Genomic DNA, 56,789 nt, shown 5'->3' with positions numbered 1-56,789 from the left:
GCGCCGCCCGCGCCTCGGCGAACGCGCTCACGAACGGAGTCCCCGCGCAGCGTGTCGCGTGCCCCGGTGCGGTCTGCAGCAGTTCGGTCGCCTCGCAGGCGACGGCCGCCTCCTGGAAGCCGGGCAGAATCGCCCCGGCCGCCACCGCCTCCCGGGTGAACAGGTACGCGGTGCCCATCAACACGCTTATTCGGGCGCCGAGTTCTACCAGCGGAGCGGCAGCCGCGGCGGCCATCGCGGCCGATCGGGCGTCGTGGATCCCGCCCGCGAACAGCAGGTCCAGGTCCGCGGCACCGCCGTGCCGGCGGGCATGGGCCAGCAGCAGGTCCAACTGGCTTTCCCAGAGCGGGAAACTGGCGCGCGGTCCGACATGCCCGCCGCACTCCAGGCCCTCGAACACGAAACGCCGGGCGCCTGCGCGCAGGAACTGGTCCAAGAGCCCCGGTGAGGGGACGTGCAGGTACGTGTGAATGCCCCCGGCCTCCAACGGCGCCGCCTGGTCGGGCCGTCCGCCGGCGATCAGCGCGAACGGCGGCCGGACCGCGGCCACTGCCGCGAGCTGTTCGTCGCGCAGCTCCGCGGGGGCGAAACCGAGCAGGCCGACGCCCCAGCGGCGCCCGTCCAGGCGCTCGGCGGTCTCCTCCAGGAGCGCCCGGGTGGCGGCGCCGTCCATCAGCGCGAGGGCGAGGAACGGCAGTCCGCCGCCCATGGAGACCTCGTCGGCGAACGCGGCCCGGTCGCTCACCCGTGTCATCGGGCCTTGCACGACGGGCAGGTCGCCGTCCGGGCCGGGCAGCAGCGGTCGGTGCCGCACGGCGGCGGCGAGGGCGGCGGTGACGGCCGACCGGACGGCCCTAACGGCCCGTCCGGTCGTGCCGTACCGCTCGGCGAAACGTCGGGCCAGCGCTCCGTCCTGTCCCACGGGGAGCAGCTGCCGATCGAGGCCGCGCGCCCCGAACGCCGACCCGACGCCGCCGAACGCCGCCGCCGCGTCCGCAAGCTGACGCAGCGGCAGATCCGGCCGGGTGTACACCCGGTGTCCCTCCAGGACGACGGTCTCCCCGCCGTCCATCGACCGCAGTGCCGCGGCCACCGGGTCCGGCAGGCACGGTGCGGATTCCGCGAGCAGGGCAAGTTGCGTGTCGAGCACGACCCCGGTCGCGCCGCCCGCGATCGCGGCGGCTGCGGTGTGCGTGCCGATGCCGCCCTTCGCCCAGACGGGCAGCCGCAGTTCGGGGTCCGCCAGCAGGTGCTGGAGCAGCACGAAGGTGGTCAGGTCGCCGACCCGGCCGCCTGCCTCGTGGCCGACCGCGACGACGCCGTACGCGCCCTCGGCCGCCGCGGCGCGGGCCTCCGCGGGCGAGGTGACCTCGACGAGGACCCGTCGGTCCGGCCCGGCGTCGGCGACCCGCCACGGGGCTCCGTGGGCGAGGACCACCACGTCGGCGGGACCGGGGAGTTCCGTCGGTGCCACCGGGCAGCCGACGGGCACCCGTACCCCGAACGACCGGTCCGGGCGGCGGACCACCTCGGCGAGCGCGGACAGCGCCGCGGCGCGGTCCCGCCCGAGGTCGACGACGCCGAGCGCGCCGGCCCGGTGGGCGGCGACGGCGAGCGGTCCGTTCGGCTCCTCGAACGGTCCGATCGTGAGGACGAGGTCGCGACGCAGAGTCTCCGACGCCATGGGTGCGGCTCCTTCCCGGGCGTGCACGGCAGCCGTGCGCCGGCATTCGCGAATAGCTCGCGGGCTGGCCACGGCTCATGAGGAAATACGGCGCTCAAGCAAACACCTGGCACACTGAAAAATCACGGCGCGAGCGGTGGTGCGGCATTCCTGTGCGGTACGCCGATTAACCGGAATCGCTTTCGTCGGATCGGCTCGAAGTATCGTGCGGGTGCCGTCCGGGGCTGTCAAGGGTGTCCGCCCGGCCGGTCCGCACGGCGCGCCGCGAGCCGCGACCGACCGGACTCCCGCCGCACCGGTCGGACCGGATACCCGAGTTCTACCAGGGCGTTCGTACTAGAACACGTTCTGACCAGGGCAAACGCAAGGGTGACCATACGCTGGCGTATGTCGCAGACTTACCGCGGGTACGCCCGCGCGCGGCAGCGGCCCGCGGACCGTCGCGAACCGCCCGGTGATCTATGCATTCCAGGCATGGTTCGTTGCCCAAAATGCTGGGCGCATATCGTCTGCCGACGATTACCCGGGGTCCGCCGCGGGCCACCGTACGGAACCGGGTGACCGGTCCGCAAATATTCGACGAATTCCCGGAAACCTGTTTGTCGCAGGGGTCGACGCGTTAATGTGCGACACGTGACTCTTCAGCAGTTGCGCTACCTCATAGCGGTCGCGGACCACGGCACCATGACGGCGGCGGCCGAAGCCCTCTATGTCGCGCAGTCGGCGCTGTCCCGCGCCCTCAAGGCGCTGGAACACGAGCTGGGCGGGGAACTGCTGGTCCGCGAGGGCCGCAGCGTGGGGCTCACCGCGGAAGGCAAGCGCGTGGTGCGGCTCGCCCGCACCGTCCTCGACACCGTCGGCGCGATCGAGGACGTCGGCCGCGCCGCCGAGGCCGCCCGGGTCAGCGGCCTGCGCATCGCCACCACGCACACCCTCGCCGTCGACCTGACCGGCCGTATCGTCCCGGCGTTCGAGGTGGAGACTCCCGGGGTGCCGGTGGACGTCGTACGCTGCCTCAGCCGCGAGGACGTCTTCGAGTCGGTCCGCAGCGGCCTGACCGCGCTCGGGCTGGTCGACGCCCCGGTACCGCAGGACCTGCGCTCGCACCGGCTCGCGGAGCACGAAGTCGTCCTGGTCTCGCCGCCGTCCGAGGACCTGCCCGACCCGATGCCGTGGGCGATGCTCAACGGTCTCCGCATGGCCATGCCGACGCGCGGCAGCGGGCGGCGCTCCGAGATGGAGGCCATGTTCGCGACACTGTGGGTCCGCCCGGTGGCGGTCGTCGAGACCGACGACCGGGTGCACTGGATCGCCTCGGTGCTCAACGGCGAGGGCTCGATGCTCTGGTACCGCGACATCGCCCTCGGGGTGTTCGGTGAGTCGGCGGTCATCCGCTCGTTCGACCCGCCCCTGCTGCGGGCGGTGGCGCTGGTGCACACGCCCGAGGCGACGGGCCGGCAGGCGCGCTCGTTCCTGGAGTTCGCGCAGCGCGGGGGAGTGCGCGAATCCGGCGACATCTGAGCGCACCACGGGTACAGCACCAGGCGTACAGCACCAGGCGTACAGCACCACGCGTACAGCACCACGCGTACGGCACCACGAGCACGACAGTCACAGCCCACACAGAAGACGCCCGGGCGGGAGGCGAAGCGGCCTCCCACCCGGGCGTCTGCGCGCGAACTACTACCGGAACCAGCGCCGCGGGTGCCGGGCGAACAGGAAGCCGCCGACGCCGAGCAGCATCGCCACGACGCCGCCCGCGGACGTCCAGACCCACCGGCCCGTCGTCCCCGACAGCCACGCGTCGTCGCCGTCGTCGAACCCGGCCAGCGTCACCTTGCGCGTCTCGGCGACCTGGCCCGGCTGCAGCGGTCGGCCCGCCTGCGTGACCGGTACGAGCGGCGCCTTCAGCGCGTCGTCCTGCCCCGCGTCCGGACCCGAGTCCCCGCCGCCCTTGGCGGTCAGCTCGAGCTTGACCCCTATCTTGCGGCCGACGTCCTTCTCGTTGAACTCGAGCGCGGAGACCCGCACGTAGTACGTGCCGGGCAGCGGGTCAGCCGACCACGCCTCGGCCCACGGGCGGATGGTGCGCGGCCCGCAGTCGATCCGCAGCTCGGTGTCGGACGGCAGCGCCGACAACTGCGGACGGCCCGTCGCGCACGGTTGGTGCCGCCTTATGCCGTCGAACACGTCGACGCGCCACGTGGTCGGGGCGCTCAGGCCGCTCGGGAGCGTCAGCGTCACCTTGGCACTGACGTCCTGTTCCGCGAGCGCGGGGAACGACCAGTACATGTACTCGCCCACCGCGCCCGACGTCGTGGTCGACGTCTCGGCCTCCATCTTCCCGGCCGTCAGGAACGACGTGCCGGGCAGCACGTTGGTGGCCGACGTGCTGTTGCCCGGCTTCGAGCCGGAGCCGCCCGAACCGCCGGGCGTGGGGCTGTCGGTCGCGGCCACCGCGGGGCCGCCGACGAGTGCGAACGCCGCCGCGAGGGAAGCGAGTCCGAGCGCGCGGGTGCGGCGGGGCGTACCCGGGCGAGTACGCCGGCCCGCCGAAGTGGGGTTGCCGGTCGGGGTACGCATCACACAGCCCTCCGCATGCCCGCGAAGAGGCGGACGATCCAGCCGAACAGAAGCCCGGCCACCAGGCCGACGCCGGCCAGCACGCCGAGGAAGATCCAGCCGCGGCCCAGGCCGTGCGTGTCGGCCGCCTGCGCGTCCGAGGCCCGCACCAGGTCGACGAGCAACTCGACCGGCATGCCCGGACTCTGCGCGGCACCGGGGCCACCGTGGAAGGCCGTGCTGACCATCAGGCAGGTGATCCTCGCGTCCTTCGGCTCCGGCTGGTCGCCGCCCTTCTGCGGCAACGAATAGCGCAGGCCCGCCGATTGCCCGTCCATGCGCCCGCTGCCGGCGTCCGTGTGGCGCGCGAGGTCGCGGCCGTCCTCGGACACCGCCGTGATGGTGACGTCGTAATCCCGGGCAACGTTGCGGTCGATGCCGACCGTCGCCGACGCGCGCAGCTCCTGGCCCGGCAACTGCGGGACCTTGTACCAGAGGTGCTGCTCGAACTCCTCGCGGTCGTTGTAGACGCCCGGGCCCAGCAGCGGCGCGTCCGCGCACCCGTTCGGACTGCCGTGCACGGCCGTGGGGATGGTGACCTCTTCGGCCTTCTCCACCGCCCGGTCGACCAACTGCGTCACACGCTCGGACAGTTCCTGGGCGTTGTTCGCCGAGGTGTACGTCCCGCCGGTCGCGTTGGCGATGCAGGTGAGCTGCTTGCGGGTCTTGTCGTCCGGCACCAGGCCGAGCGTGTCGATCACCAGGTTGAGCCCCTGCGCGGCCAACTGCCGCGCCACCTCGCACGGGTCGGGCGGCGCGCACGAGTCCTCGCCGTCCGTGATCAGGATGATGCGGCGGCTGCCCTGCTCCTTGCCCAGGTCCTCGGCGGCCTTGTTGAGGGCGAGCCCGATCGGTGTCCAGCCGGTGGTCGGACGCTGCGCCGCGACCGCGGTCTTCATCGCGGCCTTGTCCGGCTTGCCCACCGGCGCGAGTTGCGCGGTCTCCTGGCAGCCGGCGGCCTTGTTGTTGCCGGGGTTCCCCTGCCCCAGCACCCGCAGGCCGACCAGCGCCTCGTCCGGCAGCGCGTCCAGGATCTCGTTGAACGCCTTCTTCGCGGCCGCGATCCTGGTCTCGCCGCCCGCGTCGTTCTGGTTCATCGACCCGCTCAGGTCCAGCACCAGGTCCACCTTGGGCGGCGGCGCGGTGCCGGGTCCGTTGTCGGGGTCGGCGGCGGCGGGGGTGGCCCCGCCCAGGGCGGCGGCCACGAGCAGGGCCCCCAACCCCGCCGCGATCCTTCGTTTCTTCGATGTCATCACGGGGGAGGATCCTACGGATGATCAGGACCCCGCCGCTGAGCGGGAGAACGCCTTCTGTGCAAGGGATTTCAGGGGGATTTCAGGAGGAAAGCGGACGTGCCGCCGCATCGTGAAGCGAGAACTCCGGCGCCCGGCCCGGGGTCGCTGACGTGGCGCTACTTCGCGCAATGGCCACTGGGCGCGCTGCTCGCGCTGTGGGCCGGATCCATGCAGAACATGCACCCGGGCCTCGGCGCGGGTGTCGAACAGCACTCGGACTTCTTCAACGAGCGCTGGCAGCGCCTGTTCCGCTCGCTCTACCCCATCTACGGAGTCGTGTACGACGGCGACCGCTCCGCCGCCACGGCCCGGGAAGTGCGCGACTACCATGCCGGGATCAAGGGCGTGGACGCGCGGGGGCGGCCGTACCACGCGCTGGACCCGGACACCTACTTCTGGGCGCACGCGACGTTCTTCGAGGGCATGATCGTGGCGCAGGACCTGTTCGGCGACCGGCTGACCGACGCCGAGAAGGAGCAGTTGTACCGCGAAAGCACCGGCTGGTACGCGCTGTACCGCGTCGGTATGCGCCCCGTGCCGCCGGACTACGCCGCGTTCCGCGCGTACTGGGACCGCATGTGCACCGAGGTTCTGGAGGACACCCCCGCGGCCCGGCAGGTGCTGGACGTCGAGGGCCTGGCCAAGCCGCCGGTGGCCGGACTGCCGGACGCAGTATGGCGCGTCGTGCGGCGCCCGATCGGCAGGGCGAACGTGTGGCTGACCGTCGGGATGTACCACCCCGCCGTGCGCGAACGCCTGGGCTACCGCTGGACGGCACGCGACGAGAGGCGCTTCCGCAGGGTGTGCGCGGCGGTGCGCCGGGTGTGGGCACTCGTTCCGGAGAGCCGCCGCTACCACCCGCGGGCGCGTGCCGCGCTTTCCGGCAGGCCTCCGGTGCCGGCCCCGGCACGTTTCGCAAAGCGGCGGCGCTGACTCGCCCGGGGACACCGCGGCCCGGCCGACCCGGTCGGGACACGTGCAGCCGGGCGGTGCCGTCAGGCGGTCGCGGAGCCGGTGACCATCGGTGCGAGGAACCGCCGGGCGAACTCCCGGGCCTGCGCCTCGTCGTCGACCGGCACGATGCTCTGCGGAGTGAGCAGGAACGACACCGTCAGGCGGACGAAGATCTCCGCCACCTGCACGCCCTCGTCGGCGTCGACCGCGGTGGCGTCCCGCGCGCGCCCGAACGACGCCGCCAGGTAGTCGCGGATGACGCCCAGGATCGGGCCGCCGCGCGTCGTCAGGAACGGCAGCGCGGTCTCCGGCTCCAACTGGATCAGCCGCCCGATCAACGCCGTGCGCGCGTCCCGGAGCGCGACCACGAAGCCCGCGACGATGCGCTCCTCCATCGTCGGCAGCGCCGACACCTCCGCGTCGAATGCGGCGAGGAAGCGCCGGCATTCGCGCACCAGCACCGCTTCGACGAGGGTGTTCTTGCTGTCGAAGCGCCGGTAGACGGTGACCCGGCCGACCCGGGCGCGCCGCGCGACGTCCTCGACGGTGGAGCGCCGCAGGCCGAACGTGGCGAACTGGTCGCGTGCCGCGTCGAGGATGCGCTCGGTCGTCGGATCCGGTGAGTCGCCCGCCGCGAGCGCGTCGGCGAGTACGGCGGTGCGCGAGGTGTTCATCGGATCCCGATGGTACTGCGCCCCTCCGCCCGGCCTCACCCGCGCGGTTCGGGGAGCAGCGCGCAGATCCTCGGGACCAGGATCGCGGGCGCCCGCCGGGCGGGGGCGGGGATGAGGCCGGTGGTCGTGCGGATCCGCCGGGCGAACCGCGCCACCGCGGCGTGTTCCTCCGACGTCAGGTGCAGGTCGCAGCGCTTGCGCAGGGCCTCGGGGAGGGTGGCCACCGTGGTCAGGTAGGTGATGCGCGCGGTCGGCCCGGTCATCCGCCGCCAGCGTTCGTCCGGGAGGCGGCGCAGTGCCTTCGGCTTGGCCGGGTGGCGGAGGTTGGCCAGGAACTCGCGCAGTGCTCTGGTGTTCTCCAGGGTGTTGTCCACCATGTCGGCGTAGTAGACGAGGAATTCCGGCCACGTCGAGGGCATGTCCTGGACGCGGACGCCGAGAAGGCGGCCGATGCGGATGCTGTCCGCGTAGTAGGCGTCCAGTTCGGTGCGTGTCATCGGACGGCCGAACATGGCGTGCGCGTCGGCGACCGCCTTGACGAGGGTCAGGTGCACCCAGGCGTACGCCTTCGGGTCCAACGCGTGGTACTTCCGCCCGTGTTCGTCGGTGCCCCGGAAGCGGCGGTGCAGCGTGCGGAGGCGTTCGGCCTCGGCGGCCGCGCGGACCGGGCCGCCGTACACGACGGTGGTGATGGAGCGGTACGTGCGGTTGAAGCGGCCGTACGGGTCGCTCTGGTAGTCGGAGTGGTCGACGACCCCTGCGCCGACGACCGGATGCGCGATCTGCATCGCCAACACGTGGGGCGTGAGCCCGAGTCCGCGTACGTCGCCGAAGCGGCGCCACATCTCGGACCCGCGGCCGGTGGCGGCTTCCCGCATGGCCACCAACTCCCTTGGTAGGCGCGCGTCCTGACGGACCTTCGCGTGCACGCTTTCATCGTCGGCGGAGCGATGACACAAGTCAACGACAAATGTATCTTTGTACGGCCGACGGCGAGCAGGGGGCGATCATGACGCGCACGATCACCGGCGAACAACAGGCATTCGTCGACGCCATACGGGACTTCGTCCGACGCGAGTGCGGATCCCGCGAACGCAGGCTCGAACTGACCGACGGGGGAGCGCGCACCCACAGCGACGCGCTGTACCGCAAGATGGCCGGGCTCGGATGGCTCGGGGTCGGGCTGCCGGAGGAACTCGGCGGCGCCGGCGGGGGCATGGTCGACGCGTGCCTGTTCCTGGAGGAGACGGCGTACGGTATGGCGCCGATCGGCGGCCACGGGCCCTCCCGCATCACGGCCGGCGTCTACCAGCGGTTCGGCAGCGAGGCGCAGCGCGAGGCGGTGCTCAAACGCTACTGCGACGGAGCCGTGCTCTCGATCTCGATGTCCGAACCCGGCGCGGGCTCCGACGTGGGCGCACTGACCTGCCGCGCCGAACGCACCGCCGACGGGTGGCGAATCAACGGGCAGAAGACCTGGTGCTCCAACGCGCACTTCGCGGACTCGATCCTCTTGATCGCCCGGACCGCGAGCGGCGGCGACAAGCACGAGGGCCTGACGATGTTTCACGTCCCGGCGGGCGTACCGGGGTTGGCGATCCACGGCATCGAGACCATGGGCGGCAGCGAGGTCAACGACCTGTTCTTCACCGACGTCGAACTCCCGGCGGACGCCGTTGTCGGCCAGGTCGACCACGCATGGCGCCAGCTCATGGGCGGCCTCAACACCGAACGCCTCATCCTGGCCGCGATGATGCTCGGCACCGCGCGGCGCGCCTTCGACGACACGCTCGGGTACGTACGCCAACGCGAGCAGTTCGGCCGTCCCATCGGCAGCTTCCAGGCCCTTGCCCACCGCATCGCCGACCTGGCCACCGAACTGGAGTGCTGTGAGCTGCTCGTGTACTCCGTCGCCGCGAAGGTCGACGGCGACCCCGCACGACTGCTCCCGCGCGAGGCGTCCATGGTCAAGCTCAAGGTGACCGAGACGGCCAAGCGCGTCGCCCTGGAGGGCATGCAGATGATGGGCGGCTACGGCTACGCGACCGAGTACGACATGGAGCGGCACGTCCGGGCGACGGTCGTGTCCACCATCTACGGCGGCACGAGCGAGATCCAGCGGGAGATCATCGCGAAGACGTACGGCCTCTGACCAGGTGGGGGGGGTGCGGGGCCCCCGCTCCCGAGACCGCCCCGCTCGCAGGGCCGCCCCGTCCCGAGGCTTCCTCGTTCGCGAGACCGCCCCGCGCTTGAGACCGCGGGCTGAGTCGGCCGCGCTTTTCGGCGAAGCTCGCGCTAAGTGGACATCCGCATGCGCGTGTGCCGCTGCCGCGCAGCGCGCGGGTTGCAGAATCGGTCCCGGGCCACCACCCCGGACCGTCCACATCACTCACCCGCTGCGAGGCGCCCGCATGACCGACGACGTCTACTACTGGCAGTCCGCCCGACGGCTGTGGCACCAGCTCGAACCGGTCTTCGCGCCGTTCTTTTACGCTCCCGAGGTGTTCGAGGAGGCGGCCGCGCTGGGGTACGCCACCGAGACCCGCTGGCCGGCGTACTTCCCGTTCCGTGCCGCCCCCCTCGGTGCCGCAGGCCCCCGCCTGGTCACCGCGGCCTTCTACAGCTTCAGCCCCGCGATGGTGGCCGAGCACGTCGAGCCGGCGTGGCGGATCGCCGAGCCCGCGCAGGTTCTGGCGGCCCGGCTGCGCGGCGTCGACCGGATGTACCGGACGCTGATGGCCGACCAGTTGGGTACCCCCGGGCTGGCTGAGACCGCCGCACTGGTACGCCGCGCCGCGGAGTCCGCCGACACGGTCGGCCGTCCCCTCGCCGCCGCGACCGCCGACCTGCCCTGGCCCGACGAGCCGCACCTCGTCCTGTGGCAGGCCATCTCGCTGCTGCGCGAGCACCGGGGCGACGGCCACATCGCCGCCCTCGTCGACAACGACCTGGACGGCTGCGAGGCGCTGGTGTCCTTCGCGGCGATCGGCGCCGCGCCGGTCGAGACGTTCGAAAGCCGCCAGTGGAGCCCCGAGGAGTGGCAGGCCGCGGCCGAGCGGCTGCGGGCGCGGGGACTCGTGGACGCCGACGGCTCGGCCACCGACACGGGCCGGGACCTGCGCGACCGGATCGAGCGCCGCACCGACGAACTCGCCTCCGCGCCTTGGCGGGTCCTGACCCCGGCCGACATCGACCGGCTCGTCGAGCTCAACGTCCCGTTTCTGACCGCCGCGATCCTCTCGGGCCTGCTGCCCGGCACCAACACCCTGGGTATCGCCAACGTGAAGGCGCCGGTCTGGTAGCGGATCGGGCCCGGAGGGGCCGCCCGTCCATTCTCTGACTAGAGTCAGAGAATGGACGGCGAGCAGATCGAGCAGGTGAGGCGGTTCAACCGCACGGTCACCGAGCGCGTGGGCGTACTGCATGACGAATACCTGGGCCGCGGCCGGCCGATCGGCGAGGCCCGGCTGCTGTGGGAGGTCGGCGAGGACGGACAGGACGTACGCAGGCTGCGCGAACGACTCGGCCTCGACTCGGGCTACGTCAGCCGCCTGCTGCGCTCACTGGAGGCGGACGGCCTCGTGACGGTGGCGCCGCGGCCGCAGGACCGGCGCGTACGCACCGTCCGCCTCACCGACGCCGGCCGTGCCGAGCGCGCCGCGCTGGACGACCGCAGCGAAGCGCTCGCCGGCTCGCTGCTCCAGCCGCTCAACCCCGCCCAGCGCGCCCGGCTGGTCGCTGCAATGGCCGAGGTCGACCGGCTGCTGACCGCCGCGACCGTGACGCTGGACGACGTCGACCCGGACCACCCGGACGCCCGCTACTGCCTCGGCCGGTACTTCGCCGAACTGGCAGAGCGCTTCGACAGCGGCTTCGACCCGGGGCGGAGCCTGCTCCCCGACGCCGGCGAACTCCGCCCACCCAAAGGCACCTTCGTGATTGCCCGGCTGCGCGGCGAGGCGGTCGGCTGCGCCGGACTCAAACTGCCCGCGGACGCCCCGGCCGAGATCAAGCGCATGTGGGTCGCCCCGCAGGCACGAGGCCTGGGCGTCGGCCGCAGGTTCCTCGCCGAGTTGGAGACGCGCGCCGCCCGCGAGGGCCGCGATGTACTGCGCCTGGACACCAACAAGACGCTCACCGCCGCGATCGGCCTCTACCGGTCGTTCGGCTTCGCGGAAGTCCCGGCCTTCAACGACGAGCCGTACGCGCACCACTGGTTCGAAAAGACCGTCACGCCACTGCCCCCGTCGACCGCGTGAAGGGCCCACCCCCCGCCCGCTCCAGTACGAGCAAGTCGCAGTCCTCCTCGACTGGTTGCGCGCCCTCGTCGTCAGCCAGATCCGCGTCGAGAGCCGCCAACCCGGCCCGCGTCTCCTCGGCGGTCATGTGTTCGAGCGTCGAGTACGGCCGCAGGCGGAGGCGTTCGGCGTACGCCGCGAGGTTCGGCGCGACGCACTGCCGCAGCCGCTCCAGCGCCACGCGCCGCAGCCCCGCCGCACTGAACTCCGCCGTCACGTCGCCGAGCGCCGGGAACACCTCGTGCTCGATCGTCCGTGCTCCGGGAAACCGGCCGTGCCAAGCAAGTTCGGGCATACGGTCGCGGAACGCGCCGCGCAGCACCCGGCCACCGGGCCGCAGCACCCGGGCGATCTCCGCCACCGCCGCCGCCCGGTCCACCACGTGGTGCCACACCAGATAGAGCAGCACCAGATCGCACGACGCGTCCGGCAGCGGAAGCCGCTCGGCGCTTCCGGCGAGGTACGTGACATCGGGGTGCGTCGCGTCCGCCTCCGCCGCCGCGCGCATCCGATCGTGCGGTTCGACGCCGAACACCGGGCCGCCGAAGCGCTCCGCGAGCACCGGGGAGAAGCGGCCGGTGCCCGAACCGAGGTCGAGGACCTCGAGCGGCCGGGCGGGTGGGGCGTGCCGCGCGAACGCGTCGGCCCACATCGCCACGGTGTCGGTCGGCAGCGCCCTGCCCGCCGCATGGACCGCGTACTGCCGTTGGTCGAAATTCACACGTGGACGCACAAGTGTCCCCTCCGCCGACAGCCTCGCCGAGTCCACCGACTCTGCCTACCCCACCGACTCCCGACTCCGGCGCGTGCACCGACTTCCGCGGGCGCACCGAAGTCCGGCCGACGGCGCCTTGACCTGGAGCGCACTCCAGGTTTTAGCGTCACGTGGATGCACAAGACACAGCAACGGCGGCTCCGCTCGGGATTCGGGCCGCACAGCACCGCAGACGACGTACTGGACGGAATCGACCTCGCCGGGACGACCGCACTCGTGACAGGCGGCTATTCGGGCCTGGGACTGGCGACGACGCGAGCACTGGTACGCGCCGGGGCCGACGTCATCGTGCCGGCGCGCCGGCCGGAGCAGGCCGCGGAGGCGTTGCGTGATCTGCCGCGGGTGCGCGTGGCCGCACTCGAACTGTCCGACCTCGACTCGGTGCGGGCGTTCGCCGAGGACGTGCTCGACACCGGCGTCCGACTGGGCATCGTGGTCTGCGGCGCGGGGGTGATGGCGTGCCCGGAGACCCGGGTCGGCCCCGGCTGGGAGGCCCACTTCGCGGTCAACCACCTTGGGCACTACGCCCTCGTGAACCGCCTGCGCCCGGCGCTGTCGCCGGAGCGCGCGCGGGTGGTCGCGGTCGCGTCGTCCGGGCACTTCCTGTCGGACATCCGCTGGCACGACCCGCACTTCCGCGACGAGCCGTACGACCCATGGCTCGCGTACGCGCAGTCGAAGCCCGCCAACGCCCTCTTCGCCCTGCACCTCGACACCCTGGGCGCGGCCGCCGGGATCCACGCGCACGCGGTTCATCCGGGCAGCATCCTCACGCCGCTGCAACGCCACGTCCCACGGGAAGAGCAGGTGGCCCAGGGCTGGATCACCGCCGACGGGACCACGCCGGCCGGCTTCAAGTCGCCCGAGCAGGGCGCCGCGACCGCACTGTGGGCCGCGATGTCGCCGTTGCTGGACGGCTACGGCGGCGCGTACTGCCAGGACTGCGATGTCGCCGAGCCCGCGGAGACCGAGGACATGTTGGTCGGGGGCGTGAAGCCGTGGGCGGTGGACCGCGACGCCGCCGCGCGGCTGTGGACGCTGTCGGCCGAGCTCACGGGCGTGGACTCGTTCGGCTGATCTCCGGGGCCGGCAGGGCCGTGTCGCGGTGGTCGGCGCACGTCGGACGCCTAGCGTGCCCGGCATGGGTGTCGACCGACGGAGTCCGATCAACCGGCGGAGTCTGATCAAGGGTGTCGCGGCGGCGGCCGCCGGAGTCGTCGCGTCCGGGTGCGGAGCGGGTGACGACACGGCCCGGGGCGGGAAGGCCCCGGGCGACTCTCTCTCGGCGTCGGGCGCGCCGGAACCCGGGCGCTCGGCGGCCCCGCACCCCGGTGCCGTGTCGGTCCCACCGGGCTCGGCGCCGCCCGCCGCGGGCGCCCTGCCCGCCGAAGTGGCCCGGGCCGGCACCGGGCGGCCGGAGGTGGCGCTCACGTTCCACGGGCAGGGCGACCCGGCCGGGGTGGAACGCCTGCTCGCGGTCGTCGAACGGGCCCGGGTCGGGGTCACCGTGCTCGCGGTGGGCACGTGGCTCGGCGAGTACCCGGCGATGGCCGGCCGGGTCCTCGCGGGCGGGCACGAGCTGGGCAACCACAGTGAGAACCACCTCGACATGCTGTCGATGGACGCCGAGACCGCGTACCGCGAGATCGCCGCCTGCGCCGCCCGGCTGACCGCCCTGACCGGCTCGCACGGGCGCTGGTTCCGGCCATCGCAGACGCAGTACGCCAACGCCGTCGTGAAGGCGCAGGCCGCCCGCGCCGGGTACCCCACGTGTCTCGCGTACAGCCTCGACTCGCGCGACCACACCGAGCCGGGCTCGGCGGCCGTGGTGCGCAACGTGCTCGACAAGGTGGCCCCGGGCGATGTGGTCAGCCTGCATTTCGGGCACGACGGCACGACCGCCGCACTGCCCGCGATCCTGGACGGACTGCGCGTACGGGACCTGCGTCCCGTCACAGCGAGCGCGTTGTTCGCCCCCGCGGCGGCCTGAGGCGCGTCACTCCCACGGCTGCGCCCCCTCCCGTCGCTGCGTCGATCGCACGCCTGCGTCCATCTCGCGCCTACGTCCATCTCACGCCTGCGTCACTCCCACGGCTGCGCACCGCGCGCGCCGAGCGGAAGCGGGCCGTTCACTGTAGGTAGTCGTCCGTGAGCCGAGCCGAGGGGACGCATGCCCTCGGCAGGGGGCTGCCGGACTTAGGGCCATTTCGTCACCCTGTCCGTCGGGAGGCACTTTGGCAGGAGGATTGAGCGTCAAAGCAACTTGAAACCGAAGAATCTTCGGCTTTATGATTCCTTAACGAGAACTATCGTCCTGCCTGCGAGGGGTGTCATGGTCACAGCAACAACCGTCCGGCCCGCCCCGACGGGATCCGCGGCGACACACTCCGCATGGCCGCGCCTGAAGGCGGCGGTCGCCGAACTGCGCCCGATGCAGTCCGCCGACGGCTCGATCGACGGATCCGCGCAGGATCTGGGCCGCGCCCGCGACCTGACGGCGGAGATCACCGGCGCCGTCGCCGAGCTGTCCGCGCTGCTGCCGCACGACGCCGCGTACCTCGACGCGGTCGTGCGCGACTTCGGGCGCTGGGCCGACGGCGGCTTCGCGGTGCCCGACTTCCTCGACGCGCTGCTCGCCTTCCGGCCGGAGCTGGACCGGCACGACGGCCTGGAGCACCTCGTCGTGTTCCCCATGTACACGCAGAACGGCAATCCCGACCGCAACATCGAGGCCGTCCTCGTCCGCGTCGTGTGGCCGGAATGGCTCGCCGAGCTGGAGTCCGCGCAGTACGACAACCCGATGTTCGTGCCGATCGCGTTCGTCGACTTCACCGACGGCTACGACACCGACTCGGCGGTGCTGTTCCCCGAGACCGTCGCCATGCGCGAGGTGCCGCGCTTCACGTGGGGCGGGATCTTCTGCGACCGCGAGGCCGCCCGCTTCCGCCGCGTGACCCGCGCCGCCGCCGACAGCCTCGGTGTCGACCTGCCCGAGGACGCTGCCGAGCTGGTCGCCGACCAGGGGCTCGCGCAGGACGCGTTCGTGCTGTGGGACCTCATCCACGACCGCACGCACAGCCGCGGCCACCTGCCGTTCGACCCCTTCATGATCAAGCAGCGCATGCCGTTCTGGATGTACGCGCTGGAGGAACTGCGCTGCGACCTCACCGCCTTCCGCGAGGCGGTCGCGCTGGAGCGCCACGGCGTCACCGCGGCCCGCCACGTGCAGTACACGGTGCTGTTCGACCGCCTGTTCCGCTTCCCCGTCACAGGCGGGCGCGTACGCAACTACGACGGCCTCGGCGGGCAACTGCTGTTCGCCTACCTGCACCGCGCCGGCGTCGTCGAATGGCACGACGGCAAGCTGACCATCGACTGGGACGAGGTCACCGCCGCCGTGATCGCCCTCGGCGACGAGGTGGACGAGCTGTACCGGCGCGGCGTGGACCGCTCGCGTGTCGCGCACTGGATGGCCGCGTACGAGCTGGTGACGGCGTACGTGCCGGCGCACCCGGGATCCACCTGGGCCAAGGGGCCCGACGCGCTGCCGCTCGATGGCCCGCCCAAGCACCTGGTGGACGCCGTCCTGCCGGACGAGTTCCCGCTCAGCATGTTCTACGAGGGCCTGCGCCGCAGGCTCGCCGACGTCATCGCATCCACTCGGGGCATTGTGGGAGGTACCGACCGATGACCCCCGACGGATTCCGACTGCTGCCCGAGGGCTCCGTCATCGCGGTGGCCGGCGCCGGCGGACCGGCCGGGCAGGCGGTCGTACGCCGGCTCGCGCGGGCCGGCGCGATCGTCGAGGCTGCCGACGCCGCCCAGGACCGCCTGGACGAGACCGTCGCACTCGCACCGCGCGGCCGCGCGCACGGCACGATCGTCGACCTGACCGACGCCGCCGCGACGCGCGCCTGGGCCGACGAGATCGAGGACCGCCACGGTCGCGTTGATGGCCTGGTGCACCTCGTGGGCGGTTGGCGCGGGGGCAAGGAGTTCGGCGACAACACGATCGAGGACTGGGAGTTCCTGCACAAGCTCCTGGTCCGCACCGTGCAGAACACCTCGCTGGCGTTCCACGACGCCCTCGCGCGCGCACCGCACGGCCGGTTCGTGCTGGTCTCCGCGACCGCCGCCGCCAAGCCCACGGCGGGCAACGCGGGGTACGCCGCCGCGAAGTCCGCCGCCGAGACCTGGACCCTCGCGATGGCCGACTCGTTCCGTAGGCTGCGCAGGGACCGGGCCGCCGAACGGCCCGGGAGCGACAGGGCGACGACAAGCGGGGCGACGACGGGTGGTGCCGTGGAGGCCGTCGGCGCGGAGGTCAGCGGCGCAGGGGCCGGGCGCGTGGCGGTCGGTGCCGAGCCGTTCGACGGCGCCGAGCCCATGGACGGCCCGGCTGCGGCGATCCTGGTCGTGAAGGCCCTCGTGTGGCCCCTGTTGCGGGCGGAACGCCCCGACGCGAAGTTCCCCGGCTACACCGACGTGGCCGACCTTGCCGAAGAAATCGCCGCCCTGTGGGACCGGCCCACCGACGACGTGAACGGACAGCGCTTGTGCCTGACGCAGTAACTCCCGGTCGCCCCGACTCCGACTCCGACCCCGGCGACATGGTCGAGACGGTCGAGAACCACGCCGTCTCCGGCTCGGCCCGGAACTCGGCGGGGCTCGGGCCCACCGACGCCGAGCGCCGCCACGACCCCGCCGCGCGCGGCTTCGCGAGCGATAACTACGCGGGCGTGCACCCGGAGATCCTCGCCGCCGTCGCCCTCGCCAACGGCGGCCACCAGGTCGCGTACGGCGAGGACGCGTACACCGCCCACCTCCAGGAGGTCTTCCGGGCGCACTTCGGGCCGTCCGCCCAGGCGTACCCGGTCTTCAACGGCACCGGGGCCAACGTGGTCGCGCTGCAGGCGGTCACCACCCGCTGGGAGTCGGTGATCTGCGCCGAGAGCGCGCACATCCACGTCGACGAGTGCGGTGCTCCGGAGAAGCTCGCCGGCCTCAAGCTCCTGACGGTGCCCACCGAGGACGGCCGCCTGACGCCCGAGCTGATCGACCGTCAGGCGTGGGGCTGGGGCGACCAGCACCGGGCGCAGCCGCGCGTGGTGTCCATCGCCGAGAGCACCGAACTGGGCACCGTCTACTCGCCCGAGGAGATCGCGGAGATCTGCCGCCACGCGCACGACCAGGGCATGCTCGTGCACCTCGACGGCGCGCGGCTGGCCAACGCGGCGGCGTCGCTGGGCGTGCCGCTGCGCGCGCTGAGCACCGACGCGGGCGTGGACATCATGTCGTTCGGCGGGACGAAGAACGGCCTGATGTTCGGCGAGGCCGTCGTCGTGCTCAACCCCGACGCGGTCCGCGGCCTCGACTACCTGCGCAAGCTCTCGATGCAGCTCGCGTCGAAGATGCGGTTCGTCTCCGTGCAGTTCGAGGCGCTGCTCGCGGGCGACCTGTGGCTGCGCAACGCCTCGCACGCCAACGCGATGGCCGCGCGCCTCGCCGACGCGGTCCGCGACATCCCGGGCGTGGCGCTCACCCGCCCGGTGCGCTCGAACGCGGTCTTCGCCGTGCTCCCCGCCGAGGCCACCGAGCGCCTGCAGAAGCGCTTCCGCTTCTACACGTGGGACGAGTCCACCGGCGAGGTGCGCTGGATGACCGCGTTCGACACCACCGAGGCCGACATCGACACCTTCGCCGCAGCCGTACGCGAAGAACTGACCGAGTAGCCCGAGCGGGGGAGCGGGGAAGGGACGAACGCGCTACGGCCGAGCGGGACCAGGGAGCAGGGGAGCGTCCCCGGGGAGCGGGAGCGGGTTCGCGTCCGCTCAACATGCGATCCGAGCGCGGCGGCGAGCGAAGGCCGTTGCTGAGCGCCGCGGCCGGTGGGCTGCGCCGCTCGGCGGGGTCCAGCTCACCACCCACCTGCGCCCACTATGTAGAGCAAGTCGTGACCTGTGGTGTGGCTGTGCGGTGTGGCTCCTTGTTCCGCCAACGATCGGCGGAACTCGATCGTCACGGGCTCACCCTTGCGGGGCCAGCAGACCGCGGCCCGGTCGAACATGCGCTCGGCCGGGCCGCGGGTGCCGCCTGTCGCACCCTGCCCGCCTCATACCGCCGCCGCCTGACGTACACGTCGGCGTCGCCCGGCCGCCTCGCCCGGCCGCCTCGCCCGGCGGCGTCGCCCGGCCGCCTCGCCCGGCCGCCCGCTCCTCGCCGCCTTATCCCGTCAGTGTCAGTTCGATCCCCAGGGTTCCGGACCGACCGCGCCGCAGGACGCTCGCCTGCACGGTCAGCCAGCCGGTCACGCCGTACTTCTTCTTGATCAGGGCGCGCACCTTGTCGCTCGCCTCCAAGTCGTCCAGAACGCGCCCGGTCCCGGCAATCCCGGGGCCCAGGGGCGCGCCCTTGAACGTGCACTCGGCCAGCTCGACACGCGGGTCCCGGCGCAGCCGTCGCACTTTGGCCGTGGCCCCGGCTGTCCAGACCACCAGGGTCCCCTCGTCCCGTGCCACCCATACGGGTGTGGGCACGGGGCTGCCATCCTTGCGGTAGGTCGTCAGGAGCAGATACTTCGCCGCACCGAGCCGCGCCAACTCGCGCTCGGTCTCCGCAGGGTCGAAAGCCATGGCCGAACCATACGCCGTACGCTCGGTTCATGGACCCTTCGGTGATCTACAAACTGCTGTCCACCCCGGAGTGGGAAAGTGCCGAAGCCGCTGGGGTGTTCGCCGGATCCGACGTCGACCGCCGCGACGGGTACATCCACTTCTCGACGGCCGCCCAGGTCGGCGAGACGGCGCGCCGCCACTTCGCGGGACGCACCGGGCTCACCCTGCTTGCCGTCGACACGAACCGCCTCGGCGACGCGCTGCGCTGGGAACCCTCGCGCGGCGGCGACCTGTTCCCGCACTTGTACGGCGACCTCCCCAACGACGCCGTCACCAGGGTGGCCGAACTCCCCGACCTGGTGCCGGCGGACGACGCCGAAGCCGCGGACCCCGAGAGCCCCGGCGACGCGGTGGCCCGGGCCGTGGCCGAAGCGCTCTCCCGCCTCTGACGCGCCGTCACCCCCTCTCCGCCTGCCGCCCTTCGCCCGCTTGGCGCCCCCGCGGCGTCCGGCGTTAGGCCGCCCGAGTGTGTCCGCGACGTACGCCGTTTCGGGAGCGCCACTCCGTGGCAGGCCAATGGCCATGAAGCCGGCTACCAGCAACAGCAGCAGAGGGGCTTGACCGTGCCCCGGGGCGACGTCGACTCGCTTGTCACCGAGGCGATGACGCATGTGGGCACGCGGTGTCCGCGCGTCGAGCCGCATCCCGAGGGCGGGACCGTGGCGGACGAGACGCGCGCGTGGGCACAGCGCTTGGGCCTGCACGCCGCGGGCGAAGGCGGCGAGGTGGACCGTACGCACCCCGCCGTCCCCGTCGCGGAGGTGATGCGCGACGCGCCCATCGGAGTGCTGCGCGTCGGAGCGCTGTTCGCGACCTGGCTCGCGGTACTCGCCGACCGCGCGGAGACCGTCGGCTGGGACGCGGACTACTGCGCGTCCCTGGTGTCCGTGCTGAAGGACGGCTACACGACCGGGGCAGACGCGCTGCACCTCGCTCTCACCGACATCTACGAGCGCATCGTGGCGGCCGACGGTGCCGGGCTGCTGCCCGAACTCGCCGACGCGCTGGCCCGGCACACCGCGGCAGCCTGCCGTGAGCAGCAGTGGCTGGCCGCCGACACGTCGCCGGGCCTTGCCGAGTTCCTGGACAACCGCGTCGACCGGACCGCCGTCCCGATGCTCACCGTGCTGCACCGCCTCGACCCCGCCCTCGGCGGACCCGGCGGCCCGATCGCGGAAGGCGTACCGCCGCTCGACGAACTCGCCGGCCTGCTGGTCGGCGTCGACGAGGACCTCGCCGGCTACCCGCGTGCCATCGAGACCGGTACGCGCCTCTCTCTCGTACCGGTCCTCATGCGCGAGTACGGCCACTCCGTACCCACCGCGTTCCAGAGCGCGACCGTCCTGTTCGGTGCCTGGCGCACCCAACTCGACCACGGCGTACGCGAGTTGCACCGGATCCCCGGCGTGGCTCCGGCCACCCTGCGGCAGGCGGAGGCGGCGGCCGAGTGGGTCGGCGCGCTGCACCGCCGCAACGCCGCCCGCCACGACGCCCTGGCCGCGTCACACATCACGGCACGAACCGTGCCGGTCGGCTGAAGCCAGTACCGCCCCAGGCCCCGCCCCGACAACCCGTCCGCAACCGCACAACCAAGCCCCTTGCTAGAAGCGTCATACGCAGTACGCAGGCGTATGTCCTTCTTTGGGGGCCTTCATGGACGCAAAGCCCGCCGATATATCCGCCGCACGAGCCGTAAGACCCGCAAGAGCCGTAACACTCGCAAGAGCCGTATGGCCCGTAAGGGCCGTAAGACCTGTAAGAGCCGTCCTCACCGTCCTGCTCGCCGCGCTCCTCGCCATACCCCTCGTCGTCCTCAGGGGCGGCGGCACCGCCTCGGCGGCGCCCGCGCTGCCGGTCGGCTTCCAACTGCGCGACATGCCCACCGGGCAATCCGAGCTGCTGACCGACTTCGCCTGGACGCCGGACGGCGGCTACTTCACGACCGGCAAGAACGGCCGGGTCGCCTGGGTGTCCTCGGCGGGCGCCGCCCGCACCGTCGCCCAACTGCCGGTCACCACCGAGCAGGACCTCGGTCTCGTCGGGCTCGCGGTCGCCCACGACTACAACACCTCGCGCACGATCTACACCTCGCGGGTCGTCACCGTCGACGGGGTCTGGCATCTGCGTCTGGAGTCGTGGACAGTGACCGGGACCGGGACCGGGACCGGGACCGGGACCGGGACTGGGACCGGGACCGGCGAGCCGAGCGGGCTCACCAACCCGCGCGTCCTCATCGACCTCGTGGCCAACTCGCACACCCACACCATCACCACGATCATCGCCGCCCCCGACGGCACGCTGTGGGTCTCCATCGGCGACAGCGCCGACTACCGCTTCGTCGACCCGCTCGCCTTCCGCGCGCAGGATCTCTCCGGCGGCTACGGCAAGTTGATCCACATGTACCCGGACGGGCGCGGCGTGTCCGGCAACCCGTTCTACGACGCGGCGAACCCCACGTCGTGGCGCAGCCGGATCTACGCGTACGGCTTCCGCAGCCCCTTCCGCTTCAGCCTCGATCCCGCCACCGGAGCCCCGGTCCTCGGCGACGTCGGCTTCTTCACCTGGGAGGAGGTCAACCTGATCCGGCCCGGTTCCAATTACGGCTGGCCCTGCCGCGAGGGCAACGCACCTTCGCCCGGGTACGCCGACCTCGACGCCTGCCGCGGCGTGGGCGGCGCCAAGCCGCTGTGGACGTACGTGCACGGCCCGCAGGGCACCGCCGTCACCGGCGGGGTCGTCTACACTGGGAGCTACTATCCCGCGGCCTACCGGGGCGCGTACTTCTTCGGCGACTACAGCTCCAACCGCCTCTACACGCTCAAGTACGACGCCGCCGGCAACCTCACCCGGCCCCCCGAGGCCGGCGGCTTCGGCACCGGCATCGGCGCCCCGGTCAAGTTCGGCACCGCGGTCAACGGCGACATCGTCTACGCCGACATCGTCGGTGCCAAGCTGCGCCGGCTCGTCTACGCCCCGGGCAACCGAGCCCCTACCGCCCAGGCCACCACGACCACCGACGCCGCCACCCGCACGGTGACCTTCGACGGCGGCGGCTCGACCGACCTCGACGGCGATCCGCTCACGTACACCTGGGAGTTCGGCGACGGCACCGGTGCGACGGGGCTCCGGGTGAGCCACACGTACGCGGCTCCGGGCACCAGCCCGCTCACCGCGCGGCTGACCGTGCGCGACCCCTCGGGTGCCGCGAACACCGTGGAGGTCACCGTCGTTCCGGCGAACAACGCGCCGGTGCTGACGCTCACCGCGCCGCCGCCGGGCACGGTGTTCAAGGTCGGCGACCCGGTGCACCTGACCGCGAGCGCGACCGACGCCGAGAGCGGTCCGCTCGCGATCCGCTGGACCTCGACGATCCTGCACTGCAGCGGCCCGTACTGCCACGACCACGTGGGCACGTCGTTCGACGGGCCCGCGTACGCGGTGCCGTTCACCGACCACGGCGACAACACGAGTCTGGTCGTCACCGCGTCCGCGACGGACGGCGACGGCGTGGTGGCCAGTACGACCTACACGGCCAAGCCCAAACTCCGCACCCTCACGATCGCGGGCACCACCCCCGCCGCGGTGACGGTCAACGCCATGGCCGTGCGGAGCGTGCCGCTGACGGTCGGGGCGCGGGTCACGGTGATAGCCCCCGAGGTCGCGGTCGACGGCGTAGCCACCTTCGCGTCGTGGGCGGACGGCGGGTCCAGGTCACGCGAACTCGTCATGCCCGACGGCGACGTCACGCTGACCACGAACTACCTGACCCCGATCGACCGGCGGTACGCGACGGACGCCGCCTTCCGCACGCTGCTCGGCGCGCCGACGGGGCCGGAGACGGGCGATGCGGCGCTGCGCCACCGGGACTTCGCGGGCGGACGTGCGTACTGGACGCCCGCGGCGGGGGTGCACGAGGTGCACGGCATGATCCTCGGCAACTACCTCGCGGGCGGCGGCGCCCCGGTGTTCGGCGCACCACTCACCGACGAGACGCGCACCCCGGACGGGGTCGGGCGCTTCAACCACTTTGCGAACGGCGCGTCGTCGTACTGGACGCCCGGGACCGGGGCGCATCTCGTCTACGGCGCGATCCGCACCAAGTGGGCGGCGCTCGGCTGGGAGCGCGGGCCGAACGGCTACCCGACCACCGACGAGGCCACGACGCGCAGCGGAGCGGGCCGCTACAACAACTTCCAGAACGGCGCCGTCTACTGGAAGAGCTCGACCGGCGCACGCAGCGTGTACGGCGCGATCTTCACGAAGTACGGCCAGTTCGGCTGGGACGGCGGCATCCTCGGCTTCCCGACCACCGACGAGACGCCCACGGCGGACGGCCGCGGCCGCGCCAACACGTTCGAGGGCGGCGCCGTCTTGTGGTCGCCAGCGACCGGCGCGCACGAGGTGCACGGCCTGATCCGGACCCGGTGGACCGCACGCGGCGCCGAGCGTTCCTATCTCGGATACCCGACGAGCGACGAGTACGCGGTGCCGGGCGGCCGCAGGTCGGACTTCCAGTTCGGGTACATCGTGTGGACGGCGGCGACCGGGGCGGTGGTGGACCGCCGGTACTGACAACCGCCGCGGCACTCCGGCATCAGGCACCTGATACCTGATACCTGACACCTGGCCCCGGCCGGGCGCGGGGCGGCAGCCGAGTGCGCCGTACGCCGCGAGCCTCCCCGCTCGCGACGTACGGCGTCGGCAATCAGCGTCGGCGCAACGACGAACGGCGCTGTGCCCCGACGGCTCAGGCGGTCGTGACGACGAGTTCGCCGCTGTCGTCGAAGACCAGGTTGCATGCCTGGTCCAGCCCCAGGACCTGCATGAAGCGGCCCATCGCGAGGTACTTGCCGGCCACCAGGGTCAGGTCTGCGACCCCCGCCGCGCCCAGCTGCTCGACCAGGCGTTCGATCAGGTCGTCGGCGATGCGCGCGGAGTCGGTCGCGAAGCGCTCGGCGTACTCGAGGACGAGCTTCTCCTGCGCCGAGAACAGGTCACTGGCGGCGTAGTCGCCGACCGCGGCGAGCTCCTCCTCGGTCACGCCCCAGTCCTTGTTCCGCCAGTTCAGGCACACCACGCACTCGTTGATCAGCGCGATGCGCATGCGCACCAGCTCGTGCAGCCGCCGGTCCAGGGGGCTCTTGGCGACCGCCTGCTCGTACGCCCACACCACCTCGGCGAAATGCGGCGCCAGCGTGAGCGCCCGCACCACCTCGGGCGTGTCGCCGTCCGGGATCTCGATCCGTGCCATGCCGCCTCCTCGATTGGCCCCTGCTTCGCGACGTTAAGTGACGGCTCGTCAGGTTGCAAGGACGGCCCAGGGCCGGTCCGGCGGCGGCCGGACCGGCCCAGGGCGTCGAGCGCGCCCGGTGCTACACCGTCCTCGGTGGTGGCAGCCGGTCGAGGAACACTTCGAAGGCCGTCGGATGGATCTTCGTCACCCCGTTGTACGGGAAGTCCATTTCCTTGATCACCACCAGCGACACCACGATCAGCCCGCTCAGCATCAGCACCATGAGGCCGTGCGAGAAGGTGTTCGACAGCCCGAACAGGAACGTGAAGCCGATGGTCAGGGCCGCCCCCGCGATCAGCGCGATCCACAGCAGCGTGGGCACGTCCTCGTCGACCTGGTTGAGCCGCTCGCGCCGTGCGGAGGCCATGTCCTCCAGGTGGTTGACGGCGCGCTCGTACAGGATCTCCTCGCGGGGACCGCCCGGCGTGTACGACATGACGCTCTCGCGCAGGCCGTAGACCAGCTGGGTGGCCTCGGGGCTGCTCTTGTGCTCGGTCATCATCGGCCATTCCTTGTGCATGACCGTTTTTGCGTAATCGAGCGTCTGCTTTTCCAGCTCCGCACCGAGTGGCAGCGGGAGTTCCCGTGCGACCCAGTACAGCCCCGCGAGCTCGTCGGCCTCCTTGAAGGTGGTTTCGCGCGCCGTCGCGTGGTTCTCCCACACCGCGATCACCACGAAGGCCAGGAGGACGGCGTACAGGACGCCGACCGCCGCGAAGATGAACCCCGCGACGTCGTTGTGCTGCTCGCGCAGCGGGTGCGGGACGAACCGCTGCACCACGTAGATGCACGCGGCGACGCCGACCAGCGTCCCGAGGATGATGAAGAATCCGGACCAACTCATGACGGCCCCTTAGTGTGCGTGTCCCCTTGCGGGGGTTCGTGGGGTCGGAAGGGTCAGGGTCGTGCGGGGGTACGGCCGTGCGCGCGGCACGGCCGTACCCCGTCCGTGGCCCCGCGGGATCAGTCGCGCGGGCGGGCGATCTCGACGTTCTCCAGGACGCCGAGCGCGTCCGGCACGAGTACGGCCGCCGAGTAGTAGGCGCTCACCAGGTACGAGATGACCGCCTTTTCGTTGATCCCCATGAACCGCACCGACAGTCCGGGCTCGAACTCGTCGGGCAGGCCCGTCTGGTGGAGTCCGACGACGCCCTGGTTGTCCTCGCCGAGACGCATCGCGATGATGCTCGACGTGTGGCCGTCCTGGATGGGGATCTTGTTGCACGGCAGGACGGGCACGCCGCGCCAGGCGGGCACGCTGCTCCCCTGCAACTGCACGGTGTCCGGGTAGAGCCCGAGCCGGTTGCACTCGCGCCCGAACGCCGCGATGGTGCGCGGGTGCGCCAGGAACAGCGACGTGTCGCGGCGGCGCGCGAGCAGCTCGTCCAGGTCGTCCGGGGTGGGCGGACCGTGGTGCGTGTGGATGCGCTGCTCGTGGTCCGCGTTGTGCAGCAGGCCGAACTCGGGGTTGTTGACCAGCTCGTGCTCCTGACGTTCGCGCAACGCCTCGATGGTGAGCTTCAACTGGTGCTCGATCTGGTTCATCGGCTGGTTGTAGAGGTCCGCGACGCGGCTGTGCACCCGCAACACCGTCTGGGCGACGCTCAGTTCGTACTCGCGCGGGGACAGCTCGTAGTCCACGAACGTGCCGGGCAGGTCGATCTCGCCCTCGTGGCCGGCCGCCAGCTCGATCGCCGCCTCGCCGTGCCTGTTCGTCGACTGCTGGGCGCTGGCCAGGAACTGCGCGATCTGCACCAGCAGTTCGGGGGACTGGTCGACCAGCGCCTGGAACGCCTGCCGGGGCAGCGTCATCAGCGTGCCCGACGTCGACGCGGTCGCGTTGTACGGCCAGCGCGCGTCCTCTTCGACCAGCGCCTCGTCGCCGAAGTGGTCGCCCCCCGCGAGCACGCCGACCACGGTCTGGTCCCCGTACTTGCCGTCCCCCAACTTGTTGATCTTGCCGTGTGCGACCAGGTGTACCTGGTCCATCGGCTGCCCCGCCTCGGTGATGACCTCGCCCGCCGCGAACTCGCGCTGCTGGAAGCGCGCCGCGATGGCGGCCAGGACCTCGTCGTCCTCGAAGCCGCGCAGCAGCGGGAGTTCGCACAGCGTGGGGGGTACCACCTGCACCGTGTCGGCGGTCTGCGCGAAGCTCACGCGCCCCTTGCCCACCGAGTACGACAGCCGCCGGTTGACCCGGTAGGTGCCGCCCGCGACGTTCACCCACGGCAGCATCCGCAGCAGCCACCGCGAACTGATGCCCTGCATCTGCGGGGCGGACTTGGTGGTCGTGGCGAGGTTGCGTGCCGCGGCCGTTCCGAGGCTCTGTCGCGGGTCTCCGCCGTTCGCCTCGATGTCGTAATCCGCGTCGACCGTCATCAGACATGACCTCCCCTGGAACCGCCCGAGAACCCGGAACTCGGGCTTGCGCCAACCATCCTGGGCGGTGGGAAAGATGGTGATCAATAACACGAAAGTGTGTGGTTGAAAGCGGCAGAACGTGACAATGTCGCGCGGCCGATACACGAACGGGCTATCTTGCGGCGATCTCGTTCCCGGCCGCCCGGTCGTCACCCACCCTGAGACCATGCTTGTGAAGTACGTCCGTCCGGTACCGCGCGCCATGCTCGGCGCGGTGCCCCTCGCGGCCTGTGCCTTGGCCGCCGTCGCCCACCCAGCCGCCGCGTTGCCCGCCCCGTCCGCACCGCCTTTCCAGTCGCTTGCCCAACCACCGTCCGCGGTCCGGGTTCTGACAACTCATCAGCCCGGTAGTAAGCCCGATGATCAGCCCGGTGATCAGCCCGGCCACCGATCCAAGCCGCGCGCCGGCGCCTTGCCGCTGCTGCCCTGCGATCCGGTCTCCGCCGTCGTACGCGCCCTCGCCGCGGTGCCGCTGCTCGGCCGCACGCATTGCTCGTGCCCGTGCCCGAACCCGGCGGGGCGCCCGGCCGCACTCCCGCCGGCACCGTCCGCCGCACCCACCCCGGCGGTTCCCCCGCCCGCGAAGCCGCCCGCCCCCGGCAAACCGTCGCCCGGCATCACGGTCATCCAGCACAACAACGACCCCGGCGGAGGCGTGGTCAACCAGGACAACAATGTCGGCGTCGACTTCAACCCGCCTCCGCCACCGCCTCCGCCGCCACCTCCGCCGCCCCCGCCTCCTCCCGCGCCCAAGCCGACACCTCCGCCCCCGCCGCCGGCCCCCAGGCCCACACCGCCTCCGCCGCCCGCACCGCCGCCCTCGCCTCCGCCCGCCCCACGTACGGTCGTTCCGGTCGCGGTGGACCGGGTGGTCCCGCCGCCCGCGCCCCGGCCCCCCGCGCCGGAGCCGGTGGTCGTTCCGCCCGCACCGCCGGCTCCGCCCGCCGCGGCGCCCTTCCCGACCAGGCGGCCCGCCGCGGCCGCCGAGCCGGAGGAGGAAAGCGGCGTCTGGGACCTCGCGACCTGGCTTGGATTCGCGCTCCTGCTCGCCATCGTTCCCGCGGCGCTCGCCGCCGCCACCCGAGGCGGCGGCGAAGGCCGCGGCGGAACCGGGAGGCCGTCGTCATGACGCTCACCATCGTGGTCTGGACACTGTGCACCGTCCTGGGCGCCGGTCTCGCGGTCGGCGCCGCCGTGTGGCTCGGCCGCAGCGCGCGCAGCGTGGAAGGCTCGTTCACCCCGCAGGCGCTCACCTTCGCGGGCGGCGTCGTCCTCTCGTCGTTCGTCCTCGTCACCGGCTTCCTCATCGTCGGCGCTTGGCAACTCCAGTCCGTGGCACGGTCGCACGCGCACGAGGAGGCACGCGTACTCGCGAAGGCGTACGCGCGGGCCGGCGAACTCGCCCCGCAGGACCGCGACGCGATCCGCGACCGCATCACCGTCTACACGCGCTCCGTGGTCGACGACGAGTGGCCCGACCTCGCCAAGCACCGCGCGTCACCGACGTCGTGGGAGCAACTCGACGCCGTGCAGAGCGCGTTGGCCGCGGTCCCGGCGGACCGGCGCGAGGCGGCGTACGACGCGACCTCCGCCGCGCTCGACGAGGTCTACGTCAAGCGGTACGCGCGGCTCGCCGACCTCGACTCGGTCTCGCCGCCCATCCTGTTCGGCGTGATGGTCGCGGCCGGTCTGCTCGTGCTGGTCTATCCGCCGCTGGTCGGCATGACGGCCAACATCCGCAACATCGCCGTCCTCGGACTCGCGGGCGCCGTCGTCGGATTCGGCATCCTGCTGGTCTTCCAGCTCCGCGACCCGTTCACCGCACCCCTGAACGTCGGCCCCTCGGCCTTCCAGGCCGCTCTGGACCGCTACGCACAACTGAAGTGACGCCCCGCCGGGGCGAACCGCATGCCCGGAGTGCCGCCCCGGCCCTCATCCGCGGCACCCGCCCTCACCCGCGGCACCCGCCCTCACCCGCGGCATCCGCCCTCACCGCAGCACCCGCCCTCACACACCGCCGACGTGCAGCAAGGTGCCCGTCACATAGGTGACCGCCATGGCGACGCCGCCGCCCGCGACGTTCCGCAGCACGGACGCGCGCGGCGGCGATCCGCCCATCCGCGCGCTCGCCCACCCGCACAACGTCAGCGCGATGAGCACCGACACCACGGTCACCGGCACCCGCAGGCCGTCCGGCGGCAGCAGGATCGCCAGCAGTGGAAGCAGCGCCCCGACCGCGAACGACCCGAAGCTCGCGAAGGCCGCCTGCCACGGATCGGTCAGCTCGTCGGGGTCGAGCCGCAGCTCGGTCTCGGCGTGCGCCGCCAGCGCGTCGTGGGCGGTCAGCTCCACCGCGACCTGGCGCGCCAGCTCGGCCGACAGGCCCTTGGCCCGGTACGCCGCCACCAGTTCGGCCAACTCCGCCTCGGGTTCCTCGCGCAACTCGCGCTTCTCCCGCTCGATCGCGGCCCGTTCGGCGTCCCGCTGCGTGCTGACCGACACGTACTCGCCGGCCGCCATCGACAGCGCACCCGCCATCAGTCCGGCCACACCGGCCGTGAGGATCGCCGCGCGGGAGCCCGCCGCGCCTGCGACGCCCAGCACGATGCCCGCCGTGGACACCACGCCGTCGTTCGCCCCGAGCACGGCCGCGCGCAGCCAGTTGAGGCGCGTCGCCAGGCCCGCGTGGTGATCGGGTGGAAGCTGTTCCTCCATAGGGATTACGCCCGCAACGTGCGGAGCCCGGCCCTCGGCCCGGCTCCCAGCCCCGTCAGGCCGCCGTCGGCCACCCGCCACCTCCCGATATGCGCCCGCGCACGCGGGCGGGGCGTCCCTGCCGTCACCCCACTTGAGCACGGATACCCAGGGGCGACCACCGGACCGGGCTGCCATGATGGCGATCTTGTGCGGCGCCCCGGTGCGACGCCGGCCCCGGCGGCACGAGTGCCCGGGGACGGCCCGAGGCGCGGGCACGTACCAGGACACGGGGACGGACAGCAGCGGGGAGGACCGGGCGATGACCTTCGCCGGAGCGCGCGACACGGATGCCCACCACGGCCAGGTGATCGTGCTGACGGGGCCGCCGGGAGCGGGCAAGAGCACGGTCGCGGGGCTGCTGGCCGACGCGTACGAGCCGAGCGTCCACCTGCACACCGACGACTTTTGGCACTACATCAGGCGGGGCGCGATCGCCGCGTACCGCCCGGAGGCGCACCGGCAGAACGAGGTCGTCGTCGGCGTGCTCGCGCGGGCCGCCTTCGGCTACGCGCAGGGCGGCTACACCGTCGTGGTGGACGGCATCGTGGGGCCGTGGTTCCTCGGCAGCTACCACGAGGCGCGCGACGGTACCGGCATCCCCATGCAGTACGTCGTGCTGCGCCCGGACCAGGACACCACCGTGCGCCGCGCCACCGCCCGGACCGGAGAGGGCGCACTGACCGCTCCCGAACCGGTCCGCTCCCTGCACCGGCAGTTCTCCGGGCTCGCCGAGTTGGAGGCGCACGTCGTGGACTCGACGGGCTGGACCGCCGAGGAGACCGCGACGCGCGTGCTCGCGGGCCTCAGGGCCGGCGCGTACGCGCTGCCGGGCACCTGAGGACCCGGCCGGGACCGCCGAACGCGCCCGGGAACTCCGGGCGCTACTCCCACATCTGGGCGTTGATGTGGTCGAGCGCGACCAGGTAGAGGTCGTCGTACATCAGCTTGGCGTTCGCGTCGATGGCCCCGCCGCTGCTGAGCGCGACCTCGATCACGATCATGTAGTGGCCGGAGGTCGTGGTGCCCACCCAGGTGGGGGACTGCTCGGAGAACTTCACGCCGGACCCCGAGGGAGGCGTGATGAACAGGACGTACGCGCCGTTGCTCTGACCCGCCGACAGCCGGTTCTGGATGGACTTCGCCGAGGCCTTGTCGGTGAACGAGATGACCGACAACTGCCCGACGTACTTCTTGTTCGGGGTGGTCCACAGGGACCGCAGGATGCCGATGCAGTCGTCGGAGAACAGCGACCGCATGGCGGACTCGGCGGCGGTGCAGTTGCGTTCGTCCTGGGCGAGCTGCACGTACGGCCGCTTCTGGATCGAGAAGTCGCCGACGTCGGGGAACCATTCCTGCGTGGTGAACGGGTCGGTGTCGCCCTCCGCGGTGTCCCAGCCGCCGGACTTCGTCGTCTCCGGAACACCGGTGGTGGGCGTGCCGCCGGTCGGGGCCGCGGGGCCGGTCGGCCGGGCGGTGAACGAGGGCATCGACGGGAAGTCCGTGGGCAGGCCGCTCGGCATCCGCCCGGTGGGCGCGTCGCCGGGGGCGGCGACGGGTGCGGTGCCGCCGTCGTTCCCGCCGCTCATCGAGGTCACCCCGCCGACCAACGCGAGTGCCACTACCGCCGTTGCGGCCGTCACGATCCAGGGGGAGCGGGTGCCCTGCCCAGGAGTGGGGGCGTACTGCTGGGGGCCGTAGGGGTCCTGAGTCGGAAACATGCGCAGAACCGTATTGCCAAGCCTCCGCGGGGTGCGAGCCAACCCCCATTTGTGGGTCAGTCGTTTGGTTCAGTGAGTGATCAGAAAGCCCTGTTCAGCAGCGGAATTCGCGCTGCGGCAAAGCTGATGGCGAAGGACGCGGCGAGGGTCGCGCCGAGCAGCAGCCCGAGACCCGGCAGGGTGGTCGCCCCGTCGGGCATGCCGAACCAGCGCTGCATGCCGTGCAGCACCGCCAGATGGCAGCCGAACACCCCCAGCACCCGGTCGCTCGCCGCCCGGCCGGCCCGGCCGCCGCGGTCCAGCGTGCCGCGTGCCAGGAGGAAAACCAGCGCGGCCGCCAGCGCCGCCACCGAGCCGAGTGTGTTGGGCGGCAGTGCCACCGCGAAGTCGAGTGGCAGGTCGGCCGCTTGGGTGTGCTGCCAGACCAACTCGGCGAGCGCCAGGAGCAGCACGAGAGCGGCGGCCGCCCGCTGACGGGCTGTCAGCACGACGTCGCGCAGGACGTACCCGAGCATGAAGTAGCCGACGTACGGCAGGAAGTACGTCGGCGCGGTCAGCCGCAGCGCCGGCGCGCCGAGCTGCCGCACGTTGATGTACGCGTTGGTGATCTGCACGCCGAGGCCGAACGTGAGGGCGATCCCGGTGACGAGGTAGCGGTCGCGCGCCGACGCGTGCGCGAGAAAGACGCGCAGCACCGGGACGAGCAGGTACAGCCCGAGGATCAGCCAGAAGAAGTACAGGGCGGTGTACGTCCTGGCGAGCAGCATGTCGCCGACGACCTTCTCGACCGCCGGCCGGTAGTCCTTCACCCACATCTTGAAGCCGATGTAGAAGGCGTGCCAGAACACCAGCGGCACCGCGATGCGTGCGAGGCGGCGGCGATAGAACCCGACCGCGTCCTCGCCCTCGCGGGCCGGGCCGAGCAGCAGCGCCCCGCTGATCATCACGAACACCGGGACGGCCCACGTCGATCCGACGTTGACGATCGCCGCGGTCCACCACACGGCGCTGCCGCGCAGGCCCTCGTCGGTCATCGTCATGCCGGTGGTGTGGATGGCGACCACCGCGACGATGGCGATGACGCGCAGCCAGGACAGGTGCGCGTACGACGGCCGCCCGGCGGCGCCACCGGAGCCCTGCGCGCCGCCCGGGGGAGCCGCGGCCTTCGCCAGGGGCTCACCCGCGTCACCCCCGTCCGGCCGCGGTTCGGGTACGCCCGTGGCCGGGTTTCTGCCGGTGCCTGTGCTCGCGGGAATGCTCGCGGGAGCGCCGGCGGAGGTGCTTGTGACGGCGCGCGCCGGGGCGGCGGTGTCGCCGTCGTCGGCGGTGGCGGCGCGACGCGGGAGGCGGGGCACGGACGGGCTCCGATCGGGACGGGAGGTCGGAGGGAGCGTACCGGGCCCGTGAGCCGTCAGTCCCCGGGCGTCGTCTCCGGCCCGAACGCTTCGTCGAGAAACGCCCGCCACGCCTGGTCCACCCGCCGCTCGGTGGCCCGCGCCGCGGCCGCGGCGCCCTCGCCGGGGACGTCGGCCACCAGGTCGAGCAGGAGCCCGCGCATCACGGCGAGCGCCAGGGTGGCCGGTATGCGGTGGCCTTCCAACAGGCGTTCCAGCGGGGGCAGCCAGTCGTCCAGGGACGCGACCGCGAAGCCGGTCCACGGTCCGGTGGCGGCCTGGGGGCCGCAGCCGCGGACGTACCCCTCGAAGAACAGGCGCAGCACGGTGCGGTGGCCCGGATCGGTGACCCACCGCCACAGGAGTTCGAGGACCGCGCGCGGGCCGTCGGCCTCGGCGGTGGCCCGCTCGACCAGGTCCAACTGCTCCTTGCGGCCATCGGCGAGCACGTCGCGGATCAGGCCCTCCTTCGACCCGAAGAGATAGAGCAGCACCCGCGGACTCGACCCGATGGCGGCGGCGAGAGGGCGCAGCGACAGGTCGCTGAGGTTGTTCTCCGCCACGTACGCGCGGGTCGCGGCGAGGAGTTCCCGCTGCCGCGGAGAGGGTTCCGTATCCAAGGCCATGGGTCTATCCTCCACTGAAACGAGTGTTTCAGTGGAGGATAGACCCATGGCCAACGCCCCGGCGAGCATCCGTGACGGCACCAGGCCCGGCGACCTGGGCGCGGTCGCGGCACTGCACGGCGTGATCTACGCGCACGAGTACGGCATGGACACCACGATGGAGGCGTACGTCGCCTCGGGCCTTGCCGACCTCTGGCTCGCCTGGGACCGCGACGGCACCTACGACGCCGGCCGCCTGTGGGTCGCCGAACTCGACGGCGAGGTCGTCGGCGCCACCGGCCTGACGCGCGGCGACGAGGCCCCCGGCTGGTGCCAACTGCGCTGGGTGGTCCTCGACCCGCGGGCGCGCGGCCGGGGCCTGGGCCGCGCACTCTTCGAAGCCGCCATGGACGAGGCCCGCGCCCGCCGCGCCATCGGCGTCTACCTGTGGACCGTCGCCGGCCTCGAAGCCGCCCACCAGCTCTACAAGTCCGCCGGCTTCCGCCTCACCCACTCCGAACCCGCCCACAAGTGGGGAGTCGACGCCATCGAACAACGCATGGAACTCACGCTGTAGCCGCGGCGCGCCACGCACCGTCCGCGGCGTCCGCAGGGGCGCCGGCCGTCAGCGGACGGTGAAGTCGTCCAGGTTGGGGCGCTTGGTCCATTCCCAGTAGTCGACGAGGCGCCAGGGGCTGACGGTGTGGATGTCGCCGCTCTGGTTCTTGAACCAGGAGTGCTTGATGGTCTCGTGGGACCACACCAGCTTCTTGATCTCGGTCTGGTGGCGGGTGTGGTACGCCTCGGTGACCTCGGCGCGCGGCTCCAGTGTGCGGTGGCCGTTGCGGACCAACTCGTCGATGCAGCCCGCGATGTACCGCATCTGGCACTCGGAGTGGAAGATCAGGCTGCCGCCGTGGGCGAGGTTGGTCCCCGGGCCGTACATGCAGTAGAAGTTCGGGAAGTTCGGCACCGCTATGCCGAGGTAGGCGTTGGGTTCGTCGCCCCACTGGTCGGCGAGGACGGCTCCGTCGCGGCCGACGATGTGCATGGGGTAGAGGTAGCGGTTGGCCTGGAAGCCGGTCGCGTAGACGATGACGTCGGCCTCGTGGCGCTCGCCGGAGACGGTGACGACGGCGTCCTTCTCGATGCGGGCGATGCCCTCGCGGACCAGGTCCACGTTGTCGCGCTTGAGGGCGCGCAGCCAACTGCCGTTGTCCTGGAGGGTCCTCTTGCCGGTGGCCGGGTAGTCGGGGAGCACCTTCGCCAGCAGGGCCGCGTCGTCACCGACCTGGCTGGTGATCCAGTCGGTGAAGATCTGCCGGGTGAAGTCGTTGCGTTCGCTGACGGACCGGTCCTGGTGCGGCCATTCGGGGTCGATGCGGGCGCTCATCAGGGCGCCGTCGCTGCCCGGCCAGAAGATCAGGAAGCGGTACCAGCGGCCGTAGAAGGGGAGGTGGCGCATAGCCCAGCGCACCCCGGGGCCGACCTTCTCGTGGTAGTTCGGGTTGGGGAACATCCACTGCGCGGTGCGCTGGAAGACGGTCAGATGCGCGACGTCCGGGGCGATGGTCGGGGCGATCTGGAAGCCGCTCGCACCCGCGCCGATCATGGCGACGCGCTTGCCGCGGTAGTCGACCGAGTGGTCCCACTGCGCGGAGTGGAACGCGGGACCCTCGAAGTCCTCGATGCCGGGGATCTCGGGGAGCCTAGGGCGGTTGAGCAGGCCCACCGCCGAGATGACCGCGCGGGCGGTCAGGACCTCGGTGGCGCCCTCGGGCGTGCGTACCGTGACCCGCCAGGTGGCGGACGGCTCGTCCCAGACCGCGCCCTCGACCTCGGTGTTGAAGCGGATGTGCGACTCGATCGCGTGACGCTTCATCACGTCCTGGAAGTACCGCTGGAGTTCGGGCTGCTGTGAGAAGAACTCGGTCCAGTGGTCGCTGGGTTCGAACGAGTAGCAGTAGAAGTGGTTGCCGACGTCCACCCGGCAGCCGGGGTACGAGTTCTCCCACCACGTGCCGCCTACACCTGGGTTCTTCTCGACGATCGTGAACGGGATCCCGGCCTCCTTGAGCCGGATCCCGGCCAGCAGGCCCGACTGCCCGCAGCCGATCACCACGACCGGGAACGCCTCGCGCGCGTCCGCGTCCGCGTGCACCTCGACGCGGCGTGCGTCGACGCCGTCGAGCTCCATCTCCTCCAACAGCATCGGGACGTACTCCTCCGGTACGTCCTCGCACGCCACCCAGCTCATCATCTCCCGGATCAGCTCCGGTCCCGGCGGCGGCGGCAGGACGCAACCGCCGTCGCGGTACGCCTTGATCGCCTCCAGCGCCATCCGCCGCGCCTCGGCCTTCTCCTCCTCGGGCAGGAACCCCTGCACCTCGTTCAGCACCAGCATGCGCGGCCGGATCGGTCCGCGGATGTACGACGGGTCGCCCGTCATGTGCACGAGGGACAGGAGGAGCGTCGGGATGCTGACGTCCTCCAGGGCGGCCGCGATCGCCGCGTCGTCGTCGGTGATCGGCAGGCCGGCATGCGGGTTCATGGCACTCATGGACGAGCGGCTCCGTAAATCGCGACGACGATTGATGAGCGCACATTAGAACCGGAAGGCGACGGCTTCAACACATCGAGCTGTGCAGTTGCCGCGGGGCGGCGCGGCGGCGGCGACGTCGGGGCGCCGTCGCGCCGCGCCCCTCGGGTCAGGGCGCGGCGGGGCGCCCGGGTGCCGTGTCGTCCTGGGCCGCGGCGCCCGGCCCGGCGTCGAGGCCGTGCAGGAAGAAGGAGAGGCATCGCCGCCAGGCGTCCGGTGCCGTGTCGGCCGACTCGCGGATCACCTGGGACATCGCCCAGATCATGACGACCAGGTCGTCGACCTCGAAGTCGGCCCGCAGCCGGCCGCTGCGCCGGGCGCGCTCGATGATCCGGGTGGCGTCCTCCAGGCCGCGCGGGCAACTCTCGTGCACGTCGCCGACCTGGCGGAACTGCCGGGCCACGGCGTCGTTGAGCCCGCGGTCGGCGGCCTGGAGCGCGAAGAGCCCGTCGAGGTAGGCGACGAACCCGGTCCAGGGGTCGGGGTCGGCGAGCGCCGCCGCGGTGATCCGCTCCAGGGGCTCCAGGCGCCCGGGCAGGATCGCGACCAGGAACGCCTGGCGCGTGGGGAAGTGGTTGTACAGCGTGCCGATGCTGACGCCGGCGCGGCGGGCGACTTCCTCCAGGGGAGCGTCGAGGCCGCGCTCGGCGAAGACCTGGGTGCCCGCGGCGAGCAATTTGTCGCGATTGCGGGCGGCGTCGGCGCGCAGCGGCCTGATTCTGGCGGGCATGGGCCCATCCTATGAAATTGAGGGACGCCTCAAGTTCCTGCTAGCGTCGCGGACAAGAAGTTGAGGGCTTCCTCAACTTAGCCTCCGCACGCCTGAATCGAGGGTGTCCGCCCATGTCCGCTTCCGGTTCCCCGTCCGCCGCCGCCGCCGCTTCCGCTTCCGCCGCTGCGCCCGCTCCCGCTTCCGCCCCGACGCCCGAAGCCTCGTCCGCCGCCACCTCGCACTCGGCGCGCAGGACCGCCGTCGTGATCGGGGTCGGTCCCGGGCTCGGAATGTCCGTCGCACACCGCTTCGCCCGCGAGGGCTACGCGGTGGCCCTCGTCTCGCGCACCGCCACCAGGCACGCCGCCTATCTCGCCGCGCTGGCCGGGACAGGCGCGGAGGCCGCCGCCTACACCGCCGACGTACGCGACCGCGACAAGCTCCTCGCCGTGCTCGACGCCGTCACCGAACGCTTCGGGACCATCGACACCGTCTACTACGGCCCGGCCTCCACCGACCCCGAGGGATTCCCGAAGCCGATCACCGAGGCCGATTCGGCGAGCGTCCGGGCGGCCATGAGCTGGATGTACCCGGCAGTGGACGTGGTCGCCAGGGTGCTCCCCGGCATGCTGGAACGCGGCGAAGGATGCCTGCTGTTCGCGACCGGCCTCAGCGCGGTGACACCCATGCCCGCACTCGGCAATCTCGCGGTGCTGTCCGCCGCCCTGCACAGCTACGCGCTGACCCTCAACGCCGCGCTCGCCGACAAGGGCGTGTACGCCGGCAGCCTGGTCATCGGCGGGCTCATCGAACGCGGCGACATCCACGCGATGATCGCGTCCCGCCCGCAGGACTTCGGCGACGTCGGGAACTCCACCCTCGATCCCGACGAAATCGCGGACGTGGCGTGGCAGTTGCGGACCGACCGCAGCAGCGCGGCGGCCACCTTCAGCGCCCTCGGGTGACCCGCGGGCCGCGGCGGACGGCCCGAGCCCGCGTCACCAGGGCGAGGGGGCGTAGTCCTTGAGGAAGCAGGCGTACAGGTCCTCGCCCTGTTCGCCGCGGACGATGGGGTCGTAGACGCGGGCGGCACCGTCGACCAGGTCCAGCGGGGCGTGGAAGCCCTCGTCGGCGAGGCGCATCTTGGTGGGGTGCGGGCGCTCGTCGGTGATCCAGCCGGTGTCGACGGCGGTCATCAGGATGCCGTCGGCCAGCATCTCCTGCGCGCTGGTGCGCGTGAGCATGTTGAGCGCGGCCTTGGCCATGTTGGTGTGCGGGTGCCCCGGACCCTTGTAGCCGCGGCTGAACTGGCCTTCCATCGCCGAGACGTTCACGACGTACTTGCGGCGCGCCGGGGCCGCGGCCATCGCCGGACGCAGCCGGCTCACCAGGATGAACGGCGCCGTCACGTTGCAGAGCTGCACTTCGAGCAACTCGATCGGGTCGACCTCGTGGACGCGCTGCACCCAGCTGTTGGACGCGTCCAGGTCCGGGATCAGGCCGCCCGCGTCGATCGCGGTGCCCGCCTCGATGCGCGCGGGGGTCGCCGAGCCGCTGGTGAGCGCGAGCGCCGTCAGCGCGTGCGGGTCCAGGTCGTTCGGCGGCGCCACCGCTGGGGTCGTCGCCGGCGCCGCGCCGACCGGGAGCGCGGACGGCAGGGCCACGTGCCCCGAGCCCGCGATGTGGCCGAAGGTGATCGACTCGGGCAGCTCGCCGGCCGGGAGCGGGCCCTCCTCGGCGGAGATGAGCGCGGCGTACGCCTGCGGAGTCCGGCGTACGGTCTGCGCCGCGTTGTTGACCAGGATGTCGAGCGGGCCGGCCGCCGCGACCGAGTCGGCCAGCGCGATCACCTGCGCCGGATCGCGCAGGTCGATGCCGACGATGCGCAGCCGGTGGATCCACTCGTCGCTGTCCGGCATCGCCTTGAAGCGGCGGATCGCGTCGTTGGGGAAGCGCGTCGTGATCGTCGTGTGCGCGCCGTCCCGCAGCAGGCGCAGCGCGATGTACATGCCGATCTTCGCGCGCCCGCCGGTCAGCAGCGCGCGGCGGCCGGTCAGGTCGGCACGCGCGTCGCGGCGCTCGCGGTTGAGCTTGGCGCACGGCGGACAGAGCTGGTGGTAGAACGCGTCGACCTCGACGTACTTCTGCTTGCAGATGTAGCAGCCGCGCGCCCGCTGGAGTATCCCGGCGAGTTCGCCGACCGTCGACGAGCTGATCGGGATGCCCTGCGTCTCGTCGTCGATGCGGTCCGGGGAGCCGGTCGCGGTGGCCGCGATGACCGCGTGGTCGGCGGCTTGGACACGGGCCTTGCGGTCCGCGCGGCGGCGCTCCTTGACGCGCTTGAAGATGTGCGCGGTGGCCTCGCGGATGCGTACCGCGTCCGGGTGCTCGGTCGGCAGCCCGTCCAGTTCGGCCAGGACGGAAAGGCAGACGGCCAGGCGCTCGGGGTCGATGCCCGGCGCCTCGTCGTTACTCGTTGTCATGCCCTCTGCCGTCTCCGTGCTCGATCCCGCGACGCCCAACCGCTGAACTCTACGTACGCCCCCCGGCCCCCGCCAAATAGTGAAACGTCGGGGGCTCGTGCATGAGGAAGTCGCGGTGCGAGATGTTCCAGGCGTACGCCCCGGCCATCGCGAACACGAGCCGGTCGCCCGCACGCACCGCACCCGTCACCGGGACGCGCGCGGCGAGCACGTCCTTGGGCGTGCACAACTGCCCGACGACGGTCACCGGCTCGCCGGAGGTGCTCGGGCGCGGCCACGTGTACGGCCACGAATCGCGCGCCAGCACCGCGAACGGCTGCGCATGCCCGCGCGCGACGGGAGTGCGCAGATGGTGTGTGCCGCCTCGGACGACCGCGAAGGCCTGCCCCCGGCTGTGCTTGACGTCGAGCACGTCGGTCGCGTACCAGCCGTGGTACGCGGCGACCGCCCGCCCCGGCTCGATGCGCAGCACCGGCCCGCCCGGCCGCACCAGGCCGCCCAACGCCTTGCCGTACGCCGCCCAGTCGAAGCGCGACTCCGGGGCCGCGTAGTCGACGGCCATCCCACCGCCGACGTTCAACTCCCGCAGGTCGACGCCGTTGCGGGCGGCCCACGCGTCCGCCCAGGCGAGCAGCCTCGCCGCCATCTCCCCGAGATCGTCCGGGCCCAGACCGCTGGCGAGGTGCGCGTGCAGTCCGCGCAAGCGTACGCGCGGCTCGTCGGCGAGCAGCTTCGCGCAGCGGTCCAGCACCTCCGGGTCCATGCCGAACGGCGTCGCAAGCCCGCCCATCGTCAGCGCGGCCGGCCCGGTCCCCGGCAGTTCGATCGGCGGGTTGGCGCGCAGGAGGACGTCGACCGTCCGACCCGTGGCGCGCGCGAGGGCGGCCACCCGGTGTGTCTCCTGCTCGCTCTCGACGTGCAGGCGGTGGACCTTGGAGCCGACCGCCCCGGCCAGCTCCGACGGCGTCTTGCCCGGCCCGCCGAAGGCGATCGGCTTCCCGGGGACGGCCTCGCGCACGTGCGCGAACTCGCCGCCCGACGCGACCTCGAATCCGTGCACGTGGGCCGCCACCGCGCGGAGAACCTCGGCATCGGGGTTGGCCTTGGCCGCGTAGTACAGCTCGACGCCCGGCGGCAGCGCGGCTGCGACGGCCGCCACGTGCTCGCGGAGTCCGAACAAGTCGTGGACGTACGCCGGGAGCCGGTCGTCCGGCAGCGCGCCCGCGTACGACCGCACGGCGTCAGGGAGGCGAACCGGAACCGGGGCGACTTCCGTTCGATCGTGCCCGGTTCCGTTCCCGGGGTGGTCTACTGCGCCCGTTTTCCCCGTGGCTGCGGTCACGTCTCCCACGGCTGCGCCTCCTCGGCTCCGGCGTCGTGCGCGCCGTCCAGGAACGCCGCGCCCAGCGGGCTCGGCAGCGCCACGTAGCCCGCGTCGCGGTCCGCCACGCGCTGCCAGCGCGTCATCAAGTTCGCCTTGGCCGGCAGCGGAACCCCGGCGAGCAGCGCGCGCAGCGGCGGCGGACACCCGAACTCCCGGGCGTGGTCGCGCAGTACGCGCCGTACGTCCCCCCACAGCCGCGCCTCGGCGGCCGGGCACAGGTCGGCCAGTGCCGCCACCATCTCGCCGATGTGGTTGACGAGCAGGCAGTAGGCCACCCGGTTCCAGCCGCGTTCGGCGTCGTACGTCATCGCCGCCGCGACCCGCGCGGGCAGCGCGTCCAGGGCCGGGCCGTGCCGGTCGGCGAGCAGCTTCGTGCCCTCCAGATCGCGGAACACCGTGCGTACCGGGCGGCCCTGGCCGTCCACGCAGACCAGCACGTTCTGCAAGTGCGGCTCCAGGACGACGCCTTCCCCGAAGAACATGGTGAGCACCGGCGGCACCAGCAGCGCGAGGTACGCCTGCCACCACGCCGCGACCCGGTCGGCCGTCGGATCGGGGATGAGCCGCGAGACGTGCGCGTCGGACAGCGCGTACTCGTCGGCGATCGCCGCGGCCAGCAGCGGGGTTCCCGGCCCGGCGGCCGCCGCCACGCCGTCCCGCACGATCACGCCCAGCCCTTCGAGCAGAGCCGTGTCCGGCAGATCGACACTGCGGTACGCCGGTTCCGGCAGCACCGCGAACCCCGGGTGCCGCTCCGCGGTCCGCCGCACGGGATCCGCGAGGATCCGGGTCAGGGCGACCGCCCCCGCGAGTTCGTACGTGGCGTTCTTGCGCACGCAGTTGGTGATCCGCAGGTCGAGGCTGAACTTGAGGAAGCAGCCGTCGCCCGCAAGGGTCCGCACCGAAGCCGTCGGGGCGAACTCCGGTCCGCCGAAGCCGAGATCCACCATCCGTCCGTCGGCCAGCGCGCCGCGCAGGGCGGCGTGCCCGTCCAGCAGTCCGAACTGCCAGGGGTGTACCGGGAGCAGGCGGTAGCCCTCGGGCGCGGGCGCCAACTCGTCCACAGGCGCGAGCGCGTCGGGGCGGGCCGTGTCCTCGACCACGAGGTCCCGGCGGACCCCGAGCAACCGCAGCGGGAACGACCGGGCGATCTCGGGTCCGTAGCGCGTACGGTCCCGGCCGACGCCCCCATGGGCCTTGGGTGCGGGGTGGAAGCGGTGTCCAAAGGCCAGGGCCTGTTCGGAGGCGAGATAGGCGTTTGCCGCCGGTGCCCGGCCGGCCCGCCCGTCGAGGATCGCGGCGATGGTGTCACGGCTGGACCGGACCTGGCCCACGAACTCGCCGTTGACGGTTCCTCCGCGTAACTCCAGTTCCGAGGCCACCAGTTCGGCCAACGCCGACCAGTCCAGCTCGCGCCAGCCGCGTGGACCGTGCCGGTACGCGGGGCCGTGGAAGCGGTGCGCGCCGGTGAGCGAGGTGCGGCGCACCCGGATGCGCAGCAGGGCGTCCGCGCGGGGGAGGCGGACCAGCAGGTGGCCGTCGGTGACGGCGGCTTGGTGCTCGGGTCCGGAGACTTCACGGAGAAGGCAGTTCAGCAGCGTGTGGGTGGTCGCCAGATCGGCTGTCGGGACTTCCGGTGGCCGGCTGTCCGGCGCGGGGCCCGGAGGGGTCGACGGGCCTGCGGCGGTTGCGGCATCGGGCATGTAACTCCTTCGCGGAACAGCGGAGCGGAGGTCGGCGACCGCGTACCCCGGCCCCGACACGACCGCGTCGCTCACCGCGCGTCCGTCCGGCGGACACGCCGCACAACCGGCACCGTGACTGCTTGGGGTACAAGGTAGTTGGGCCCGGTCCACGCGTAGTGCTTGTTGATGTCGGACGCCCCGGAGCGCGCCTTGTCGAGCAGCGTACCCGCCGTGACCATGAGCTTGACCGGCATCGACCGCCCCGCGAACAACCGTTCGTGCAGCAGCGCGAGGTCCGGCGAGTCCGGGTGCCGGGCGGCCGCCGCCTCAAGTCGCCTGCGCAGCAAGGCCATCAGCGCGGGCAGCGGGGCGCGTCCGGTCGCGGCGAGCGCGATCAGGGGCGCCGCCGCGCACAGGTGCAGGGTGATCGTGGTGAACAGATCGGCCAGCGGCCCGCCGTCGGCGACGGGGATCCGCGGGTCGTGGAACGGCACGGCCTCGGCCGCGGCGCCCAGCCGGGACCGCACCCGGCCGGGCAGCAAGCGCGGACTGTCGTTGTCCTTGAGCAGCAGGCGCAGCCGGGTGCGACCGCCGGCGTCGCGGTCGAGCACGAGCGACGTGTTCTGCTGATGGGCTTCCAGCGCGATGCCGTAGCGCAGCCACAGCGTGACGTTCCAGTCGAGGAGCAGGCGCAGGTACCCGTCGTACAGCGCGACCGGGTCGCCGTCGAAGTACTCGTCCGCCAGCGACTCCACGACGGTGCGCCCGCCCGGGCCGGTGGCCGCCAGCGCCGCGACCGCCACCACGCGCGCGGCGTCGAGCCCGGGCGGGTGGCGGCGTACGAGGAACCCCGCCAATTCGTGACCGGCGTGGCCGTAGGTGCGTTCGTCGGCGACCAGGACCCGGTGCCGGAACCGCGGTTCGGCGTCCAGGACGAGGCCGAGCAGATGGCTGCCGGCCGCCCCGTCGGCGAGCGAACCCGGCGTGATCGTGCGCCGGTTCCGCAGCCCGAGCGTGCTGGTGGCGAGCGGGAGCTTCAGGTGCTCGTCGGCGTGGTCGAGCGGGACCACGGACCGCATGGACAGCGTCGGGGCGACCGGCAGGTGGCGTACCGCGGCGTGCCGAACGCCGGGCACCGCGGCCTCCACCGCGCCCGGATCCGTCAACGGGTGCACCGGGAAGGCGGTGTGCGACGCGTCGTACCGCTCGGGGAGGCCCAGGCCGGACGGTGTCGGCCACCACCCCGGGAGTACGCCGCGCACGGTTGCCGCGGAGAGCGGCACGGCGGCCCAGCGCAGCGCGAAGGTCGGCAGGAACTCCGGTGCATGCCCCCGGAGTTGGTCCTCGGTCAAGCCGACCCTGCTGCGTGCGGTCGGATACGCGGGGTGGTCGTGGTAGGCCGCGACCGTGTCGTAGACGAGGCTCCCGGCGATCCCGCGGGCGGGCCGCCCCGCCAGGCGGGCGAAGACGGCGTCGCGGTGGCGGTCGTGGACGCGTACGGTCGCCAGCGCGGCGCGGCACTCGTCGGCGAAGTCGGCGAATCCCTCGGCGTCGTCGGCGAATTCGGGGCCGGTCCCGGCGGCGAGGAAGCCGAGGAGTGCCTCAAGCCCGGTGAGTCGGCGTCCGTCCTCGATCAGGGCGGGTCCGCGGGCGGTGAGGTCGCAGAGGAACGATGCCCGGCGTACCGGGAGTTCCGCGGTCCGCGGGCCGGAGCGCACGGTCAGCCAGGGGCCGTCCGCGCGGTGGTCGACGGTGCCCCCGGTGCGTAGGCCGTGGATGTCCTCGCGCAGGCACGCGTCGAGAACGCGTAAGCAGAGCTCGTCTTCGGGCCGTTGTGCCGGCACGCTCACGGACGGATCTCCCAGGACCGCGCGGCCACGAACCGGGCGACGGCCGCGTCGGTCCGCTCCTGGTCCGGGCCCACCGCCCGCAGCACACCCAGATAGTCGCGGTTGGTCCCGGTGAGCGGGGCCGTGGTGCCGACCGCGCGAAGCGGCCGGTAGGCCAACTGCACACCGTTGTCGGCCAGATCCGCGGCGGCGGGGGCGGCGACCAGCGTGCCGCCGGCCCGGGCGCAGATGTATTCGACGCGGGCCCGGCGACCGGCCGGCCCGTCCGCCGGCCTGTCCACCATCCCGACCGACACGCCGCCCGACATGCCGCCCACTGTGCCGTCCGCCGACGCGTCCGCCGACGCAGGGGCTGACGCGTCCGCCGAACCGGGAAACGGCCGTACCGGCTCACCCAGCAGCTCCGATGCCGCCGGCAGGGCCTCGCCCAGGTGCACGCGCAGCACGTGCTCGAAGATGGGCACACCCAGCAGATCGCGCAGCAGCAGATCGCACTGGTCGCCGATGATGCGGTAGTTGACCTCGATGATCCGGGCCCGACCGTCCGCGACCACGTACTCGGTGTGGCACGCGCCGAAGCCCACGCCGAGGGCGTCCAGCGCGCTTTCGACCTGGCCGACGGCCCCGGGGTCGGGCTCGGCGTCGAAGACCATGCTTTCCTCGACGAACGTCGGCGGGGCCGACACCCGGGTGCGGAACCCGCCGAGCACGTGTCTGACCCGGCCGTCCCCCAGCGTCTCCAGGGTGCGCAGGTCCCCGCGCAGGAACTCCTCGACGACGAGCGCGATTCCCGGCGTGCGCTCGCGGATCCCGCGGCAGCGGGCCAGCAGTTCGCGTTCGTTGCCGACCAGGTAGACGTCCTCGCTCGCGACCCCCTCGCGGGGCTTGACCACACACGGGTACGGCACGTCGACGGCGGCCAGGGCGCCGGGGTCCAAGTCGCCCGGGAGTTCGGCGGTCCACACGGAGTCGACGCCGGTCTCCGCGAGATGACGCCGCATCAGTGCCTTGTTCTTGGCTCGCAGCGTGGCACGCCAGTCCTTGCCCGGCAGTCCGAACCAGTCGGCAGCCAGTGCGGTCTGGGGCTGGAGGTGGTCGCTGTTGCCGAACACCGCGTCGGGGGAGGGGCCGTGCGACATGGCGGCGATCAGCGCCCGGAAGTCGCGTACGTCGCACTCGACGAGGCGGGCGGGGGCGGCGTCCGAACCGGCGTACGCCGCCTTGTGTGGATCCGCCCGGTCGGTGAACACCGTGACGTCGAAGCCGAGTTCGGCGGCGGCGGGGAGGAAGCCCTCGGTGACGGAATCGGTGGGGTTGAGGGCCACCAGGTGCAGTTGCAAACGTCCCTCCAGGTATGCGGGTGCGTACCTCCGCCCGGGTGGCGGCGGGGGCCGTGGGTGGACGGTCCACGGCCCCCGCCTCGTGCCGGGCGGGTACGCGCGGCAGGTTCCGGGTGGTGCGCCCGCTCCGGTCGCGGGCGCAGGCTACTTCGCGGCGTCGACCCCGAAGTTCTTGGCCAGGTCGTCCAGGATGACGTGTGCACCCTGGAGCGACACAGAGGTCATCCACTTCTCGTCGGCCACCTCGTACACATGCTGGTCGGCGACCGCCTTGAGGCGCTGCCACAGCGGATTGGCGAGGAACCTGGCCTTGCGCTCCTCACCGCCGGAGAACGAGGTCACGAAGATGTAGTCCGCGTCCGCGAGGCCGATCTGCTCCTCACTGATCTCGATGTTGAACTTCTCCGGGTCGCGCTGGTTCTCCGGCCGTGCGATGCCCATGTCGGCGAGCACGATGCCGCTGAACGTCTTGGGCAGGTAGATGCGGGTCGGGCCGTCGACGAAGCGGACCACCGACACCGTGGGGTTGCCGGCCTTCGCGTTGATCGCGTCGCCGATCCTCTTGGCGCGGGCCTCGTACGCGGTCAGCTTCTCGGTCGCCTTCTGCTCCTCGCCGAGGGCCTGGGCGACCAGCTTGATGTTGTCCTTCCACGTCGGCCCGGTGGTCTTGACGAACACGGTCGGGGCGATCTTGGCCAACTGGTCGTACAGCGCGTCGTGCCGTACGGTCGCCGAGATGATCAGATCCGGCTTGAGGGCCACGATCTGCTCGAGGTTGGGGTTGTCGAGCGGCCCGACGTCCTTGGTGTCCTTCACGGACTCGCCGAGGTAGTCGGGGAAGCCCTTCTGGTCGCGGTAGGACCCGATGCCGCCGACGAGCGGCCGGTCCAGTGCCGCGACCGCCTCGACCAGGCTGTTGTCGAGCGCGACGATGCGCTTCGGCTTGTCCTTGATCTCGGTGGTGCCCTTGTCGTGCGTGATCGTGCGGGGGAATCCGGCCGAGGCACCCGTCGACGCGGCGTCGTCCTTCGTGTCGTCGCCGCAGGCGGCGAGGCCGACCGCGAGTGCGGCGGCCATGGCTGCCGCCGCGACTCTGGAACGCCAGCGGCGGGGGGCGGTACGCATGGGGGATCTCCATGGGGCAGGAAGCGGTACACCGACGGAGCATCAGGTAAGGGCTACCTAACATCTCCTTGTGGGAAGAAGGTAAGCCTTGCCCGAATACCGACACCAAGGGGGGGTGTACGTCGGTATAAGGCATGCCTTACCTTCCTAGCCGTGCCCGCAATGCTCAAGGCCGGAGCCGCACCGCCGACTCCCGCCGACCCCCAGCCCCCGCCCCGCCGCAGCCCACGCCGCAATTCGGCGGTGGTGGCGGGGCTGTTCGGCGTGCTGGTCGTCGCGGCGTTCGCGTCCCTCGCGATCGGCACCAAGAACGTCCCTCTCTCGGACGTGTTCGCGGCGCTCGGGGGCAGCCGCGACGGAGACGCCGTCGTCGTCCTGGACCTGCGCATGCCGCGCACGGTGCTCGGCCTCCTCGTCGGCCTGTCCCTCGGCGTCGCGGGCGCGGTCGCGCAGGAGATCACCCGGAACCCGCTGGGCGACCCGGGGCTCATCGGCATCAGCGCGGGTGGCGCGTTCGGCGTGGCGGGCGCGATCGGGCTGTTCGGCTGGACCGCGTCGTACCAGTACATCTGGTTCGCGTTCCTGATGGGCGCGGTGGCGGGCGGGCTCGCGTACATCGTCGGCGGCACCGGCTACGGCGGCGCCACCCCGGCCAAACTGGCCCTCGCGGGCGCCGCGGTGACCGCACTCCTGGAGGCCTTCACCAACGCGCTGGTCCTTCTCGACGTCAACACCCTCGACCAGTACCGCAGTTGGGCGGTCGGCTCGCTCGCCGGACGGGACAGCGACCTGGGCTGGCAGATCGCCCCGTTCATCGCCGTCGGCCTCGGCGTCGCCCTCTTCCTGGCCGGCCGCCTCAACGCCCTGGCACTCGGCGACGACCTCGCCAGCAGCCTGGGTACGCCGGTACGCCGCACGCGCGCGCTCGGCGCCCTCGCGGTGATCCTGCTCACCGGCGCCGCGGTTGCCGCCGCCGGACCGATCACCTTCGTGGGCCTGGTCATCCCGCACATCGTCCGCACCCTCATCGGACCGGACGCCCGCTGGCTGATCCCCTGCTCGGGACTCGCCGGCGGGATCCTGATGCTGACCGCCGACGTCATCGGCCGCCTGGTCGCCCGCCCGGCCGAACTCGAGGTCGGTGTCGTCACCGCGTTCATCGGCGCGCCCTTCCTGGTCGCCCTCATCAAGAGCGGACGCCTGAAGGAGCGCACCAAGTGAAGCTCTCCGTGGGCCCGTTCGGGATCATGCTCCGGCCGCGCGTGCTGGCCGCCAACGGCGGCCTCGTGCTGGTCGGCTTCGCGATGATGGTCCTGTCGCTGTGCCTGGGCACGTACAGCAACCTGTCCGTCGACCAGGTCCTCGGCGCGCTGTTCGGCTACGGCTCCGGCGACAGCAACCTGGTGGTACGCGAACTCCGGCTGCCGCGCGCCCTCACCGCCGTCCTCGTCGGGGTCGCCTTCGGCCTGGCGGGCGCGGTCTTCCAGGCGGTCACCCGCAACCCGCTCGCGAGTCCCGACCTGATCGGCATCTCCGCGGGCGCGGGCACCGGGGCCATCACCGCCATCCTCTTCGGCGGCGTCACGGCGGCCGGGGCCGGGTCGTACGGCGGTGTCCCGTTCGGCGCATTGTGCGGCGCACTCGCCGCCGCGACCGCGATCTACCTGTTCGCCTACCGCGGCGGCGCGATCACCGGCTACCGCTTCGTCCTGGTCGGCCTCGCCATGCAGGGCGCGCTCATCGCCCTCAACCGGTGGATGCTCGCCAAGGCCGACATCGACCAGGCGTCACGCGCGATGGTGTGGCTCACCGGCAGCCTCAACGGCCGCGACTACACGCACGTGAAGTGGGTCGGGCTGGGGCTGCTGGTCCTGGTGCCGCCGGTCCTGGCACTCGGGCGGGCGTACCAGCTCCTCCAGTTCGACGACGACACCGCCCGCGGACTCGGCATCGGCATCGGGCGGGCCCGCATCGTGCTGCTGGTCCTCGCGACCTGCCTCGCGGCGATGGCGTGCGCGTCCGCCGGACTCATCGGCTTCGTCGCGCTCGGGGCGCCCCAGGTGGCCCGGCGACTGACCGGACGCGCGGAAATCCCGCTCGTGGCGAGCGCGCTCACCGGCGCGGTGCTCATCGTCGCCGCCGACCTGCTCGGCCGCACGCTGTTCTCGCCGACCGAACTCCCGGTCGGCATCGTGACCGGCGTGGTCGGCGCCCCGTACCTGATGTGGCTGCTCGCCCGGACCAACCGGGTGGGGAAGGGAGGCTGACATGGCGTCAGAGACCGCAACCGAGCAAGCCGGGAGCGACCGCGTCGGGACGGGCGGTGTCGGAGTGGGTGTCGGGTCCGACCGCGCCGCGACGGATCACGTGGCTGCGAAGGCCGATCGGGCGGTTGCCCGGCCGCTCTCGCTCTCCGCCCACGAACTGACCCTCGCGTACGGCTCCCGCACCGTCTCCGCCGGCCTCGACCTGGAGATCCCGGCCGGGAAGGTCACCGCCCTGGTCGGCCCCAACGCGTGCGGCAAGTCCACGGCCTTGCGGGCGCTCGCCCGACTGCTCAAGCCGCAAGCCGGCGCCGTACACCTGGACGGCGCCGACGTCTCCACCCTCTCCGCACGCGAATTCGCCCTCAAGCTGGGGCTGTTGCCGCAGACGCCCACGGCCCCGGACGGCATCACCGTGCGCGACCTCGCCGCGCGCGGCCGTACCCCGCACCAGCGTTGGTGGCGCCAGTGGTCACGAGACGACGACGCCGTGGTGGACGCCGCACTCGAAGCCACCGGCACGGCCGCGCTGGCCGACCGCAGGATCGAGGAACTGTCGGGCGGCCAGCGGCAACGCGTGTGGATCGCCATGGCCCTGGCCCAGAACGCGCCGGTGTTGCTGCTCGACGAGCCGACCACGTACCTCGACCTCGCCTACCAGGTCGACGTCCTGGAACTGGTCGCCGACCTCGGCCGCACCGACGCACGCACGGTCGTCATGGTCCTCCACGAGCTCAACCACGCCTGCCGTTACGCCGACCACCTGATCGCCATGCGCGACGGCGCCGTCGTCGCCGCGGGCCCGCCCGCCGAGGTCGTCACCGCCGAACTCGTCGAGGAGGTCTTCCGCCTCAAGTCCAAGGTCATCGAATGCCCGGTGGCAGGAGTCCCCTTGGTCGTCCCCCTGGGCGGCCGCCGCCCCGCCACCGCCTGACCGCTTGACCGCCTGACCGCCGCGCGACCACCCGACCGCGGCCCGCCCGCCCGACCGAGGCCCGGCTGCCTCACCGCCGCCCGACCGCCGGCGCGCACCGGACAATCCGGCGGCGTCCCCCCGGGGCGTGTGGGACAGTGCGCGTCATGACGGATCAGTGGACCGGGTCGGCGTACGACCTGCACAGCGATGCCCAGCACACCTGGGGCACCGAGGTGCTCGCGCGTCTGGAACTGCCCCCGAACGCAACCGTGCTGGACGCCGGATGCGGCAGCGGACGCGTGACCGGGGAGCTGCTGCGCACGTTCCCCTCGGCCTCCGTGGTCGCCGCCGACGTCTCGCGGAGCATGCTGGACCAGGCCCGCGACCGACTCGCCCCGCACGCGGACCGCCTCGTCCTGCGACAGGTGGACCTCGAGGACCAACTGCCCTTCGAGGACGACACCTTCGACGCGGTGTTCTCCACCGGGGCCCTGCACTGGGTGCGCGATCACGGCTCCCTGTTCGCCGACTTCGCCCGGGTGCTGCGTCCGGGCGGGCACTTGGTCTTGCAGTGCGGCGGTCACGGGAGCCTGGCCCGGGTCCGCGACGTCCTGGCCGAGTTGGGCGTCGACATCGCCGGGCGCAACCACTACGCCACCGCAGAGCAGACGACCGCGCGACTGGCCGGTGCCGGGTTCGCCGGCGTCCGCGCCTGGCTCGCAAACGCCCCCGTGTCCTTCACGGCCACCGCCGACCTGGAGGACTTCCTCGCCCATGCGGCCCTGCAGCCCTACCTGACCGACCTGCCCGAAGCCGAGCGCCGCGCGGTCGTCCGCGCCGTCGCCGCGCGCCTGGAACCCCCGGTGCTCGACTTCGTACGCCTGAACATGACCGCGACGATCCCGGCGCCGACGCCGACCGACTGAGAGTCCCCTCGCCGGGGACCAGGTCGCCGGATCGCCGGGAGGCGTGCGGCTCAGGCGCGGATTGCGGCGTCGAGTTGGCGGATGAGTTCCCCGACGCGTCCGCCTCCGGGCGGCGCGGCGGGCAGGCGGCGGAGCACCGCGACGACCTCCGGCGGGGCGTGGACGCGGGCCCAGTCCAAGGTCCCGCCCGCGAGCCGCAGGCCGGGCTCGGCCGTCTCCTCCGCCCGCGCCGCGTGCGCCGCGGCGCCCAGGATGTGCTTCACCTGATGAGCGCTCGCCTTGGGGTGCAGGTACGCGGCCGCCGCGGCGTGGCTCGCCGACCGTGCCGCGTCGACCACGGCCGGTGCGGTTGCCTCCTGCGCGGCCTTGTACGCGGCCCACGACTTCTGCCGGAGTTCGGCCGTACGCCGACCTCCCCCGGCGAAGTCCCGTGCCGCGGCGACGGATTCGCGGGGCCTTGGATCGCCGGGGACGCCATGTTCGAAGACGGGCAGCACCCGGTCCGCGCAGTCGGCGGCGTAACCCGCGATCACCCGCAGTTCGTCTTCGCTCAGCTCGATGCTGTCCGCTCCCGTTGGCACCGGACCATCCTGCCTCAGCCCGGGGCGGGAGATCGCGGTCACGAAGTCACGCCTTGCCGAAGCAATCGGTGATCTCACTGACGCTGTGCCGGTCGTGCAGCGCCCTGATTGCGAGCACGTCGAGCGAAAGGACCAACACAGCCGCCACACAGGCCGTCAGGGCGAGCCCCCACAGAAGCTCATCGGCGACGGAAACCCCGGATCGCACGGCCACGACGCACGCCGCCGCGAACAGCATCACCGCCAAGACGCCGCCCGCCAGAGCCCCGTACGACAGCAGCCACTCCCGAGCGGGTACGCGTTCGTACGGGCATCGGGCAGCCGCGTCACGGTCGAACTCGAAGAACGCCGCCATTCCGCCCGCCGCGCAGGCCACCGAACACCATGCCGTCCACCGCCACAGACGCACGTCCCCACCCCGTCTCCGCGTCGCCACCGCCGTTGCGGTGTCTCGCGTCGACGCGGGCCCCCCGGATTTGGTTCCGTCACCCGCGCACTCCGGACGGTGTGCGGGCCTCGGGACGCCGGGAGGCCGCGCTCCGAAGTGCGCCGTCCGTTCGGTTCCCGGTCAGCTCCCCGGCTGGTGGGTGGGCTGGTAGGTCTCGAAGATCTCGGCCATCTCGCCGTCGGACGAGTCCGGGAGCCGGTAGTAGTTGCGGATCACCACCGAGCCGTCGGGTTCGAAGCGGTACGTCTCCACGCTCATGCTCATCCGCTCGGTGCCGTGCACCGAGAAGTGGTTCTCCATGACCCAGGCCACCTCGTTGGCGCACACGTAGACCGTGCCCGGGTGGTGGCGCAGGCGTACGGCCGACTGGAACAGGTCCCAGCCCTCCAGCGCGCACGTCTCGAACCCGTGCTTCTCGGGCGTGCCCACCGGGTCGAGCATGCGGAAGTCGCCGGGCGCGACGGCCCGCCAGTTGGCGACCCACGCGTCCTTCTCGCCCGCATTCCAGAGCGCGACGAACTGCTCGGCCCAGTGCAGGAGTTGTTCCTTCGTCGGGGTAGCCATGTCTCGCTCCTCGGAAAGCGCGGCGCAAGGGCGCGCCGAAGGACTCGATCGACGCGGGGTGCAAGTCGATCAATGCGGAACCTCGGGCAGGTAAGCACACACCCCGCGAACCCTCAAGACCGCCCGGGCGGCGGGCAGTCGGGGGAGGACGGGGCGGACGGGGCGGACGGGGAGGAGGCGGGCGTACGTGAGACACGCGACCTCCGCCGGTGGAGCGGACGCCGCGGCGGGGGCGTCTCAGGACGCGCTCACGTCACGTCGGCACGGTCGCGGCCGTCGCGGTGGCCAGCAGTTCGGCGAGGGTGCCCGGGAAGTCGTCGGCGAGCACGGCGACGACCAGCAAGGTGTCCAGGGAGAGCGGGCCGTGGCGGTCCGTCAGATCGCGGATGGCGGCGTCCACGCGCGCCCGCAGACGTTGGTCGTGGCGGAAGCTGCGCAGGACATGCCGGACCGGTCGTCCGCGCGCGACCCAGTCCTCCGCGGTCAACAGGCCCTTCTCCAGACACGGCCCCAGCCACGCGAATTCGTCCGACGGCCCGGTGCGCCGGTGTGCCACCGGAGCGATGTCGAGGGCGAGGCGGGCCAGTTCGGCCGTGCGGTGCGCGAGGTACGGCGCGCAACGTTCCGGGGCGGTGGTCAGCAGAAGGCGGGCGAGGTCCTCAGGCATGTCCTCGCCGTGCTGGGCCAGGACGGCGAGGACGTCGGCGGACAGCGGGCGTGCGCGCATTTCGGCGGCCGCCACAGCCCAGTCGGGGGTGTGCTCGACTTCCAGGTGTCGGGTGAGTTCCTGGAGGTCGGGCGCGGTGAGGCAGTTGCGGAAGAGGCGCTTCGTCAGCGCCCGCAAGGCGGCCAGGGCGGCGTCGCGGTCGGCGGCGGCCAGCGGGCCCCGCAGCGCGTCGGCGAGCGCGGGCAGGGGGAGTACGCCGAGGGCGGGGTCGGTCCGGCCCACGAACGACGCGACCAGGTCGAGGCGCCCCAACTCCACGAGTCGCCGACACCCCGCGACCTGGTACGGGGCAGGGAGCGGCCGATGGCTGCGCAGCACTTCGGCGATCGTGGTCGCGTTGCGGGTGAGCACCTGGTACTTGGTGTCGTTGAACCAGGACTGCCGGGAGTTCACGACCGTGACGGGGGCGTGCAGGGCCAGGCTGCCGGGACGTCCGGTGGCGTGGCTCGTACCGGAGAGGATGCGGCGCCGGAGCCTCGCGGGAAGGTGATGCCGCGTCATGAGCGATGCGTTGACCGCCGGTTCGTCGAGTTCCAGCAGGCGTTCCATGAGGGGGCCGTACCCGTTGAGGCGTTGGGCCAGGGCCACCCGCTGCCGGGCGTCCGCCACCGCGATGAAGCCCTCGATGACCCCCGACGGCATGTTCTGGAGCGCCCACGTGCTCAGCATTTCCCCGGCCAACGTGCCGGGGCTCTTGGCACGGGCGCCGGGAGGGGCCGTCAACTCGGCGACTCCGGGCACGATTTCGGTGGCCTTCTCCGGGGCGGCCAGCGACAGGAGGTAGGTCCAGGGCGAGCCCGCCAGGCCATTCGTCGAGGCGAACTCCACGGTGCCCGGCTCCGGGGCGGACGCCGCTGCGGCGTCCAGCAGTTCGGGGACGGTGCCGGGGAACGCGCCGCGCAGCAGCACCAACAGGGACCACCAGCGCATCGGTTCGTCGCCGAGTCGGGAACGCACCTGCTCGACAAGCCGCTTGCGCGTCCCGGCCGTGCCGTGCGCTGATTCCCGGTCCTCGGTCAGGGGCAGTGCGGACATCACGGCGATCACCGAAGCGGCGGGCACGGCGCGCGTCAGCAGGTCGTCCCAGGTGAGGGTGCCCGCCAGGATCGCGTGGGTCGCGACCTCGTGGAAACCCTCCCGCGCGGTGTGCCGCAGCAGATCGAGGGCGGCGTCCGTCGGACATGCCGCGTGTCCGGCCAGGCGGCTCGTGGTCATCGGGTCGAGGGGCTGCTCGCGGTGCAGGGCGGCCAGCGCCACCCAGTCCGCAGCCGTCCACTGCTCAAGTGCCAGGGTCGCCAACCGCGCCCGTACCCGGCGGGCGCTGGGACCGAGCCGGTGCGGCACCCCGCGCTTCTGCTCGGCCTCGGTACGCTCGGGGACGGGTACGGCCAGCCACGCGTGCACCGCCGCGGGCGTCCGAGGCGGCGGCTGGAACCTGGGCCCGCGCACGAGGGCGGCGGCGCGACGGGCGATCGCCGGGTCGGCGGCGTCGCGGGCGGGGCCGAGCAGGTGCCGGGAGCGGGTGGCCAGAAGCGCCTTGCGCAGGTTGTCCGGGACGGAGCCCGCGTACGGGCCGACCGTGAGCATGCGCCGCCGCAGCACGGGGTCCGCCTCGGGGTGGAGGTAGACGGCGGTGCGTACGTCGGGATCGGCCGCGTCGGCCAGCGCCCTCACGAAGTCGCGGCGGGAGTTCCGGTACCGCGGGACGTCCCCGAGCGCCGCCAGCTGACTGCCCGGATCGCCGTACGCGACGACCCAACGCACGATCGCCTCGCGCAGCTCGCCCCACTCCGGGAGCCGCCCGGGCAGGGCCCTGCGCCGGAGATCCGCGGGCACCCGCGCGAACAACTCGACGGCGTCGTCGACCGCGAGGCGGGCCAGCAGATCGGGCAGCAGGTCGGGCGGCGCGTCGAGCCGGTTCACGGGGAGTGCTCCGGACCGCCCTTGCGCATCAGCAGGTGCCCGCGGCGGAACCTCTCCTCGTCGCCGGGCTCCCGCAGCATCCGGCCGATCTCGTCGAACCCGGCGTCGCCCGCCAACCGCGCGAGTTCGTCGATCGGCCAGCGGTAGGCCGTCGTCACCTTGTGGTCGAACGCGGTGACCGGCCCGCCCTCCGACTCGAAGAACCCGAGCAGCAGGTGCCCGCCGGGCGCGACAATGCGTCCGAACTCGGCCAAGTAGACGGGTAGTTCCTGCGGCGGCGCGTGGATGACCGAGTACCAGGACACGACTCCGGCCAGCGAACCGTCCGCCAGGCCCAGGGCGTCCATGGACCCGGTCTCGAACCGCAGGCCCGGGTAGTCCGTGCGGGCGATGTCGATCATGGCGGGGGACAGGTCGATGCCGAAGGCATCCAGCCCGAGCCCCCGCAGATGCGCGGTCAGGTATCCGGGCCCGCAGCCCAGTTCGGCGACGGGCCGGCTGCCGCCGCCGGCGCGTACCGAGTCGGCGAAGGCCGCCAGCACGGCGCGGTCCAGGGGGAAGGCGTCGAGGTAGCCGCGGGTGAGCTCGGCGTACAGCGTGGCCACCGCATCGTAGGCACTCGCGGTTGCGTCCAGGTGGGAGGAAGATCCGGTCACGACACCCGACCCTACGACGAGCGCCGGGGGCCTCGGCGGGTCAGGTCCCCGGGTGCGCGGGCTCGACGTGGTAGTTGCCGAACAGGACCCGCTCGGCGTGCCAGGTGTTCCAGTGCTCGGTGAGGTACTGGATGAGCCCCTCGTCGTTGAAGCGGTACACGAAGCAGTAGACGTTCGTGTACGCCTGACCGCCGATCGTCGTCGAATGCATCGTGTGCTGGCGCATCGCCCAGTCGCCGTCGGCGAGCACCACGACGTCCTCGAAGCGGAACGTGGCCTTGTCGTACGGGTCGACCCCGGTCTCCGCGGTACGCGCCCCGCCCTGCCCGCCGGAGCCGCGCAGGATCGCCCGGATCTCGTCGATGCCCTTGTGCTCGGTCCGCCCGCCGCGACCGACCATGGGCAGGCCGTTCCACCACACCGCGTCGTCGGCGAACAACGTGGCACGGTCGAAGTCGCGCGGTGCCTCGAACATCCTGTTGACGGACGCGATGTTGCGCAGTTCCGTCTCCGAGTAATCGGGCAAAGCCGTGTCCCTCCATAGCGATTGCCGGCCTGGACGGCCGACTACCAGTGGTTCCACCGAATCGCCCGCTCCGCACCCGACCGGTCCGCCGCGCGGAAGTCCGTGCCGAGCGTCCAGGCGACGGGGAACAGCCCGGCCTGGGTGACCCGTTCGTACGGGATGCCGAGCAGATCGGCCATCTCCCGCTCGCGATGCAGGTGGATCGTCGTCCACGCGCTGCCCATGCCCTCGGCCCGCAGCGCGAGCATGAAGTTCCACACCGCGGGCAGCACCGACCCCCACAAGCTGGCCTGTTCGAAGACCGACACCCCGTCCATGCGCCCCGCGATCGTCGGCACCACCAGCACGGGCACCTCGTGCAGGTGGTCGCGCAGGTGCATGACGGACCGTGAGATCCGTTCCTGCTGCGGCGTCTTCGGGTACCGGGACGGCTGCCCGGCCGCCGCCGCCTCCGCGGACATGCGCTGCTGATCCTCGATCGAGGCCCGGTAGATCTCCGCCATCCGCGCCCGAACCGCCGGGTCGTCCACGAGAACCCAGTTCCAGAGCTGGAGGTTCGACCCGTTCGGCGCCTGCAACCCGACCCGCAGGCACTCCTCGACGGTCTCCCGGTCCACGGCCCGCTCCAGATCAAGCCTGAGCCGCACGGACCGCGTCGTGGTCAACAACTCCCGTGGTGTGAGCATGCCCGAACGTTAATGGACTCAGTTAACTATTTACACCCCCGAGCCCATCCGGCCCCCGGCGCCGACCCCCCGCCTCGGCGCGCCGTGACCCCACCACCTGCGAGCAGATCCGCCATGACCACGCCCGGCAAACCGGGGTTCGACGCGGTGGCAGTCCTCATCTCCGAGCCGTCCATAACGTCCAACAGCCGGCCCGCGGCTCCGCAGAACCGCGGGCCAGGCAGATCTCA

Annotated in this window: 51 protein-coding genes (1 of these 51 only partly in view); 22 read left to right on the top strand and 29 right to left on the bottom strand. The window is 72.3% G+C overall.

Annotated elements, in window-relative coordinates; genetic code table 11:
* Positions 1-1,684 carry the beginning of an SDR family NAD(P)-dependent oxidoreductase gene (locus ACWD12_RS31650; RefSeq protein ID WP_450102422.1) on the bottom strand. Its footprint begins 5,726 nt before the window's first position, so only the first 1,684 of its 7,410 coding nucleotides appear in the window; it begins with the start codon at positions 1,682-1,684; its stop codon lies off the left edge, out of view.
* 633 nt (positions 1,685-2,317) lie between these two features.
* Between ACWD12_RS31650 and ACWD12_RS31645 the strand changes: the two genes are divergently transcribed.
* Complete coding sequence (locus ACWD12_RS31645; RefSeq protein WP_358348532.1) at positions 2,318-3,205, top strand: LysR family transcriptional regulator; 888 nt, start codon at positions 2,318-2,320, stop codon at positions 3,203-3,205.
* Positions 3,206-3,367: 162 nt separating this feature from the next.
* On the opposite strand, the gene ACWD12_RS31640 is transcribed toward ACWD12_RS31645, so the two are convergent.
* Positions 3,368-4,267, bottom strand: a complete 900-nt coding sequence (locus ACWD12_RS31640) for a peptidase (protein WP_450102421.1) — start codon at positions 4,265-4,267, stop codon at positions 3,368-3,370.
* Entirely contained in the window at positions 4,267-5,559 is a 1,293-nt protein-coding gene (locus ACWD12_RS31635; RefSeq protein WP_450102420.1) for a VWA domain-containing protein, read from the bottom strand. Before ACWD12_RS31635 ends, ACWD12_RS31640 begins: the two co-directional genes overlap by 1 nt.
* A 99-nt stretch (positions 5,560-5,658) precedes the next feature.
* Here ACWD12_RS31635 and ACWD12_RS31630 point away from each other — a divergent pair, with 99 nt between their 5' ends.
* Positions 5,659-6,534 (top strand): oxygenase MpaB family protein, encoded by an 876-nt coding sequence (locus ACWD12_RS31630; protein WP_450102419.1) that lies wholly within the window; start codon positions 5,659-5,661, stop codon positions 6,532-6,534.
* Positions 6,535-6,596: 62 nt separating this feature from the next.
* On the opposite strand, the gene ACWD12_RS31625 is transcribed toward ACWD12_RS31630, so the two are convergent.
* Both ACWD12_RS31625 and ACWD12_RS31620 read right to left on the bottom strand, forming a co-directional pair.
* On the bottom strand, positions 6,597-7,229 hold the full coding sequence (locus tag ACWD12_RS31625) for a TetR/AcrR family transcriptional regulator (protein WP_358348524.1): 633 nt from the start codon (positions 7,227-7,229) through the stop codon (positions 6,597-6,599).
* A 35-nt stretch (positions 7,230-7,264) separates the two neighbouring features.
* Positions 7,265-8,158, bottom strand: coding sequence for an oxygenase MpaB family protein (locus ACWD12_RS31620; protein ID WP_450102418.1), 894 nt, complete (start codon positions 8,156-8,158; stop codon positions 7,265-7,267).
* Between the two features lie 80 nt (positions 8,159-8,238).
* On the opposite strand from ACWD12_RS31620, the gene ACWD12_RS31615 reads away from it, so the two are divergent.
* The 3 genes from ACWD12_RS31615 to ACWD12_RS31605 all read left to right on the top strand — a co-directional run bounded on the left by ACWD12_RS31615 (position 8,239) and on the right by ACWD12_RS31605 (position 11,488).
* Positions 8,239-9,381, top strand: a complete 1,143-nt coding sequence (locus tag ACWD12_RS31615) for an acyl-CoA dehydrogenase family protein (RefSeq protein ID WP_450102417.1) — start codon at positions 8,239-8,241, stop codon at positions 9,379-9,381.
* A gap of 259 nt (positions 9,382-9,640) precedes the next feature.
* Positions 9,641-10,531 (top strand): SCO6745 family protein, encoded by an 891-nt coding sequence (locus tag ACWD12_RS31610; protein WP_450102416.1) that lies wholly within the window; start codon positions 9,641-9,643, stop codon positions 10,529-10,531.
* A 51-nt stretch (positions 10,532-10,582) separates the two neighbouring features.
* Positions 10,583-11,488, top strand: coding sequence for a GNAT family N-acetyltransferase (locus tag ACWD12_RS31605; protein WP_450102415.1), 906 nt, complete (start codon positions 10,583-10,585; stop codon positions 11,486-11,488).
* Here ACWD12_RS31605 and ACWD12_RS31600 read toward each other — a convergent pair.
* Complete coding sequence (locus tag ACWD12_RS31600) at positions 11,460-12,248, bottom strand: class I SAM-dependent methyltransferase (RefSeq protein ID WP_450102414.1); 789 nt, start codon at positions 12,246-12,248, stop codon at positions 11,460-11,462. The two genes, ACWD12_RS31605 and ACWD12_RS31600, sit on opposite strands and share 29 nt — an antisense overlap.
* 168 nt (positions 12,249-12,416) lie before the next feature.
* Here ACWD12_RS31600 and ACWD12_RS31595 point away from each other — a divergent pair, with 168 nt between their 5' ends.
* The 5 genes from ACWD12_RS31595 to ACWD12_RS31575 all read left to right on the top strand — a co-directional run bounded on the left by ACWD12_RS31595 (position 12,417) and on the right by ACWD12_RS31575 (position 18,034).
* On the top strand, positions 12,417-13,379 hold the full coding sequence (locus tag ACWD12_RS31595) for an oxidoreductase (RefSeq protein ID WP_450102413.1): 963 nt from the start codon (positions 12,417-12,419) through the stop codon (positions 13,377-13,379).
* A gap of 64 nt (positions 13,380-13,443) precedes the next feature.
* Entirely contained in the window at positions 13,444-14,292 is an 849-nt protein-coding gene (locus tag ACWD12_RS31590; protein ID WP_450102412.1) for a polysaccharide deacetylase family protein, read from the top strand.
* Between the two features lie 342 nt (positions 14,293-14,634).
* A complete protein-coding gene (locus tag ACWD12_RS31585) occupies positions 14,635-15,993 on the top strand; it encodes a DUF6421 family protein (protein ID WP_450102411.1) in 1,359 nt (452 codons plus the stop codon).
* Positions 15,990-16,874: an SDR family NAD(P)-dependent oxidoreductase gene (locus ACWD12_RS31580; protein WP_450102410.1), complete on the top strand. Its 885-nt coding sequence runs from the start codon at positions 15,990-15,992 to the stop codon at positions 16,872-16,874. The genes ACWD12_RS31585 and ACWD12_RS31580 overlap by 4 nt, the downstream gene beginning before the upstream one ends.
* 38 nt (positions 16,875-16,912) lie before the next feature.
* Entirely contained in the window at positions 16,913-18,034 is a 1,122-nt protein-coding gene (locus tag ACWD12_RS31575) for a threonine aldolase family protein (RefSeq protein ID WP_450102471.1), read from the top strand.
* Positions 18,035-18,526: 492 nt separating this feature from the next.
* Here ACWD12_RS31575 and ACWD12_RS31570 read toward each other — a convergent pair whose 3' ends face one another.
* Positions 18,527-18,934: a PPOX class F420-dependent oxidoreductase gene (locus ACWD12_RS31570; RefSeq protein ID WP_358348499.1), complete on the bottom strand. Its 408-nt coding sequence runs from the start codon at positions 18,932-18,934 to the stop codon at positions 18,527-18,529.
* Positions 18,935-18,963: 29 nt separating this feature from the next.
* Here ACWD12_RS31570 and ACWD12_RS31565 point away from each other — a divergent pair, with 29 nt between their 5' ends.
* The 3 genes from ACWD12_RS31565 to ACWD12_RS31555 all read left to right on the top strand — a co-directional run bounded on the left by ACWD12_RS31565 (position 18,964) and on the right by ACWD12_RS31555 (position 23,548).
* Positions 18,964-19,365, top strand: coding sequence for a DUF952 domain-containing protein (locus tag ACWD12_RS31565; RefSeq protein ID WP_450102409.1), 402 nt, complete (start codon positions 18,964-18,966; stop codon positions 19,363-19,365).
* A 174-nt stretch (positions 19,366-19,539) separates the two neighbouring features.
* A complete protein-coding gene (locus tag ACWD12_RS31560; protein ID WP_450102470.1) occupies positions 19,540-20,514 on the top strand; it encodes a terpene synthase family protein in 975 nt (324 codons plus the stop codon).
* Positions 20,515-20,629: 115 nt separating this feature from the next.
* Positions 20,630-23,548 carry a PQQ-dependent sugar dehydrogenase gene (locus ACWD12_RS31555; RefSeq protein WP_450102408.1) on the top strand — a complete coding sequence of 973 codons (2,919 nt, stop codon included), beginning with the start codon at positions 20,630-20,632 and terminating at the stop codon, positions 23,546-23,548.
* A 175-nt stretch (positions 23,549-23,723) separates the two neighbouring features.
* Here the strand turns inward: ACWD12_RS31555 and ACWD12_RS31550 are convergent, their stop codons facing one another.
* The 3 genes from ACWD12_RS31550 to ACWD12_RS31540 form a co-directional block, all read right to left on the bottom strand.
* On the bottom strand, positions 23,724-24,227 hold the full coding sequence (locus tag ACWD12_RS31550) for a carboxymuconolactone decarboxylase family protein (RefSeq protein WP_450102407.1): 504 nt from the start codon (positions 24,225-24,227) through the stop codon (positions 23,724-23,726).
* Between the two features lie 121 nt (positions 24,228-24,348).
* Positions 24,349-25,113: a bestrophin-like domain gene (locus ACWD12_RS31545; RefSeq protein ID WP_450102406.1), complete on the bottom strand. Its 765-nt coding sequence runs from the start codon at positions 25,111-25,113 to the stop codon at positions 24,349-24,351.
* 119 nt (positions 25,114-25,232) lie between these two features.
* Positions 25,233-26,648, bottom strand: coding sequence for a family 2B encapsulin nanocompartment shell protein (locus ACWD12_RS31540; RefSeq protein WP_358348489.1), 1,416 nt, complete (start codon positions 26,646-26,648; stop codon positions 25,233-25,235).
* 454 nt (positions 26,649-27,102) lie between these two features.
* Here ACWD12_RS31540 and ACWD12_RS31535 point away from each other — a divergent pair, with 454 nt between their 5' ends.
* Together ACWD12_RS31535 and ACWD12_RS31530 are read left to right on the top strand one after the other, a co-directional pair.
* Positions 27,103-27,819: a hypothetical protein gene (locus tag ACWD12_RS31535; RefSeq protein WP_450102405.1), complete on the top strand. Its 717-nt coding sequence runs from the start codon at positions 27,103-27,105 to the stop codon at positions 27,817-27,819.
* Complete coding sequence (locus ACWD12_RS31530) at positions 27,816-28,577, top strand: bestrophin-like domain (protein ID WP_450102404.1); 762 nt, start codon at positions 27,816-27,818, stop codon at positions 28,575-28,577. Before ACWD12_RS31535 ends, ACWD12_RS31530 begins: the two co-directional genes overlap by 4 nt.
* A gap of 120 nt (positions 28,578-28,697) precedes the next feature.
* Here the strand turns inward: ACWD12_RS31530 and ACWD12_RS31525 are convergent, their stop codons facing one another.
* Positions 28,698-29,405 (bottom strand): VIT1/CCC1 transporter family protein, encoded by a 708-nt coding sequence (locus tag ACWD12_RS31525; protein ID WP_450102403.1) that lies wholly within the window; start codon positions 29,403-29,405, stop codon positions 28,698-28,700.
* A gap of 301 nt (positions 29,406-29,706) precedes the next feature.
* On the opposite strand from ACWD12_RS31525, the gene ACWD12_RS31520 reads away from it, so the two are divergent.
* The gene (locus ACWD12_RS31520; protein WP_450102402.1) at positions 29,707-30,285 is read left to right on the top strand and encodes an AAA family ATPase; all 579 of its coding nucleotides are present in this window, start codon (positions 29,707-29,709) and stop codon (positions 30,283-30,285) included.
* 43 nt (positions 30,286-30,328) lie between these two features.
* Here the strand turns inward: ACWD12_RS31520 and ACWD12_RS31515 are convergent, their stop codons facing one another.
* The 3 genes from ACWD12_RS31515 to ACWD12_RS31505 all read right to left on the bottom strand — a co-directional run bounded on the left by ACWD12_RS31515 (position 30,329) and on the right by ACWD12_RS31505 (position 33,185).
* Complete coding sequence (locus ACWD12_RS31515; protein WP_450102401.1) at positions 30,329-31,165, bottom strand: hypothetical protein; 837 nt, start codon at positions 31,163-31,165, stop codon at positions 30,329-30,331.
* An 80-nt stretch (positions 31,166-31,245) separates the two neighbouring features.
* Complete coding sequence (locus tag ACWD12_RS31510; protein ID WP_450102400.1) at positions 31,246-32,520, bottom strand: acyltransferase; 1,275 nt, start codon at positions 32,518-32,520, stop codon at positions 31,246-31,248.
* 56 nt (positions 32,521-32,576) lie between these two features.
* Positions 32,577-33,185 carry a TetR/AcrR family transcriptional regulator gene (locus ACWD12_RS31505; protein ID WP_450102399.1) on the bottom strand — a complete coding sequence of 203 codons (609 nt, stop codon included), beginning with the start codon at positions 33,183-33,185 and terminating at the stop codon, positions 32,577-32,579.
* Between the two features lie 46 nt (positions 33,186-33,231).
* Between ACWD12_RS31505 and ACWD12_RS31500 the strand changes: the two genes are divergently transcribed.
* Positions 33,232-33,741 (top strand): N-acetyltransferase family protein, encoded by a 510-nt coding sequence (locus ACWD12_RS31500; RefSeq protein WP_450102398.1) that lies wholly within the window; start codon positions 33,232-33,234, stop codon positions 33,739-33,741.
* Between the two features lie 48 nt (positions 33,742-33,789).
* On the opposite strand, the gene ACWD12_RS31495 is transcribed toward ACWD12_RS31500, so the two are convergent.
* Entirely contained in the window at positions 33,790-35,724 is a 1,935-nt protein-coding gene (locus tag ACWD12_RS31495) for a flavin-containing monooxygenase (protein ID WP_450102397.1), read from the bottom strand.
* A 148-nt stretch (positions 35,725-35,872) separates the two neighbouring features.
* Positions 35,873-36,493: a TetR/AcrR family transcriptional regulator gene (locus ACWD12_RS31490; RefSeq protein ID WP_450102396.1), complete on the bottom strand. Its 621-nt coding sequence runs from the start codon at positions 36,491-36,493 to the stop codon at positions 35,873-35,875.
* A 113-nt stretch (positions 36,494-36,606) separates the two neighbouring features.
* Here ACWD12_RS31490 and ACWD12_RS31485 point away from each other — a divergent pair, with 113 nt between their 5' ends.
* The gene (locus tag ACWD12_RS31485; RefSeq protein ID WP_450102395.1) at positions 36,607-37,440 is read left to right on the top strand and encodes an SDR family NAD(P)-dependent oxidoreductase; all 834 of its coding nucleotides are present in this window, start codon (positions 36,607-36,609) and stop codon (positions 37,438-37,440) included.
* A 33-nt stretch (positions 37,441-37,473) separates the two neighbouring features.
* On the opposite strand, the gene ACWD12_RS31480 is transcribed toward ACWD12_RS31485, so the two are convergent.
* The 6 genes from ACWD12_RS31480 to ACWD12_RS31455 all read right to left on the bottom strand — a co-directional run bounded on the left by ACWD12_RS31480 (position 37,474) and on the right by ACWD12_RS31455 (position 46,342).
* Positions 37,474-38,958 (bottom strand): SDR family NAD(P)-dependent oxidoreductase, encoded by a 1,485-nt coding sequence (locus ACWD12_RS31480; protein ID WP_450102394.1) that lies wholly within the window; start codon positions 38,956-38,958, stop codon positions 37,474-37,476.
* A 49-nt stretch (positions 38,959-39,007) separates the two neighbouring features.
* Positions 39,008-40,195, bottom strand: a complete 1,188-nt coding sequence (locus ACWD12_RS31475; protein WP_450102393.1) for a type III PLP-dependent enzyme — start codon at positions 40,193-40,195, stop codon at positions 39,008-39,010.
* Positions 40,196-40,296: 101 nt separating this feature from the next.
* Complete coding sequence (locus ACWD12_RS31470; RefSeq protein WP_450102392.1) at positions 40,297-42,045, bottom strand: IucA/IucC family protein; 1,749 nt, start codon at positions 42,043-42,045, stop codon at positions 40,297-40,299.
* A gap of 71 nt (positions 42,046-42,116) precedes the next feature.
* Positions 42,117-43,877, bottom strand: a complete 1,761-nt coding sequence (locus tag ACWD12_RS31465) for an IucA/IucC family protein (protein WP_450102391.1) — start codon at positions 43,875-43,877, stop codon at positions 42,117-42,119.
* Complete coding sequence (locus ACWD12_RS31460) at positions 43,874-45,217, bottom strand: ATP-grasp domain-containing protein (protein WP_450102390.1); 1,344 nt, start codon at positions 45,215-45,217, stop codon at positions 43,874-43,876. The genes ACWD12_RS31465 and ACWD12_RS31460 overlap by 4 nt, the downstream gene beginning before the upstream one ends.
* A gap of 144 nt (positions 45,218-45,361) precedes the next feature.
* Positions 45,362-46,342, bottom strand: a complete 981-nt coding sequence (locus ACWD12_RS31455; protein WP_450102389.1) for an ABC transporter substrate-binding protein — start codon at positions 46,340-46,342, stop codon at positions 45,362-45,364.
* A 162-nt stretch (positions 46,343-46,504) separates the two neighbouring features.
* On the opposite strand from ACWD12_RS31455, the gene ACWD12_RS31450 reads away from it, so the two are divergent.
* The 4 genes from ACWD12_RS31450 (at position 46,505) to ACWD12_RS31435 (ending at position 50,448) form a co-directional block, all read left to right on the top strand.
* Entirely contained in the window at positions 46,505-47,563 is a 1,059-nt protein-coding gene (locus tag ACWD12_RS31450; protein WP_450102469.1) for a FecCD family ABC transporter permease, read from the top strand.
* Entirely contained in the window at positions 47,560-48,609 is a 1,050-nt protein-coding gene (locus tag ACWD12_RS31445) for a FecCD family ABC transporter permease (protein ID WP_450102388.1), read from the top strand. The genes ACWD12_RS31450 and ACWD12_RS31445 overlap by 4 nt, the downstream gene beginning before the upstream one ends.
* Position 48,610: 1 nt before the next feature.
* The gene (locus ACWD12_RS31440) at positions 48,611-49,540 is read left to right on the top strand and encodes an ABC transporter ATP-binding protein (RefSeq protein WP_450102387.1); all 930 of its coding nucleotides are present in this window, start codon (positions 48,611-48,613) and stop codon (positions 49,538-49,540) included.
* 146 nt (positions 49,541-49,686) lie between these two features.
* Positions 49,687-50,448 (top strand): class I SAM-dependent methyltransferase, encoded by a 762-nt coding sequence (locus tag ACWD12_RS31435; protein WP_450102386.1) that lies wholly within the window; start codon positions 49,687-49,689, stop codon positions 50,446-50,448.
* A 50-nt stretch (positions 50,449-50,498) separates the two neighbouring features.
* Here ACWD12_RS31435 and ACWD12_RS31430 read toward each other — a convergent pair whose 3' ends face one another.
* The 7 genes from ACWD12_RS31430 to ACWD12_RS31400 all read right to left on the bottom strand — a co-directional run bounded on the left by ACWD12_RS31430 (position 50,499) and on the right by ACWD12_RS31400 (position 56,559).
* Positions 50,499-51,029, bottom strand: coding sequence for a putative immunity protein (locus ACWD12_RS31430; RefSeq protein ID WP_358348431.1), 531 nt, complete (start codon positions 51,027-51,029; stop codon positions 50,499-50,501).
* Between the two features lie 46 nt (positions 51,030-51,075).
* Positions 51,076-51,384 (bottom strand): hypothetical protein, encoded by a 309-nt coding sequence (locus tag ACWD12_RS31425; RefSeq protein ID WP_450102385.1) that lies wholly within the window; start codon positions 51,382-51,384, stop codon positions 51,076-51,078.
* Between the two features lie 213 nt (positions 51,385-51,597).
* Positions 51,598-52,041 carry a nuclear transport factor 2 family protein gene (locus ACWD12_RS31420; RefSeq protein WP_358348426.1) on the bottom strand — a complete coding sequence of 148 codons (444 nt, stop codon included), beginning with the start codon at positions 52,039-52,041 and terminating at the stop codon, positions 51,598-51,600.
* Between the two features lie 253 nt (positions 52,042-52,294).
* A complete protein-coding gene (locus ACWD12_RS31415; protein ID WP_450102384.1) occupies positions 52,295-54,691 on the bottom strand; it encodes a hypothetical protein in 2,397 nt (798 codons plus the stop codon).
* The gene (locus tag ACWD12_RS31410; protein ID WP_450102383.1) at positions 54,688-55,347 is read right to left on the bottom strand and encodes a class I SAM-dependent DNA methyltransferase; all 660 of its coding nucleotides are present in this window, start codon (positions 55,345-55,347) and stop codon (positions 54,688-54,690) included. Before ACWD12_RS31410 ends, ACWD12_RS31415 begins: the two co-directional genes overlap by 4 nt.
* Before the next feature lie 40 nt (positions 55,348-55,387).
* Positions 55,388-55,873 (bottom strand): nuclear transport factor 2 family protein, encoded by a 486-nt coding sequence (locus ACWD12_RS31405; RefSeq protein ID WP_450102382.1) that lies wholly within the window; start codon positions 55,871-55,873, stop codon positions 55,388-55,390.
* 41 nt (positions 55,874-55,914) lie between these two features.
* Positions 55,915-56,559 (bottom strand): nitroreductase family protein, encoded by a 645-nt coding sequence (locus tag ACWD12_RS31400; protein ID WP_358348415.1) that lies wholly within the window; start codon positions 56,557-56,559, stop codon positions 55,915-55,917.
* Positions 56,560-56,789 lie beyond the last annotated feature (230 nt).

The sequence above is a fragment of the Streptodolium elevatio genome (assembly GCF_053592165.1).
This window is presented reverse-complemented; position numbering and strand designations above follow the sequence as displayed.

Excerpts from the sequence above, each read along its gene's own strand:
- ACWD12_RS31640 (WP_450102421.1), bottom strand. The coding sequence starts at position 4,267 with ATGCGTACCCCGACCGGCAACCCCACTTCGGCGGGCCGGCGTACTCGC.
- ACWD12_RS31635 (WP_450102420.1), bottom strand. The coding sequence starts at position 5,559 with ATGACATCGAAGAAACGAAGGATCGCGGCGGGGTTGGGGGCCCTGCTC.
- ACWD12_RS31625 (WP_358348524.1), bottom strand. The coding sequence starts at position 7,229 with ATGAACACCTCGCGCACCGCCGTACTCGCCGACGCGCTCGCGGCGGGC.
- ACWD12_RS31615 (WP_450102417.1), top strand. The coding sequence starts at position 8,239 with ATGACGCGCACGATCACCGGCGAACAACAGGCATTCGTCGACGCCATA.
- ACWD12_RS31610 (WP_450102416.1), top strand. The coding sequence starts at position 9,641 with ATGACCGACGACGTCTACTACTGGCAGTCCGCCCGACGGCTGTGGCAC.
- ACWD12_RS31605 (WP_450102415.1), top strand. The coding sequence starts at position 10,583 with ATGGACGGCGAGCAGATCGAGCAGGTGAGGCGGTTCAACCGCACGGTC.
- ACWD12_RS31595 (WP_450102413.1), top strand. The coding sequence starts at position 12,417 with ATGCACAAGACACAGCAACGGCGGCTCCGCTCGGGATTCGGGCCGCAC.
- ACWD12_RS31590 (WP_450102412.1), top strand. The coding sequence starts at position 13,444 with ATGGGTGTCGACCGACGGAGTCCGATCAACCGGCGGAGTCTGATCAAG.
- ACWD12_RS31585 (WP_450102411.1), top strand. The coding sequence starts at position 14,635 with ATGGTCACAGCAACAACCGTCCGGCCCGCCCCGACGGGATCCGCGGCG.
- ACWD12_RS31580 (WP_450102410.1), top strand. The coding sequence starts at position 15,990 with ATGACCCCCGACGGATTCCGACTGCTGCCCGAGGGCTCCGTCATCGCG.
- ACWD12_RS31575 (WP_450102471.1), top strand. The coding sequence starts at position 16,913 with ATGGTCGAGACGGTCGAGAACCACGCCGTCTCCGGCTCGGCCCGGAAC.
- ACWD12_RS31570 (WP_358348499.1), bottom strand. The coding sequence starts at position 18,934 with ATGGCTTTCGACCCTGCGGAGACCGAGCGCGAGTTGGCGCGGCTCGGT.
- ACWD12_RS31565 (WP_450102409.1), top strand. The coding sequence starts at position 18,964 with ATGGACCCTTCGGTGATCTACAAACTGCTGTCCACCCCGGAGTGGGAA.
- ACWD12_RS31555 (WP_450102408.1), top strand. The coding sequence starts at position 20,630 with ATGGACGCAAAGCCCGCCGATATATCCGCCGCACGAGCCGTAAGACCC.
- ACWD12_RS31550 (WP_450102407.1), bottom strand. The coding sequence starts at position 24,227 with ATGGCACGGATCGAGATCCCGGACGGCGACACGCCCGAGGTGGTGCGG.
- ACWD12_RS31545 (WP_450102406.1), bottom strand. The coding sequence starts at position 25,113 with ATGAGTTGGTCCGGATTCTTCATCATCCTCGGGACGCTGGTCGGCGTC.
- ACWD12_RS31540 (WP_358348489.1), bottom strand. The coding sequence starts at position 26,648 with ATGACGGTCGACGCGGATTACGACATCGAGGCGAACGGCGGAGACCCG.
- ACWD12_RS31530 (WP_450102404.1), top strand. The coding sequence starts at position 27,816 with ATGACGCTCACCATCGTGGTCTGGACACTGTGCACCGTCCTGGGCGCC.
- ACWD12_RS31525 (WP_450102403.1), bottom strand. The coding sequence starts at position 29,405 with ATGGAGGAACAGCTTCCACCCGATCACCACGCGGGCCTGGCGACGCGC.
- ACWD12_RS31520 (WP_450102402.1), top strand. The coding sequence starts at position 29,707 with ATGACCTTCGCCGGAGCGCGCGACACGGATGCCCACCACGGCCAGGTG.
- ACWD12_RS31515 (WP_450102401.1), bottom strand. The coding sequence starts at position 31,165 with ATGTTTCCGACTCAGGACCCCTACGGCCCCCAGCAGTACGCCCCCACT.
- ACWD12_RS31505 (WP_450102399.1), bottom strand. The coding sequence starts at position 33,185 with ATGGCCTTGGATACGGAACCCTCTCCGCGGCAGCGGGAACTCCTCGCC.
- ACWD12_RS31500 (WP_450102398.1), top strand. The coding sequence starts at position 33,232 with ATGGCCAACGCCCCGGCGAGCATCCGTGACGGCACCAGGCCCGGCGAC.
- ACWD12_RS31495 (WP_450102397.1), bottom strand. The coding sequence starts at position 35,724 with ATGAGTGCCATGAACCCGCATGCCGGCCTGCCGATCACCGACGACGAC.
- ACWD12_RS31490 (WP_450102396.1), bottom strand. The coding sequence starts at position 36,493 with ATGCCCGCCAGAATCAGGCCGCTGCGCGCCGACGCCGCCCGCAATCGC.
- ACWD12_RS31485 (WP_450102395.1), top strand. The coding sequence starts at position 36,607 with ATGTCCGCTTCCGGTTCCCCGTCCGCCGCCGCCGCCGCTTCCGCTTCC.
- ACWD12_RS31480 (WP_450102394.1), bottom strand. The coding sequence starts at position 38,958 with ATGACAACGAGTAACGACGAGGCGCCGGGCATCGACCCCGAGCGCCTG.
- ACWD12_RS31470 (WP_450102392.1), bottom strand. The coding sequence starts at position 42,045 with ATGCCCGATGCCGCAACCGCCGCAGGCCCGTCGACCCCTCCGGGCCCC.
- ACWD12_RS31455 (WP_450102389.1), bottom strand. The coding sequence starts at position 46,342 with ATGCGTACCGCCCCCCGCCGCTGGCGTTCCAGAGTCGCGGCGGCAGCC.
- ACWD12_RS31450 (WP_450102469.1), top strand. The coding sequence starts at position 46,505 with ATGCTCAAGGCCGGAGCCGCACCGCCGACTCCCGCCGACCCCCAGCCC.
- ACWD12_RS31440 (WP_450102387.1), top strand. The coding sequence starts at position 48,611 with ATGGCGTCAGAGACCGCAACCGAGCAAGCCGGGAGCGACCGCGTCGGG.
- ACWD12_RS31435 (WP_450102386.1), top strand. The coding sequence starts at position 49,687 with ATGACGGATCAGTGGACCGGGTCGGCGTACGACCTGCACAGCGATGCC.
- ACWD12_RS31425 (WP_450102385.1), bottom strand. The coding sequence starts at position 51,384 with ATGGCGGCGTTCTTCGAGTTCGACCGTGACGCGGCTGCCCGATGCCCG.
- ACWD12_RS31420 (WP_358348426.1), bottom strand. The coding sequence starts at position 52,041 with ATGGCTACCCCGACGAAGGAACAACTCCTGCACTGGGCCGAGCAGTTC.
- ACWD12_RS31400 (WP_358348415.1), bottom strand. The coding sequence starts at position 56,559 with ATGCTCACACCACGGGAGTTGTTGACCACGACGCGGTCCGTGCGGCTC.